A 57,544-nucleotide genomic window follows, 5' to 3' on the forward strand; every position below is an offset into this window, starting at 1 on the left:
CAATAACAAAAGCGAAGCGTAAGAATGGCGTTTTGTCCGGTGCTATCCATTGATGCATTCGCAGAAAAGATTGCGGTGTGGCGCGGATCCCGGTCTCCTCCCACAGTTCTCTCTCTGCGGCTTGCAGCAGGGTTTCATCGGCTTCCAAATGCCCAGCCGGTTGATTCCATAATTTTTTGCCATTAATCGTCTCTTCGACAACTAAAAATTTCCCTTGAGCGTGTACAACACAAGCGACAGTTACATGGGGCTTAAACATCGCGAATCTCCTTCCATTCGCCGGGCTGTAGGTCGGCAAGGCTTAAGTTTCCTACACTAAACCGTATCAGACGTAGAGTAGGGAAGCCAATATGGGCCGTCATTCTGCGTACTTGTCGATTCCGACCTTCGTAAAGTGTGATCTGTAGCCAACGGGTAGGAATATTTTTGCGCTCTCTGATGGGGGGAACTCGCGGCCACAGCCACTCAGGTTCGCTAACTAACTCGGCCCCTGCGGGTAAGGTCGGACCATCTTTTAAGACAACGCCGTGCCGTAGCTTATCGAGTGCATCGTCTTCTGGCACGCCTTCTACTTGTACAAAATAGATTTTACCTGTTTTTGCTGTCGGTTGGGTGAGTTTGGCTTGTAACTTGCCATCATTGGTTAATACCAGTAAACCTTCACTGTCGCGATCGAGCCTGCCAGCGGCATAAACATCGTTAAAAGGAATAAATTCCTTTAATGTTCTGCGGCCAGATTCATCAGTAAATTGTGGTAATACATCGAAAGGTTTGTTGAATAACAGTACCCTCCGAGGGCCTACCGGCTTTACTTGTTTGGCCTGTATCTTGGTGCTGAATCGGTTAACTTTGTGATTTTTAACAGAGAATTTATTCATGATTATTGCGATTCCGAATGATTAGCGCATTATACCTTAATCCGTTTCGGATTGGCGTGGGACGAATATTCAAGTAGTATTGACACGAATCTTACAAGGCATTAACAAAATTGCGCTGAAGGAGAAGGTTGATGGAAAGCAAAGTAGTTGTTCCGGCAGAAGGTAAGAAAATTACTGTCGATGCTCAGGGTAAACTGGTTGTTCCGCATAATCCGATCATTCCATTTATTGAAGGTGACGGTATTGGCGTTGATGTGACCCCAGCCATGATCCACGTGGTAGATGCCGCGGTTAAGAAAGCCTATAAAGGCGAGCGTAAAATCTCCTGGATGGAAATCTACACCGGTGAGAAGTCAACGCATGTTTATGGCAAAGATGTTTGGTTGCCAGAAGAAACATTGGATCTGATTCGTGAGTACCGTGTTGCAATTAAAGGCCCGTTAACTACCCCCGTCGGCGGCGGTATTCGTTCTTTGAACGTTGCTTTGCGCCAACAACTTGATCTGTATGTGTGTCTGCGTCCGGTGCGTTATTACGAAGGTACTCCAAGCCCGGTAAAACACCCTGAATTGACCAACATGGTAATTTTCCGCGAAAATGCTGAAGATATCTATGCTGGTATCGAATGGAAAGCCGGTTCACCAGAAGCTGAAAAGGTGATTAAGTTCCTGCGCGAAGAAATGGGTGTGAAGAAAATCCGTTTCCCTGAACAATGCGGTATTGGTATCAAACCTTGTTCAGAAGAAGGAACTAAACGCTTGGTTCGTGCGGCAATTGAATATGCAATTACCAACGACCGTGAATCAGTTACTTTGGTTCATAAAGGCAACATTATGAAATTCACCGAAGGCGCATTTAAAGACTGGGGTTACCAGTTAGCGCGCGAGGAATTTGGTGGTGAGCTGATCGATGGTGGCCCTTGGGTTAAAATCAAGAACCCGAATAACGGCAAAGAGATCATCATCAAAGATGTGATTGCTGATGCCTTCCTGCAACAAATTCTGCTGCGCCCTGCTGAATATGATGTTATTGCCTGTATGAACCTGAACGGTGATTACATCTCTGACGCCTTGGCTGCACAGGTTGGCGGTATCGGTATTGCTCCGGGTGCCAACATTGGTGATGATTGTGCGTTGTTCGAAGCCACTCACGGCACCGCACCAAAATATGCCGGTCAGGATAAAGTGAACCCAGGCTCTATCATTCTGTCCGCAGAAATGATGTTGCGTCATATGGGTTGGTTCGAAGCCGCAGACCTGATTATCAAAGGCACCGAAGGCGCAATTCAGGCCAAGACCGTGACTTATGATTTCGAACGTCTGATGGATGGTGCTAAACTGCGTAAATGTAGCGAGTTTGGTCAAGACATCATCGACAATATGTAAGTTGTTGAGCAGAACAAAACCTTGCGGGAGTTTAAGCGACCGTGAGGTTTTTTTTTATCTCAATAAAGCGCAAGGATGCTTGTTTAACGCGCAGCCAGTACAACTGCTCTCTTATATTTGTTATTAATTTGTTATTCCTACCTTATTCTTACGGTAGGAATAGATGAAGAAAATAATTGACTGATTATGGTAACTCTTTATCCTTTATCGCAAGTCATTTGACATATCTATGTTATTTAATTCTATTGAACGTATTTAGATATTGAACATCAGATATTAAAAATTTATTTTCTCTCTTAAAACAGAGGTTTACATTGTGACAAAGGATGTAGAAATTGTTAAGGCACGGCATCCACTAGATAAGCAGCATATCAAACTGACTTATGTGACTCATTTTTACTGTAATCAGGGGAATATGGATTCTGTTGAATCTTTGTTGAAAGAGTATGAATCTTACCCAGATGATATTAAAGATGCAGTGGAGTTTGTCATTGTAGATGATTGCTCGCCATTAGAGTATGACGTAAAAGATTATGATTTGAATTTCACGTGGTTAAGAATAACGACGGATATTCAGTGGAATCAGGCGGGCTCTCGGAATCTGGGTGTGACATATGCGAAGTCAGATAAGATTATCATTACTGATTTAGATTGCTTGCTGCCCGCAGACACCCTGCGTTATTTGGTGAATGCCCGTAACCCCGGCCGCTCCTTATATCGTATCTACCGCACTGATGAAAAAACAGGTAAAGCCTATCGTGGTCACCCCAACTTGTTCTTCATGTCCAGAGCGCGATTCTTTAGGCTGTATGGTTATGATGAAGAGTTCGCCGGCCATTATGGCTCGGAAGATTATCGGTTTGTGAAGTTCCATAAAGATCATGGTAGCACCCCACGTTATCTGCCTAAGCAGTATCGATGCATTGAGCGCAATGTGGATAGGAAAAAGAGTTACCATTCTCTGGATCGTGATTTGACCCACAACGCACCAATTGATGACCGGAAGAAGAGTGAAATTGCACGATTTGGTGCAGAATATGGCCATAGCCGAATATTTCTTAACTTTAACTGGGAAATTAAAAAAGTGCATTCACGTGTGCCGACGGTGCCTGAACGCAAGTTGTGGTGGCGACCATTATGGTGGTTCCGTTACTTGTTTAGATCACTGGCAGCATAAACGGCACTCGCCACAAAACATCGCCATAGCCAGCGGTTTCCGATGGTAGGTTATGGCGTAAATTGGGGCTGCTGTCCTTTGCGAAAAGGTGCCTGATAGCCTCAACTGATTATCAATTCGAAGTGAGTGACTTATGATTTCTCCGGCTTCTACTTCTTTGCCCGGCTCAGCGCCAGTGCATCGATATGTTGGCATGTTTTCCTGTGCTACGGCATTTCTGTTAGGTATTGGTCTACCCACTTCTAATTTCATAATGAATTTGTCGATGGTGTTAGCTGTCATCTGTTTGCTGCTGAACCGCGATACTCGCTATGTGAAAACGTTGGCAAAGAATCCGTTGATTTGGTTGCCTGCAATTATGTTTATGCTACTGGCAGTATCATTGCTCTGGCAGCATAACTTGTACGGCAAAGTGATGGTCAGCAAGTATTCCAAATTACTGTATATCTTGCCGTTAGCAATGTTCTTTATGCTGTCCCGTTCACTGGCTGGTTATTTTGCCAAAGGTTTTTTACTGGCAAATGCTGTTATTCTGGCAGCAAGTCTGTGGGTTGGTCTTCTCCATCTGCCGTTGGGGCATATTGATCCACTGAATCCCTCTGTGTTTAAACTGCAAATTACGCATAATTTCTTTATGGCACTGGCCGCCGTTATCTGGCTTGCTCTGGCTTTTAGAAGCCAAGGATGGAAGCGTTGGGGTTATGGTCTGTTGGTGTGTTTGGCTATCTATAACATTGTGTTTATGGTGCAAGGCCGCACCGGCTATGTTGCATTGGCCGCGGCATTTGGCCTGTGGGGGTTACTGTCACTGTCAATCCGCCAGCGCTTGGCGATGGCCGTTTGCGCATTTATCGTCGCGGCCATTGTACTTATGGTGCCTAACCGGGCGGTAGATCGGTTGCAGCAGGGCGTGACTGAGGTTAAAACCTGTCTGGCCGTCTCGAATGGTGATGCTAATGTTTCCTGTGATAGCTCGATGGGGCTACGTACCGCATTTATGCTCGCCTCAGTGAAGTTGATTGAGGATGCGCCTGTCCTGGGCCATGGTGCTGGGGGTTTTTGGTATTCTTTCTCGCAAAGTGCGTATAGCATCAATCCTCATAATGAATATCTGATGCAGACGGTTCAGTCGGGTTTGGTCGGTTTAGCCTTATTCCTGGGGTGGATGTGGTGTTATTTCCGCTCGGCATGGCGTTTATCTGCTCAGGTTAGAAATGTGCTGATTGCGTTACTTGGTGCCTATTTGGCTTGCCACCTGTTTAATTCCTTCTTACTTGACTCTTCGGAAGGGCATCTGTTTATTATTCTTACGGCGATTGTTGCCAGTTATTCAGTTCTGCCGCCGAAAGAGCAGAATAAAATCAGTAACCGATGACGTTGGTTGTGAAATAAATAGGATAGGTGCCCGATGTGGCACCTATTTTTTTATCTATCCATTCAGGTGTTTCCGAGGCTGAAACAATGCATAAATTTTGGGATACCTCTTTCAAACCCAATAATTAGAAAAATGCATAAAAAAGCCCTCGATGACGAGGGCTACAGACTAACGGTTGGCTTTATCATCAGCCTCATCGATCAGACCATTGGCTATCTTGTTGGCATCAAGACAACGCGCTGAGTGCAGGATACCGTTAAGTGTTTCTCGGACACTGGACAGGAACTGATCGTTATCTGACTCATTAGCACATTCAACCATTAACGCGACAAGCAAAGCCTCATGGGCGATCAAGTGATTTTCACCAGGTAAGTTTGCATCAGTTTCACCTTTGTGAGCGCGGACAGATGTTTGATTAAGTGATGACATAAAACTCCTTATTTAATCATTGAGTAACCACCTGACTACTATAGCGGGGTTTTTATTTATTGCTATCGTATGAAAAATACAGATGAAATTTATCCACCTGTATAGTGAGATTGGCCAAATTAGATAGGGCCTAATTATTTATTGACCAAAGTCGACATCACATGCTTGATAAAACGCATTGCCTGAATCTGCAACAATCCATGCCAGAATAATGACGTGATGGCCTTTTTTACCTTTAGGTAAATGAACATTATGCTCGATTTTAGCCACTAACTTATCGTTATTCGAGTAATAAGGAACATAAGGATAGATATCCTCATAAAACGGTGTTGCCTCTAATTGAGCACGTGTAATACGTTCTGCTGGGTTCCAATCATCTTTGGTAATAAACCAACGATAACCACGAGTAACATGAGCAACAGTGTAGGCCCAATATATATCAAGGTCACTGCCTGGGTTAACCATGATAGTTGGCCAGGTAAAGTTATCATTAGGGTGACCGATAGACCGTAGCTTGTGTTGCATTTCTTTATCGGTGAAATTCACCACTTCTCGATTACCGCGGTGACCACCACTGAGAATAAGGCCATCAGGAGGTGGTGGGTTGCTCCAACTATCCATTTCGTAAGGAGGGGGGAAAGAACCACCTGTCAAATCAGGGAAGTTTTTTCCTCCTTCCATTTCGTTATTTTCCCATTCAGCAATCAATCCTAAATCAGTTGCTACCAATCCTCGTGTTTGAGGGGCGGTGACTCGGCCGTGCCGCAGTTGTAATTTATTGTTACTCATGATTTCTACCTCTATAGTTAAGTGTTTATGCAACAACAGATAAAAATTAATTAGTAATACTGCTGTCTGATACTTTATAAATAACCTTATTTTACTGTTTATTTAATTATCAAACTTATTACCCGTTTATTTGTGATAAATATCATTGCTACCAAGTCTGGTGCGCTACAATATTATATTTTTGTGGGGAATTATCGCTGAATATATTTTTTGTGTTTAATGTTTTTATAAGTATGTGGTGCAATAATTCCTTTATCAAATCCTTTAATTGTTACTCGATGAGTGAAATATGTGTATCTTCACTGTTACTACCGTTAGCATCATTACAAAATTTGTTTAAGACATTGATTTAACAATATCTTTATTATAATAATTTTTTAGGTGATGGATTGATTGTCATCCCGCGATGGGACGTTGTAGTTATGTTTATTTATTAAAGCGAAATGATACTCAGCCTTCTGGCGACGTTGAACGCGGCAGTATTATGGCTACTGGGTATATTATATTGTGCTGAAAATAAAGGATTATATCTGAGATGTCAGGCCAATAGCCTTAAGTCACGGCGGGTCATCTCTTATCTGAAATTAGCGGTGACTATCTTACGACACTCTCCGATAATTTTAATGTGAACAGCTCTGGATGCTATTCTTAAACACCCTCCGCCAAAAGCTACCGAAGCAGGGTGTTAGTGTATCAATGCTGACATTGTCGCGAGGCTTCTATTTATTGCGATGACAGATGCTTAAATAGCAACTGTCCCTATAACATCAAATACAGTGGTAATTGATGTTATACAATATTTCAGCCTTATGTCATCTATGCCCGTCATACTTCATGTGCGTTGGCTACACTCAATAACCCGAATCACTTACGGGCTAGCATAAATGCTGTACAAATCGGTTCCCGACCGATTTGTATCTCGCTTGCCGCCTTCCTGCAACTCGAATTATTTAGGGTATAACAACTTATCTCATTTTACTGGGCGGTAAATTCGAACAGCCGCTGTCAAGCGCAGGGTACGATGTGCTAACTCTTCTGCCGCCCCGGCATATTGTTCGACCATGGCCGCATTCTGGTGTGTCATTTGATCTAACTGGCCGATCGATTGGTTAATTTGACCAAGAGCTTGTGTTTGTTCCTGGGTGGAGGTGCTGATTTCACTGATTAGGGTAGAAACTTGACCCGCTTGTTTGACGATATTATCCATCGTGGCCCCGGCATTTTGCACTAAGGCGCTACCATCACGAACCCGCTCCACACTGGTTTCAATCAGTTGTTTGATCTCTTTGGCGGCGGTTGACGAACGTTGAGCCAGATGGCGCACCTCGCTGGCAACTACCGCGAACCCTCTACCTTGCTCCCCAGCCCGTGCGGCTTCAACCGCCGCATTGAGTGCCAGAATGTTGGTCTGAAAGGCGATTCCCTCAATGACACTGATAATATCTACAATACGATGACTGGAAGCATTAATCGTACCCATAGTTTCAATGACTTGATGCATCAATTCGCTGCCTTGTTCTGCCGCATGACTGCTCATCGCTGCCAACGATGTGGTTTCATTGGCACTATTGGCACTGTGTTGTACCGTGGCCACTAATTGTTCTGTGGCACTGACTATATGTTGCAAGTTGGCAGTCGCCTGCTCAGTCCTGACTTTTAACTCACGATTCCCAGCGGCAATTTCACTGCTGGCGGTGTTAATACCATCAACTTGACCGCTAACATCATCCGTTAGAGAACGAAGATTTAACCCCAATTGATTGACACTACGCATCAAATAACCAATTTCATCTACTCGGTTTAGCTGTACGTAATCACCAGCCTGCCCGGACGAGACATCTTGCGCTTGTTGCAAAATTGCGGCGATAGGGCGGGCAACTTGGCGCTCTAACCACCATGAGGCCACCACGCTGCTGGCAACGGTAACCGCAGCCAAAACTAATAATGGCAAACCGGTTATCCCTATCACTCCGGCGGCCACAGTAGGGAGCAAAGCCGCCCCCAATAATGCCCCGCGCAAGCGCCAGCGCAATGGTAACGTTTGGAACAGCGACAATAGGGACAACCAACCAGTACGAACAATTAGCCCACGATACAGTGCTATGTGACGCTGCTTGGCCTTACCCGAATTAAAATCGGCGTACAGTGCTTCTGCTTGTTTAACTTCTTCGCGAGTGGGTGCAATGCGTACCGAAATATAACCGGTCAGACGGCCATCATGACGTAATGGCGTAGCATTAGCGCGCACCCAATAGTAATCACCATTTTTACGGCGATTCTTAACCAATGATGACCAGGATAAACCCGCATTCAGGGTTTGCCACATATCAGCAAATGCCGCAGGTGGCATATCAGGGTGCCGAACCACATTGTGCGGTTGACTCAGTAAGTCCTGATATTCAAAACCACTGGCGCGAACAAAGGCGGCATTGGCATAGGCGATATTGCCGTGAATATCAGTGGTGGATTGCAAGGTGGTATCGCGATCAATGGGATACTCCTGCCGACTGACAGGCTTGTTCACTCTCATAATAACCTCAGTAAATGGGGGAGTTCCCTGATAACAGGTGAATACAATAACTACAGACGGTAATCGGCCTCATAAGATAAAACTTTATACTTATATTAATTAAATTATCAATTCCCCATAATGGTGCTGATTATTCATGCTGTTGCACTTTTTTGGGGCGCTATAGTATTTATGAAATGATTAGTTTATTTAAATTTATTATTTTATTTGATTTTTTGTTTATTGTTTAAAATGACGATCAATATAATAAACTCAATACAAAACAATTACTTAATAATTTCACTGTAGGCCATATCAAATTTGATTGATGAACGTAGTGAATGGGTTTTCTTATGTATGGTTGTTTGTCTATTATTTGGATAAAACATAGTTAAAATCTGTTTTAATGTTGCATAAAATGATGTTCATAAGGTTTTTATTTACAATTAGCCATTAATTATGAATATAAGAATAATTATTTGTTACAGCGGTGGAGTATTAGTTGAGTCGCTATCAAAGATAAAACCCCTGAGTGACAGGGGTAAAAGATGATAAGACGGTATCGAAACTTAATAACAATCTGCTCGAAATCCAGTATGTTTTCATTTGCACAGCTTGCAATGTTTTGATGCTTGCAAACGGATTAAGCCATTTGAATATCGCACTTCTGTACCCTGTATAGAGTAAGCCTCCCAGTCTAGCTAAAGTGATTATGACTTTTCTTCAACCCTTCAATTTTCATCAAAAAATTATAGATAGGTGAAAGGCGCATAAAGTCTTTACTTAACAGCCCAACCAGTTGTTCGGAAAATAATAAATCCATATCTCTGCGGTGGCTAATTAATGCCCACGACTTCTTGTTGTACCATTCCGCCAATGCCTGAGGTTGATCTTTAATCAAAGGGCGCTTGTAACTCTCACCCTCAATCGAGAAATTCGGATAAATACAGTCAGCCATGGTGAGAAAATCAGCAGGCGCACGGATCAGTTGTTGTCTGAAAAGATCCATTGTTTCTCGCGAGGCGCTGTAATACCCCAACCCATAACGCCACCAGTCTGGGCCAAATTCGAAAAAGTAAGTTGGAGCATCCGTCCAATTTTTACGTGATCTTTTAAATGTAAGCCAAATATTGCTGCGATAGAGCGACTTATCATGAGAAAAACGGGTATCGCGATTCATGCGAGAAATTGTCTTGCCAATCGCTGGACGAACTTCAAACAGCTCATCAATAGTCAGCATATCTGAACTCAGATCGGCCACCAGCTTTCGTACGGGTTGTAGTAGATGTTGATCATAGATATCGCGATGTTCCTCGAACCATTCTTTGTTATTGTTCTGAGCGATGTGCTGTAAGAATGTCAGCCCATGTTGAGTAAAACCGGTAAATGCACCCATAATGTTCCTTTCTATATGCAGGGCGGACTAAGCCTTTGTTGTCAACCATCAACGTTTTCGCATGCTATTCATCTATAAACGATACACCGAGGTATTCGTTAAGTCGTGTTACCGAATAACCGCAATAGGACAATCTTGAATTCGGGTAGTATATGCAGGTGATAACATTTCACGTTTCATCTGCCATTGTTGATTAACTCCTTGCCCGATAAACGCAATTTTACTTTTACCGGATTGATTAATTTTGTCGATAGCCGCCATCAATGATTCACTGTTAATGCGCGGTTTGCTCTCATCAAATAGACCCAATTGCGCGATACCCTGACTTGAAAAATCTCCCAACATAATACCTGCTTTCAGGTAATGGTGACCGGGTCGCCAAATTGCTGCCAGCCATTTGAGGGCTGCGGCAATAATATCCCTTGAGTCCAAGGTCGGAAAGTTGAGGCGAGTGCTGGCGAGGTTACTGTAATAGACCTCGTTACTGGCAAAAGGGCTGGTTTTGATAAAAGTTGATACATGGCAACAGTATTGGTGCTCTTTGCGTAGCTTTTCTGCTGCTTTCTCGGCATAGCTACAAACGGCTTCATGCATACTTTGATATTCTGTAATGTGTTTACTAAATGAGCGCGAACAGATTATTTGTTGTTTTGTAGGTGCGAATTCAGCCACCGCCAGACAAGCTTCTCCGCGCAATTCTCGCACTGTCCGTTCCAGTACGACGCTAAAGTTTTTGCGAATAAGCGGGGGGCTGGCCTCTGATAATTGAAGGGCGGTGGTTATCCCCATCACTGCCAGCTTTTTTGCGGTACGCTGGCCCACGCCCCATACCTGCGCCGCTGGCATCAGCGCCAGCAATTTGCGTTGACGTATGGGATTGGACAAATCGACTACACCACCCGTTTTATGCCATAACTTAGCAGCATGGTTTGCCAGCTTGGCGAGAGTCTTGCTTGGTGCGATGCCTACACCGACATTTAGGCCAGTCAATTTGCGTATTTTATCACGCACGCCCTGACCAAACTCTTCCAGTGTAATGCAATGCTGCACACCAGTAATATTGAGAAATGCTTCATCGATTGAGTAAATTTCAATCCCTGGGGCCAGTTGTTCAAGAATAGTCATGACCCGTGCAGACATATCACTGTAGAGTGCGTAATTACTGCTAAACGCGACGACACGATGCTGATGGATAACTTGCTGTATCTTGAAATAGGGTGCCCCCATTGGAATACCCACGACCTTAGCCTCCCGGCTACGGGCAATCACGCAGCCATCGTTATTGGATAACACCACCACAGGGCGACCATACAGATCAGGCCTGAATACCGTTTCACAACTGGCATAAAATGAGTTCACGTCAACGAGAGCAAACATTATCGTAACTTATTGATACTAAATACAATGACACCAAAGATAACCCACTCTTCATCTCCTTCACATAATATGAGTGGGGGAGTGGCTGCATTCAGCGCCTCAAGGCGGGGAACCGGTCGTAAATAAAGCCGCTTAATATTGAACTCACCCCCGATGGTTGCAACGACAATATCGCCGTGCTGTGCCTGCAAACTGCGATCTATCACCAGCAGTGCGCCGTTGTTAATACCTGCATCACTCAGGGCGTCACCCTTGGCGGTCATGAAAAAGGTGGCGGCTGGGTGCTCAATGCAGTGTTCATTAAGATCGATTCTCTTTTCAATATAGTCCTGTGCAGCATTGCCGAATGCACCCATAAAGCCTCCAAATGCGTTATCTAAGGGGAGAGCGTGATAACAAAAAAACGACTGATTTACAAAATAACTGGTTATGCATACAGTATATGCGGCGAGGCGTGGACAGAAAAGCCCTGAAGAGATATTTTTATTCAGTATATTGATTTATAAGAAGAGAAAGTTATCTATCAGGATGGAATAGATGAAACGTAGCGCTACATGGCTGAATGGCGGGTGAGAGGATATCGATATCGTTTAATTATAATTAATAGCTAAATAATTACTTTTGGAGGTAGGTACCGCTCATTAATTCCTCTATTGTAATTCTCTTCATCACGTCTGTCGCCAGTCAAGGATCGGCTTAATTAAGTGGCGTCATCCTACTGACTGCGGCACTGGGCATTGTCATATAACAAGGGATAAAGAATGAAATTAGAAACATTATCTATTCATGCAGGCTATTCACCGGACCCCACCACCAAGGCCGTTGCGGTACCTATTTACCAAACATCCTCCTTTGCTTTTGACGATACCCAACATGGTGCTGATCTGTTTGATTTAAAAGTCGCTGGCAATATTTATTCGCGCATCATGAACCCCACCAATGATGTACTGGAGAAACGGGTTGCTGCCCTTGAAGGGGGGATCGCGGCTCTGGCAGTGGCGTCCGGTATGGCGGCGATTACCTATGCTATCCAAACCATTGCCGAAGTGGGGGATAATATTGTGTCGGTGGCTAAGTTGTATGGCGGGACTTACAATCTGCTGGCCCATACGTTGCCGCGTTATGGGATAGAAACCCGTTTTGCCGATCATGATGATATCGCAGCATTGGAAGCCTTAATCGATGACCGGACTAAAGCAGTTTTCTGTGAATCGATTGGTAACCCTGCCGGGAATATCGTTGATTTGAAAAAATTGGCTGATGCGGCTCATCGCCATGGTGTGCCATTAATTGTTGATAATACCGTCGCAACACCAATCTTGTGTCGGCCATTTGAACATGGTGCGGATATTGTGGTGCATTCATTGACCAAATATATCGGCGGTCATGGTTCCAGTATTGGTGGCATTGTGGTGGATTCAGGTAAGTTCCCTTGGGCGCAATACCCAGAGCGTTTTGCTCAATTGAATACACCCGATCCGTCATATCATGGCGTGACCTATACCGAGCAATTTGGCGCGGCAGCCTATATTGGCCGCTGCCGGGTGGTACCACTGCGAAATACGGGTGCTGCGTTGTCGCCTTTCAATGCTTTCCTGATTTTGCAGGGATTGGAGACATTGGCTTTGCGTATGGAACGTCATACTGAAAATGCGCTGAAAGTCGCACACTATTTGCAAAACCATCCGCAAGTCAGTTGGGTTAAATACGCAGGCTTACCCGATCATCCCGAGCATGAACTGGCCCAGCGCTATTTTGGTGGTAAACCAGCCTCGATATTGTCATTTGGTATTCATGGCGGGCAGGAGGCGGGCGGGCGTTTTATTGATGCGCTGAATTTGATCGTGCGCTTAGTGAATATCGGTGATGCCAAGTCACTGGCTTGCCACCCAGCGTCAACCACGCATCGCCAGCTTAATGATGAAGAACTCATCAAGGCGGGCGTACCACGGGATATGGTGCGGCTATCGATTGGTATAGAGCATATTGATGACATTCTCAATGATCTTGCTCAGGCACTGGATGCTGCCAAGTTTTAAGTTGGCATAATATATTAAGATTAGATCGCGAGCGGCCGGTAACCCTAGGGAAACCGGCCGTGAGTATCAGAATAGATTTAACGTGCCGCTAGCGTTGCTGCAATGACATCGGCATAAGGTGTTGTCGGCCGGCCAATCAGTTTGCTCAATGTATGACTGTCATCAAACAACCCTCCTTTAGCCGCGCCAGCATCAGAATCGGCTAATAGGCTGGCGAAAACATCAGGTAAACCGGCTCCGAGCAATGCTTGCTTGAAATCGGCTTCAGACAAATCGTGGTACACCACAGGTTTACCTGACTGGCGGGCGATTTCTGCCGAGAATTCAGCCAGTGTATAGATATCGTCACCGGCTAATTCGTAAACTTTACCCGCCTGGTTTCCCTGCGTTAGCACCACAGCGGCCGCTTCGGCATAGTCTTCACGTGCGGCAGAGGCGATACGACCCTCAGCTACCGCGCCGATAAATGCGCCATGTGCCAGGGCTGGTGCGATACTTGCTGCATAGTTCTCGGTATACCAGCCGTTACGCAATAACACCACTGGCAGACCTGATTCACGTAATAGTGCTTCGGTGGCTCGGTGTTCTTCACCTAACCCCAGTGGGCTTTTATCCGCATGTAACAAACTGGTATACGCCAACAGTTTAACCCCTGCACGCTTGGCCGCTGCGATCACGGCGCTATGTTGGGCAATACGCTGACCCACTTCACTCGATGAGATTAACAGTAATTTATCAACACCTTGAAAAGCGGTATCTAGCGTGGCTGGCTGGCTATAGTCAGCTTTGCGGATTTGAACGCCTAACGCTGCCAGATCGTGGGCTTTTTCAGGGTTACGTACCGCAGCAATGATTTCACTGGCGGGCACTTTTTTAAGTAATGCATTGATAACAAGGCGGCCTAATTGGCCTGTGGCACCGGTTACTGCGATCATAATGACACTCCAGATTTGATGTTATAAGAAAGGTGACAGACCATTAGCAAAGAATAAAACCGCATGATTGGCCAGAAAGTCGCCCTTAAGTTCATCATATGCAATATACTAACTTTACGTAAGTACGCACCAAAAGGTTAGTATGAAAATAGTGGAGCTGCAAAATTTGAATCACGCTGTTTCGTTTCCTGAACAGGTCCGGCGGGGCGAATTACTCAATGCAGATTGTCCTTCAAGGGAAGTGCTCAAGCGCGTAACCAGCCGTTGGGGGGTCTTAGTCTTGATTGCGTTAAGCAATGAGACTCTGCGTTTCAGTGCGTTGCGCAGAAAGATTGGTGGTGTTAGCGAAAAGATGCTGGCACAAACACTGCAACACCTTGAAGAAGATGGTTTTGTTGAGCGGATCGCTTATCCGGTAGTGCCACCGCATGTGGAATATAAATTAACGCCGTTGGGGAAAGAGATTCAGGAGCAGGTGGAAGGGCTAACCGTATGGCTTGAGGCCAATCTGCATCGCATTATGGCACAACGACAACAACGGGCAGAATTAACGGCCAATACGTTGTAACAGCAGCCATGGCATCAACTATGGCTGCTGTTGGGGTTTATCACATAAAAGCATCACAGAGTTTTTAACGCTTCCACCGACTCGATAGCCATGGAAGCGATAAACTCGGTCACGCTATAATCGGCAACTGCATTAAACGGATCTTCGGCCAATATCTTATCCAGTTCTTCACGGGCAATACTTTTGGCCAAAATAATGCCACCGGTACGCGGCACTTTACGGCCTGATGCGATAAAAACACCTTGTGTATAGTACTTTTTCAACCACTCTTTATGACTTTCAGTGAGTGCCTCGACCACGTCGATAGGTTTATGGTAAGTCAGACTGACAACAAACATGCGGAACTCCTTTAGGGTGAATGTCTAATTAAGATAACGCCTTGGCTGATGGCTGGCATCTTTAAAATGCATAATCATTAATTTTCATCTCAAGTTTTGGCCTTCATAGCTAAATTTGGCATATCTAAAGCCATAATCATTATTTCACCTGTGCGCGCGGCAGCGTCTACCCTTAAAACATCAGTTTCATCCCGCTAGATAAATAACGCAGAGGTGGTAATGGCTAAAATTACAGCATGGTTTATTGGGCGCTGGTCTGCGCATTCAGTAGCGAGCGATACCGTCCCGCATCAAGCTGATGGTGCACATCTATTAGAAACCATCAACGCTATTGGTGGGTTGTATGGTATTGAGTTTATCCATCACGATGGGGCTTGAACTGCACTGCGACTGCACGAGATGGCGGGCAGAAAATAAAATCATCTGCCCGGATAAATATATTTAGTGGTAAGCCGCTAAAGCAGTCAGCATCCCCACACGCTTAATTGTTTGCAATTGTTCAGTAATATTATTGGTTACCTTTGTGGCAGGCTATAATGGCGGCGCTTAAACCAGGATTGCACCATACCAGGCCGTGAGAACATCACTAAATTACCCAATAAGATTAATAGCAGACCAATAATGGCATTCAGGTGCCAGTGATAGCCTTCATAGAAGGTTGATATGGTCAGTGCCACTAGTGGAAATAACAAGGTGCTATAAGCCGCACCACTGGCTCCGATTCGGCCAATCAAGCTGAAGTAGGCGGCAAATGCAATCACGGAACCGAAGATAGCCAGATACAGTAATGAGCCAAGGTAGCGTGGTGTGAATTCGAGAGTAAAAGAGTGTTGTTGAATCAAACTGAAAAGTCCCATCGCTACCGCGCCATAAGTCATGGCATAAGCATTGGTTGACAGAATATCCAATCCCTTCCGCTGGTGGCGGCTACTGATCATATTGCCCAGTGAAAAACCATAGGTACCCAGCAAACTTAGGCCGATACCTTTAAGTAATTCCGGGGCCATTTGTGTGGCGGTCAGATCTTGCCAGAACAAAGCAACAATACCTATCATGCCGAGGATACTGGCTGGCAGCAGGTTAGGGCTTAGGCGTTGGCGAAAGAAAATCATGCCATTGATGGCATTAAACAGTACCGCCATTGAGAAAATAACTGACTCCAGGCCACTACTGATATAAGCCGCAGCATGATAGAAACAGTAAAAATTAAAGGCAAAAACACAAATCCCCTGTGCAACGCAAAAAAGGTGGTCACGCACCGCGAGCTGCCGCAATCGGCGGGCGAGTAATAAGACGATCATCATGGTGCCGGCCGCAAGCGCAAACCGATAAAAAATGGACACAGTAATAGCAACATCAGCTTGCTGTTGTAGGGTAATGGCAATCCAGGTCGTTCCCCAGATCAGTACAACTAACAAATAAAGCAGCGCGGTCATCGTTATTTCTCATCACAGCTAGAAAACGCTAGTATCCGGTATAGGAAGGGGCGGCGCTTTCAGCGGCTTGCTTTAAATTGCAAAATCTTGCGCATTTTTACGATAAATAGCTGGAAAATATAGTCTGCCGCCTGGCAAGCCATTAAACTGGTTTCATGCGCGTACCCAAAGGAAGTCAGTACAATGTTGGAACGGTATCAAGCCTTTGAAACCCTAAAAGAACACAAAGCCCGCTTGCATGATTGTGTGCAACTTGGCTCGGGTATTCAATTGGCTGCCTGGTCTAACCGCGATGACTGCATTACACAGGAAAGCCCCGATCATCACACCTTGAGCTTGTATGTTGCAGATGGTTATGAGTGCTATCACAAAACACGCGCTGGCTGGAAAAACGGTGGTGGCCCAGATCGTTTTTGTATTATGCCAAAGGGCAGCTTATCCAGTTGGGATGTGCGGGATGATTTGTCATTTGTACATTTATATTGCACTGATAAGCATCTGCGCCAGCTTGCCGAACAGATCTGGGAGCGTAGCCCCCAGTCAATTCAGGTTGATGAGCGAATTTTCGCAGAAGATCCGCAAATAACGCTGCTATATCGCCAATTTTTACTGAATTGTAACTGGCAAGAACAGGCAAATCATTTAGCTCTCAGCAGTGCTGCGACCTTGTTAATGACCCATTTATTAAAAAACTACACTCAGTTGCAGTGGGCAATCCCCGTGATTCGCGGTGGGTTGTCTCCGGCAGTGTTAAAAAGAGTGAAAGAGTATATTGACGGACATCTTTCACAGCCGTTGCTGTTGTCAGATCTTGCTGAACAGGCAGGGTTAAGTGAGTTCCATTTTGCACGGATGTTTAAGCAGAACACTGGGCTGGCACCACATCAATTTGTGTTGAAAGCGCGGTTATCTCGCGCAGAACAGCTATTGAAACATAGCATGATGCCGCTTATTCATATTGCCCTGGAATGTGGTTTCAGCTCTGCCAGTCACTTCAGTAACTGCTTTAAAGTGGCTTATGGCCTGACGCCTTCGACGATTCGGCAACGCTAATCACAGCAGGCTATAAGGGGCAACTTAGATCACCTTCCGCGCAATTGAGGAATGACAGTAGTTCTGCTGAGCGAGCTTCAGTTTTATGGGTCAAACAAGCAGAGATAATCATAGGATGCACTGAACCACCTTCGGTGGCTGATGATTGGAAGGTACAATCTGCGTCGCGGTATTTTATCCAGGTAAGTTGTGCACTCTTTAAGAGCGCTCTTTGAGTGGCGGGTGTCTTGGCCAAAACCTGTTTATAAATACGGTTCAATTCGGTATCTGCTTTCTTATAATCTGAATTTGCACACTGGTTGATATCCAGTTGCGTCACCGCATTTTGGCAGTCAATTGCCAATGCCTGGCTGATGGGTAATACCAGTATCGATATCAACACGATTATCTTTAACATAAACCTGTTTAACATAACCCTTATTAACATGAGTATCTCTCCTAAACAATAACCAAAAAGTAATGATAGCCCCACTCTAGTAACGTGGGGCCAAAGATTATATTACATTGGTTTCTTGGCTACCCCCTCAATATCTTTCTTCATATCGGTGATTTTTTTATCCGGTAATTTTTTACAAATATCAATTATTTTTGGTGTGTATACAGTGTCTATTTCCTGGAAGTCGATGCTGTCTCCTTCTTTATATTTGGTATCCTTGTTGAGGATCCAGAAGGCAACTGGTGTCATACTTTTCGGATTAAGATCAAGGAATTCTTTACAGGTCATATCTGTCGGGGTTGTCGGTGATGATGCAGAGAATACCGTGCTAATGGTTAAAAACGTGGTTATTACAATGACAATATTAAGCAGTGATTTATAAAGCATACTTACTTCCTTATCTGGATGTTATATTTAACTGGATGTTATTAGTGCCGGGTTGAGAGTTTTTCTCGTTATTTAGCATGGGCTATAAAGGTATATCTCGCCAGCGTAAAGGTTAATTTATCGGTGGGGGTTATTGACTGAAGAGTTATTTGTGCCGATATTTTTATCATGCATTTGATTTGTATTGAGAATTTAAATTCACCTTTCTAATTTTGGAGTAAAAAAAAGCTCAAGTAAGTATGTCTGCTTTCATTTTATCCATTGTTACAATAGTATTAGCTATGCTAATAAATATAACATTCTAACTGTTGTGGTTTTTATCTGATAGCGATGGAGGGCATAGGTGCTTGCTATCATGTTGCTACGGGCCTTTTGCTGGACGGACATCATGGTGTCCTTTCGATGGTGGCAATGGGCGGCCATTTTTATCTTTGGGTGCTTGAGGCGGGTGTTTGCATGTGACGCCAGATGATTTTTGTACTTCTTTATTAATGGGTTGTGTGGCAAAGCTAGAGATTGTATTCAATAATAACACCGATACTGTGAAAATCATTAGTAATTTATTCATGCTCACTCTCGTTATCCAATAGGAATGGGTTATTATCATAACTGATTGCTCTTTCCGTTTTCTTGGTGAGATATGTAATGATTTTATCAAGTTGAATGTCTGCCGCTATCTATTAGAGAGTATCATCATTCCAAACCTACACTGATTCATTGGCATATGTTATAATTTGTAGTGTTATTATTAGTAGTGTTGAGTAGATTGATTGTGATTTTTATTTGATATTTTCTTGTTCTGAGTTATAGGTGATTTACTTTATGTCTTTATTTTCTTTTTATCATAACTGCCTGAGTACTTTGACTGGGAAAGTATTTGGTCAACACCGCCAAGGTGAACCAGTGAAGAGAGAGAATGGGAAAAATAAATTATCTAATCTTCAACTGGATGTACTGTTGAATGCTGAAAAACAGGTCGCGATCATTACTACCGACTTAGATAATCGCATCACCATATTTAATGTGGGTGCGGAACGAATGTTTGGCTATTCTAAAGATGAAGTCTTAGGATGTCCTATTTCAGATATACTGCACATTCCAGAGTATGGTAAGGCACAAGCTGAACTGGATTATTTATTGCTTAACCGGCGTGATGCCAGCGAGTGGTGTTATCGGCGCAAAAATGGAAAACGTTTCTGGGGAGCACTTAGTGTCCATGAGATAACCGCTGATAATAACCAGACTGTTGGTTATATTAGTGTGATTGCTGATGTCTCGGAAAGAAAATCCCTGCTTATGGAGCTGGAAGAAAGTAAGCAGATGATGGATCGTTTAACTAAGAATTTGCCGGCAATGATTTATGCTTATTATTTAGATGCCGATGGCGAATCTTATTTTAAATATTGTAGCGAGGGTGTCAGAAAAATATTTGATCTGTCACCAGCTGATGTTTTGTGTGTACCCAGAGAGAGAAATCCACTATTTAGCCGCGTGCATGTTGATGATATGGCGGTGCTAAGACAGGCGGTAGTTATCTCTCAACAGAACCTGTCTGTCTGGCGCTGCAATTTTCGCGTTGTACTACCAGGCAAAGGCACACATTGGCTACATGGTGAGTCTTTCCCAACGCTTCAGGATGATGGGTCTGTTATTTGGTATGGCTCGTTTTTTGATATTACTGAACTCAAGCAGTCTGAATCGATTCTCAAAGCGTTGTCACAAACCGATGTATTGACTGGGGTGGCTAATCGTCGCCACTTTGATGATATCTATCAGCATATTTGGCAAAAAAACCGGACCGAAGGTGGCGCTTTGTCTGTATTGATGATTGATTTTGATAATTTCAAGAGTTTTAACGACCTTTATGGCCATGCTATGGGGGATGTGTGCTTGAAATCCATTGTCGAAACTTTGTCAAAATCTATTCGTGGTGGTTCAGATATTTTGGCTCGCTATGGTGGCGAGGAATTTATTGTGTTGCTAGCGCCCAGTACTCTGGAGGATGCGAAAGCTGTTGCCGAACGCATGCGTCACTCGATTGAGGAGCTAGATATTCCCCATGGGATGTCTCCAGGAGGGCGAGTGACCATCAGCATCGGTGTGGCTTCGGTATCAGCGCCAGGTGAGTCTATTTCGGCGACAGACGTGTCGGTTGCTGCGGATAAAGCATTATATCGGGCGAAAACCGCGGGTCGAAACCGCGTGGAAGCGGTGGCGCTTAACTGATACGTAAAGAGTGTGTGGGGCAGGGAATCGAGCGATTACTGCCCCACAAAGATTAGATGTTAGCGATAGATACTAATGCCTAGCTGTTGTGATCCTGAGCCTCACGCAGGCGCTCCTGCTCTTCAGCTATAACCGCGTTGATTTCCTCCAGTACGCCCTCAACATCAGCCGCTTCGGTACTTTCTGCAAATTCACCGGTCAGTTGCGTTTCTGGATGCAATTTACCGTCTTCATAGAGTGCCCACATCTCTTTGGCATATTTACGATTAAGCAGCTCTGGCGCATATTGACCATAATAGTGTGTCATATTCGCGACATCACGCTCCAGCATGGCTTTAGCATGGTTGTTTGCTGCTGCATTGACGGCTTGCGGTAAATCAATAATCACCGGGCCTTCTTTATCAATTAAGACATTAAACTCCGATAAGTCGCCATGAACTAAACCGGCGCAAAGCATCCGTACCACATATTGGATCATCACGGCATGGTCAATCAGCGCTTGTTCTTTGCTAAATGGCACATCACTCAGTCGAGGGGCAGCAAGACCGTCTGCATCGGTGACCAGCTCCATCAATAAAACACCATCAAGGCATGCATAAGGCTGAGGTACGCGAACACCGGCATTGGCTAACAGGTACAAAGCATCCACCTCGGCAGTTTGCCAGGTTTCCTCTTGTTGCTTACGGCCAAATTTAGATCCCTTGGCCATGGCTCGGGCATCACGGCTGTTACGCACCTTACGCCCTTCCTGATATTGCACTGCCTGTTTGAAACTACGGTTCTCAGCTTCTTTATAGACTTTAGCGCAACGGATATCCTGCCCACAACGGACAACGTATACATCAGCTTCTTTGCCACTTTTCAAACGACGGATGACTTCGTCAACCAAGCCGTCATCAACCAGCGGTTGGATTCGTTTTGGAATTTTCATGGCGTCCTTGTACCCTATTTAAGCCCGCGATGGAATGGCTTTGGCTGAATTTTCCTCCAGTTTACCATTCGTGCCCACCAGTAGGTGGGTTTTTACTGAGTCTCAGGCAGCACTAAACTGGGCATTATGTAATTTTGCATAGGCCCCTTTACGGGCCAGTAATTCATGGTGGTTGCCTTGTTCCACAATGCCTTCTTTATCGACCACAATGATCCGATCGGCATTTTGAATCGTGGCTAAGCGATGAGCAATCACCAATGTCGTTCTGCCTTGTGATAATTCAGTTAACGCGAGCTGGATGGCTTGCTCAGTGGCAGTATCGAGTGCAGAGGTTGCTTCATCCAGAATCAAAATGGGGGGATTTTTCAGGAAGATGCGCGCAATGGACAAGCGCTGTTTCTGCCCACCCGATAATTTCACCCCACGCTCACCGACAACGGTATCCAGCCCATCAGGCAGGCTTTCAATCAACTCATCTAGCCGGGCTTGTTGTGCTGCGGCCATGATTTCATCGTCGCTGGCATCCAGTTTACCGTAAGCAATATTCTCACGAATAGACCCACCAAATAAGAAAACGTCCTGCTGAACAATACCAATATTATTTCGCAATGATTGCTGAGTCATATCACGGATATTAATACCATCAATCGTGATTACCCCTTCATCAAGTTCATAAAAGCGTGGCAGCAACGAGCATAATGTGGTTTTACCCGCCCCCGATGGCCCGACGAATGCCACGGTTTCGCCTGCGCGGATTTGCAGGTTCAAATCGGTAAAAATCTTATTCTGCGCTGAATAACCGAAACTGACATGCTGGTAACAAATATCGCCATGCAAATGGCCGACAGCGCGGGCATTGGGTTGGTCAACAATATCTGGTTGTGTATCAATCAGTTGAGTAAATCGTTTGAAACCGGCAATTCCCTTCGGATAACTTTCCAATACCGACGTTATTTTCGCCACCGGGCGGAAAAATACTTCAACTAATAGCAGAAAACCGACGAAACCGCCGTAACTCAATTGGTCATGTACTACGTACCAGGTACCGACAACCATCACAATTAACTGCACCAGACGAGTACTTAGGTAGCTCATGGTCATACTGGTAGTCATGATGCGGTAAGCCCGCAGTTTGGTAGTACGGTAATTTTCGTTGTCTGCGGCGAACAATTTCTTTTCGTGAGACTCGTTCGCGAAGGCTTTGACGACACGAATGCCACCGATACTTTCTTCAATGCGGGCATTAAAATTACCCACTTGGCCAAACAGTTTGCGCCAAGTCTCGGTCATTTGTGAGCCATAGCGGCTGACCAGATAGGTCATAAAGGGCACGATGACGATGGTGAGCATCGCCAGCGGCAAATGGACCGAGGCCATCAGGATGAATGCGCCGATAAAGGTCATAACGGCAATAAAAAGGTCTTCAGGGCCGTGATGGGCTATTTCTCCAACCTCTTCAAGGTCTTTGGTGACGTGGGTGATAATATGCCCCGTCTTCATATTATCGTAATAGCTGAATGATAATTTTTGCAGATGACTAAAAGCCTGACGGCGCATGTCGGTTTCGATGCCTACACCCAGTGCGTGCCCCCAGTAGTTAACAATCGCCATCAGCGCAGTATTGAGCAGGTAAATCATCAACAGGCCGGTTGCCGCCCAGACGATCAGCACCCAGTCTTGGTTTGGGAGTAACTTATCAATGAACAGCTTTACCGCCATTGGGAAACTCAATTCTAGCAACCCGGCCAAAATAGCACAGCCAAAGTCCAGATAGAAAAGCCCTTTGTACGGGGTGTAATAAGAAAAGAAACGGCGGAGCATTGAGGCATCCTTACAAGTGCAGAGGAAAAAATGATACAAATCGTAGAAAGAGCAGTTCGTTGCATTATAAATGTAAATGGTTCTTAATAGCATTTATTTTGCCACTTATTATCAGCAATAAAATTCTTATCTGTGAGAATGTCCATGGCAGTCGGGGTTATATTGAGTATTGTTAGTCATATAATAACGAGGAGTAGTGACGATGAATTTGACCATGACAGATGACCCAACAACAGCAGATATTGCAGAAATCATCGAGGGGTTGAAAGCTTTTAACCGTAAATTCGTTGGTGATAATGGTCGTAAACCATTAGCAGTATTTATCACCGGGGACGGTGGTGAGAAGCTGGGGGGAATAGCGGGTTATACTTTAGGTAATTGTCTGAGTATTGAGTTTCTATGGGTCTCGGATGCATTACGCCACTCCGGTGCCGGGAGTACCTTGATGAAAGCAGTCGAGCAGGAAGCGATACAGCGGGGATGTAAGTTCGCTCAAGTCGATACATTCAGCTTCCAGGCTCGTCCGTTCTATGAAAAGCAGGGTTATCAATTGAAAATGACGTTAGAAAATGTATTGGGTGAATATCACCGTTATTATTTGACTAAAAACCTGATTGATTAGATTGGCTACACTGCAAGCATTCCACTCAAGTTAGCCATGCACAGTTTACATTCTAATGGTATCAAGACCTATGTCTAATAGGTCTGTTTGGTGGTGTCGACATAACGACACTACCACGGCGAGTATATGCATTATTTAATATTTTTTGCTACGTCCACTCACTGGCGTATATTCAGCTTTTAAAGGAGGCTCACATTTTCTCTGAATTACATCTATAGGACTTAGTCTTCTATTAGGTTATTCTGATTTATATTGGATTAGCTAATGTAAATGGAAATGAATATGGCGGCTTCATCAAATAAAAAACTCTCGCTGTGGTCATTAACCTCTCTAGTTGTGGGTTCAATGATCGGTGCCGGTATTTTCTCTTTACCTGCCACATTTGGCCGTGCCACTGGTGGTTTTGGCGCTATCATTGCATGGGTTATTGCCGGTGGTGGGATGTTGACTCTGGCTTTTGTTTTTCAGACGCTGGCACAGCGTAAGCCGGATTTGGATTCCGGTGTTTATATTTATGCTAAAACTGGATTTGGTGATTACGCTGGTTTTGCTTCGGCAATCGGCTTTTGGGCCGGTGCCTGTATTGGTAGTGTCTCTTATTTTGTTTTGATCAAATCAACATTGGGCGCTTTCTTTCCACTCTTTGGTGATGGCAATACATTATCCGCAGTCCTAATTGCGTCATTAATCTTGTGGAGTTTCCATTTCATGGTGTTACGTGGCATCAAAGAAGCCGCAGCGATTAATACTATTGCCACGTTTGCTAAAGTGATTCCAATATTTATTTTTGTTATTGTTCTGGCATTTGCATTTCATACCGATACTTTTGCATTAAACTTCTGGGGCAGCCAATCGTTGTCAGGTATCGGTGATCTCTCTCATCTGGATGATTATGGTTATACTGGTCATGCCGCATTAGAAATTGGTACTGCATCTGAGACGTTATTCTCCCAAGTGCGCAGTACTATGTTGGTTACCGTATTTGTCTTTGTGGGCATTGAGGGGGCCAGTGTATATTCGCGTTACGCGAAAGAAAGAAAACATGTGGGTATTGCTACTGTTTTAGGCTTTATTGGCGTTCTTTGTTTACTGGTATTAGTAACGATGCTTTCTTATGGCGTACTGCTTCGTCCTGATCTTGCCGCTTTACGTCAACCTTCAATGGCTGGAGTGTTAGAACATATTGTGGGGAGATGGGGGGCTATATTTATTAGCATCGGGTTGATTATCTCCGTCATGGGGGCCTATTTGTCATGGACCCTATTGGCAGCGGAAGCACTCTATTCCGCTGCCAAAAGTAACATCATGCCGCAGATATTTGCAACGGAGAATAAGCGTGGGGTGCCATCGGCAGCGGTTTGGATGTCGAATATTTTCATCCAATTATTCTTAATTGTTACGCTCTTCACTGAGTATGCTTTTCAGTTGGCACTGGAACTCACCAGCTCATTAGTTTTGATCCCCTATTTGCTGGTTGCAGCCTATGGTTTGAAATTGGCCTGGACCCAGGAAACCTATGCCATAGATTCAGCCGAACGGAAGAAAGATTTTATTTTTGCTTTGATAGCAACACTGTATGCCATATTGATGGTTTACGCGGGCGGATTGAAATACATATTACTGTCAGCGGTGATATATGGCCCAGGAACGGTGTTGTTTATTATCGCTAAGCGCGAGCAAAAGAGATCAATATTCGCTCCGATTGAAAAATGTCTTTTTGCTGTAGCCATCATCGCCGCTTTAGCCGCGGTGTATAGCCTCGCTACTGGAATAATTGCGGTATAATAGAGTAGGCGATTCAACATTTGGCAGCGGACAAGGGGGCATTGCATTATCGCCGCAAACACTTAATCGGTGTTAATGTGTTTTGTTCATGCCCCTAACTTTACAATGGATGGGCTTGATCTATAACACAGACTACGACAGGATCGTGTTGGAATAGTCGATTGTTAGGCTGATGCCCGATAGAAAGATGTCCACTATAAAACACGATTTTTCTGATACAGAGTTAAGATTGGTGTGCGCCAATCAGTAGGTATCGTTTTGAAAAAACAACAAAATATCACCCCGAATAGTGATTATTCTGCGGGAATTGGCGATGCGCAATTTGCGCTCGTAGTTTTACTTACAACATCATGTTTGCTGATTGCAATAACGCTGATTGCGATCCTATGGTTAATCTGATGATACACCATAGAAATTAGGGGGAATGTATGGATAAGAGCTTGTTTGATGACAATAAAGTCATTGCATTGATTGGTTTACTGTTGGCTGCCCTCATTGTGGTTAGCGTCATGTTTGCGATGACCTATATGGCGGACCGCCAACGTAACGAAGTACAAACAATCGATGTGCAGAATTGCTATAAAAAGAACTGAAAAAGGTCATTCGCCAGATAGCTGCCGTGGGCATTGAGGCGAATAGTGGGCATTGCGGGATGTTATGCCAGTTTTTGGTGAATAGCATGTAAGGGCAACGCGATATTCAGATCAATATTGGTATTTTGCCTGAAATCATACGGGGTGATGCCGTAACGTTTCCTGAACATGTATGTAAAATGCGACTGTGAGCCAAAGCCAAAGTCCAAAGCGATATCAAAAATCGTACTGTCACTGCTTCTTAGTTGATAAACCGCACCCGCTAAGCGCCTTTCCCGAATGTATTTACCCAGCGATATCCCTGTTACTTCTTTAAATATTTTCTGCATATGCCAAAGTGAGTAGCCTGAGTACGCGGCTAACTCTTCAAGGTAGATGACCCGCCCTAGATGGGTTTCGACCCATTTGCTGAGGGCGCAGACTAACGCGAGATGATTTTCTTGTGACATTATTTAGTCTGTTTTTTCTGGATAGGAGTAGAGCAGTATACACAAGTTGAATCGAACAACACAAAACCCCAAATTAGCCTCAATGGGACAAGATAGCGCATAAAGACTTTTCAGACAGTATTTGCAAAAGAGTTTTCTGGTGCCATAGTAAAAGGGTAGTGTCATCTGGAAGGGGTCTATCCCGAGGATAAAGGGCTGAGTTTGGAAAAATAGAAATTAAAAATGATGAGGTGATCGCATGTTAATAACGGTGATTATGACTCTGATAGCGGTTGTGGGCGTAACCGTTTTTCTAAAGATGCCAGTAATGGTCCTGCATAAAGGCAAAGGCGCAGGAGGTGATGAACTGTGAGATTAGGAAGATTGTGATCGATCTACATACAAAGCGTTTCCCCTAGAACCAGGCGATTGATAACTTCATGCCTGGTTTTTTTATCCCAGACGTCATATCGACGTTAGTTTCCTTGCCATTTCGTCTCTGTCATTGTGGCGATAGCAAACGTACCGACTATTGATTTTTCGTATCTCCCACATCGGCTGTAGGTGTTTCATTCGTCGAGGATAATTCCAGTAACGCGAGTTTACAAAAAGCCTGGATAGCAGTGCGGGTTAAAGAAATATTTCAGCAAGCGTGATATCCTTTCGCGATATTACTGAGAAGGAATTATGCATGTCTGAAATGTTTACTAATGACCAAGAGCTGGTGTCGGATCTGGTTGCCTGCCAACTGGTGATTAAGCAGATCCTGGATGTGATTGATATCATTGCACCAGTAGAGGTGCGGGATAAAATGTCCCATCAACTTAAAGCGATTGATTTCTCTATACACCCGGCGGGTACGGATCCCGTGACTAAGCGAGCGATTGAGAAAGCCATTGCATTAATTGATATGAAATTTAGCCAAAAATAGCCGTACTTAGTGAAGGTTGCCTGCACGTAGGGCTGTATTATCGGATCGTTACCTTGCGATCATGGGAAATGCACTGCGGGTTATGGGTAGCAAACCCGCAGGTCAATTATTTATTCAAAAACGTTGTTGCCTATTTTCTTCACTAATGGGCAATTACTGACGCCAATGATCCCATTCTCACCGTTTATAAATTGAGCGGTTACAACTGATCTGGCTGTCAGATATTTACACTGTAAACCAATGCCTGCGGCATTTTTTTCACTGCCAATAAGCACACCATAGCCAGAAAAGAGAAGGCCCAAGTATATGATTGCAGCCACCAGTACCAGTCTGAATAAACTCATGTAGTCACTCCATGTAATTAGTTTTACTTATTTTTTTAGGATAGTTATTTAGTAGTTTAACTTGTAATGATAAGTTAGTTAATAGTAAAAATCCTAAATCATATTGAATTATAAGGCTAAATAGTACATTCATATGTAAATATTGTTACAAGACCATAGTGAACATCAGTAATTACATTCTGGCTATAAATGGTTGATGTTTAATACAGTATAATTTAAAAAAAACATTGAGTAAGGTGCCTGATTTGAACATTAAAAAACTTGTTACAGCGGTAGGGATCATTGCCGTTTGTTGCTTGTTTTATCTATTGGCCCTTGATAGTTATTGCGATCAGGGGGGGACTTTTTCCACCGGTATCTGTGCTATTACTTCGATTATTCCATGGTAGGGATAACCCATTGTGCTTACAAGTAATAACTCTTAATAACTATTACCATAGATTATCGTTATTAAGTGCGAATTGTTTATTCAGATCCCCTTTGTTGTAGGCAGAGTGATAAGATAGCGCCTTAGCCACGCATGTTATAGGGTTGTCAATGTTAGATACAAGTATGGGAGCACTGGGTGTCATCCCAATTGCTTTATCGCTGTTTACTGTCATTTTCTTCTTGATAGTCTGGTTCTTTTTGAGCCGTGCCAGTGTGCGAGCCAATGAACAAATCCGTTTGTTACACGAAATCGCCGAACAGCAAAAGCGGCAAACTGAATTGCTCAAGGCTTTACTAGAAAACGCAACGGGTGTCAGACATGAGCAAGAGGAGAGTGATATCGTTTCCCCTCTCGACTTTAAAGGTTTTATTCCAGAGAGATAAACACCCCCTCCTGATTCTGATGCTGTCACCTGGCAGTATCAGAGTATCGTCGTACCCAGAATGATAGCTTCTCCTGCTTAGTCGGCATAATCTTTCCACAGATGTGAGTTTGCCCCTTTATTTAGCTCAATATACTGCGCTGATTGTCATAAATTTGTCTTATTTTCGCCGTAATGTAGCCAGAACTTTTCAAGATAACGGTGATTCTGATGATCAAATGGTATGAAGAAAGTGACACTGAAGTGAACCGAAGTATTGCCCTACTGACAGGGGAAGATCCCGATAAGTGGTACCCCTATGGCGGTGTTAAAGGTAAGGACTACTGCAAGAATCCTTCTGATGCCTGGCCTATTATCTATGCGAATAAAATTGGGCTCTATTCCCCTGAAATTAATGATAATGATCAGTGGAATGCTCGGATTATCAATCCGCAAGGTGAGTGGCAAGCCTACAGCCAAAGCCCACTTCGTGCGGCGATGATTTGTTATCTACTCAGCCAAGATATTTGAGTAAACGTTGATGGTTTTTGACACGCGTGGGTACCCGTACGCTGCTGGAGCCAGGGCGTAACCAACGGTAAGCGATTCTCTAACTGATTTCTTGGAGTTGATGATGAAACGTATTATTAAAGGGGATTCAAATTTATCTCACTTGGTCATTGCTCACGCGGCGATTGACCACCATCAAAAATCTTACGGTGAGCGACGTCAAGGTTGGCCTTCAACTTATCTTATCCGCTATAAAAATAATCGCGTGGCGGTTGAAGTCGTCACCCGTCGCCAATCTTATGTTGCTACATTGATGATTGGGGCCAGGAACCTGAGTAAGTTATGTGGTATATCTGCGTTACGGCCTTAAACAGGCAAAGCACCATCGTCCTCCAAATCCTTCTCGTATAAACATCGGCTGATGATCCTGCTTCGATAGTCAGCTCACCACCTTTATTCTTGCTGCAATCAGCTTTAAGTGTTAAAAAACCGCCGCAGATTCATTTACGAAAGCGCTGTTTAACACGCCAGTGTGTAATCGGTGCGGCAGAGGACAGGATGGAACAGCAGTTGCAAGGTTCAACACTAAAACGCGGTTTAAAAAATAGACATATTCAACTGATTGCTCTGGGTGGCGCGATTGGTACCGGATTATTCCTAGGGATAGCACAGACGATTCAGATGGCTGGCCCTTCAGTGATACTCGGTTATGCCATCGGTGGTTTTATCGCTTTTCTCATTATGCGACAACTTGGTGAGATGGTTGTCGAAGAGCCAGTTGCAGGCTCATTCAGTCACTTTGCGTATAAATATTGGGGGGATTTCGCTGGTTTTTTATCCGGCTGGAACTACTGGGCAATGTTTATTCTCGTCGGCATGGCCGAACTGACCGCCGTGGGCATTTATATTCAATATTGGTGGCCAGAAATTCCTACATGGGTTTCTGCTGCCGTATTCTTCGTTTTAATCAATGCTATCAATCTCATTAATGTACGTATGTACGGGGAAACTGAATTCTGGTTTGCAATTATTAAGGTTGTTGCCATTATCGGCATGATTGTATTCGGCGCTTATTTGTTGGCCTCAGGTTCCGGTGGGCCAGAGGCATCGGTTACTAATCTCTGGGCGCAAGGGGGTTTTATGCCTCATGGCCTTAGTGGGTTGGTGATGGCGATGGCCGTGATTATGTTTTCTTTTGGTGGTTTGGAAATGGTTGGTATTACGGCCGCCGAAGCTGAAGATCCGCATCATAGCATTCCGAAAGCGACCAATCAGGTTGTCTATCGCATCCTTATTTTTTATATCGGTTCATTGGCGGTGCTGCTTTCCTTGTACCCGTGGGGCAAAGTAGTTGAAGGTGGTAGCCCCTTTGTGATGATTTTCCACGCACTAGACAGTAATTGGGTGGCAACAATATTGAATGTTGTGGTTCTGACCGCTGCACTATCGGTTTACAACAGCGGTGTCTATTGTAATAGCCGCATGTTATTTGGCCTGGCATCGCAGGGGAATGCACCTAAGGTGTTGACTCGGGTTAATAAGCGCGGCGTGCCTATTCTGTCAATCGCTCTTTCCGCGTTGGCGACTTCCGCTGGTGTTGTTATCAACTATGTTATGCCTGGTAAAGCGTTTGAACTGCTTATGGCACTGGTCGTTTCAACACTGGTCATTAACTGGGTGATGATCTGCTTAGCTCACCTCAAATTCCGGGCTGCGAAGGTGCAAGAAGGCGTCGAACCACGGTTTAAGGCGTTATGGTACCCCTACGGTAATTATCTGTGCCTGGTGTTTCTGTCGTTGATTCTGGTCATCATGTATCTCACTGATGGTATTCAGATCTCCGTGCTGATGATGCCCGTTTGGGTTGCGCTATTGTGGTGCGGTTTTATGCTTACTCGCCGCAAACATACTCGTCATCCACTGAAGGTAAATGATTCAGACGCAGCCTGATTAGCCGCGGTGTTAGCATAAAATAGCCGGGCAGTTAAATGTACCAATAATCAAGCCCGGCTATTATGATCTAAGGTGCAAGTGGCTGTGTTTAAATAATCAGCAATAAACTAAGTGGGCTCTTTACCTGATTTAATAGGTAAGGGCTATTGCTTCTTTTTGGGCAATTAACCCCAAGTGAGATTAATTCTTAATAATTACCTATAACCACCTTTATTGCATGGTTTAAATAATTTAATAATATAATCAATTAGAATTGCCAGCGCATCCAGGTAAACAGAACATTTCCATTATTATAAGTGCCGGGAATATAGGTGGTTTGTAGTGAAAACTTATTATATTCAATAGAAAAAAGTGGCAGAGGCAATGGTATAGGAATGTAATAATACTCATGCCGCGCGGTAATACTGGCGGTAAAACCCACACCGAAACGCCAGCCGTCCATCTCCCCCGGTATCCACATTTTTTGATAGCCATAACCTATAATCGGCTCAATTCGGTTGTGTGAGTCCATAAAGGCCATCGCATATACTGAGTACCAGTTGTTATCCTCATCATAACGATACCTACCATAGCCGATACCCCATGGCCGCTCATTGTATGACTCTATCTTGTCGTCGTCATAGGTCCAGCGGTTGTGCCAGGTATTCAGCGGGATATACAGCTCCTGGTTCGGAGAGTCCCAGGTGAGCAAGATGTTGCTCGTCAGGCGCTGCCATACGTTGCCATCATCTCCTTGCTGTTCACGCTGCTCTATCGATATCCGTGCTGGCAGAGAATATTCGTCTGCTAATACAGCCGTGACCTGACCCCACCATAAGCTGCTGAGAATACAGGTGTTGATAATATAATTACAATTCATACCAGGGACCTCTGATGCTGATAAGGCGAAATAAGATTTCTGTGCATCAGGTAATCTTTGTGCTTATCACAATAAGTGCGGTTAATAGATTATTTATAATGGTGTTGAGCTTATAATCTCAAACCTAAACAGTGTTGTAACGAGAAGGTAATATAGAGTTTTCAACTGGCGCTGCGAGTGTTGTTAAATGTTGTCTCAGAAAAATAAAGAATATATTAAGAGGTATTTAGAATACTAAATGTGGGTGGGTAAGGCCCCATTTCATCACGGGTAATTCGCTAACAATGCGTAGTTTTCGCTATACTTATGCGTTCAAATAGAACGCTATCGCACCTTGGTAGTGCAGCAAGGCTAATTGTCAGAAGATATTGCACCTATATGGCACAATGTCTTATTTGATAGAAATAATTCCCCCCTATGCATAGACGCAATATTTTTGTTGGTATTTGTCTATAGCATGATCCCCTTTTTACTGCTGGCGTTAGGTTGTGCATTGTTGCTTCACACAAGGTAATAAATCGAATATTTTTGATTTTTTTAGTGAAAGTAAGGTTCAGAGTATAACCTGAGGTTAAGTAAGGGGTTAGCTTGCCGGTTTGACTGCGAGAGAGCCAGCCAATAACAAGAACGAGCAGCCGGAACTGGAACGCGATATATTCAATTATTATATATTTAATGCTAATAAATTTTATACTATTGTATTTATCACCTCGCTGCTGAGGATAGAAAATGGGGGGGTGTCTGCGTAAGCAGTATTATAAAAAGTGTTAGCTGAAATGTTAAAAACCAGTAAGAAAGCGCGATGGGGCAGTATAAAAAATAGAGCAGAAAATACGATGACCTTCAACAAATTTTAGCATATTTACGCATTCTTTATGAACAACCGTTTCAAATATGTGCGACAGGTTCACCCTTGAATAAAAATGGCTTGCCATCGAATACAGAGTATGTGATAACGCATATGGGTAAAACGAGGTACAGTTCTGTATATGTGTGGCATTTTCAGTAAAGAAGTTCTGAGTAAAGACGTTAGCGTTGAATACCGCTTCTCTGCCGATCCTTATCTTAGTGCCTCAAGCAGTAACGACTCTAGTTTGTCTATGTAAACGCCTACGGGCGAGTTAAACAATCCAAAGGAAATACTCAAGATGGCAAAGATCAAAGGTCAAGTTAAGTGGTTCAACGAGTCTAAAGGTTTCGGTTTCATCACTCCAGCTGACGGCAGCAAAGATGTGTTCGTACACTTCTCTGCAATCCAGGGTAATGGCTTCAAAACCCTGGCTGAAGGCCAGAACGTAGAGTTCGAAATCCAAGACGGTCAGAAAGGTCCGTCTGCAGTAAACGTTACTGCAATCTAATCAGCTCTTTTGCTGTAAAAACCCGCCTTTGTGCGGGTTTTTTCGTATTAAGTGTGTGTGAAGGCGCTAATCTATCCGTTAAGGCAAAATAACTAAGCCGGAATACTGATTGCGTCCTTTAATTCCTGGATGGCTTGGGTTAAGCGTTTGCTGCTGGCTGGTTCGGCGGAAACTGGTATATTTAAAACGGTTTTTATCGTTTTTTTCGTCATGTTGAATAGTGGTACAGATAGTACAACTGCCAACGAGGTCTACTTGATGAATTCCTGCCCCACGTAATTGATGTTCAGCAATGGCCGCTAAGTTGAGGTGGCGAAAACGGGGTGAAATGATATTTTTTGCCAGTGGTAATTGGTTAATAAAGCGTTCGGCCAACTCCTCATCCACTTCATAGCAGCAAGATCGTGCGGCTGGCCCTATGGCTGCAACCCAATTTGCCGGGTCATCATCGCGAGCAATCCGTTCAACCATTTTTAAGATAATACCATCTAATAAGCCCCGCCACCCGGCATGGACCACTGCAATGGCTTTCCCTTGCTGTTGGCTAAAAATGATCGGTAAGCAATCAGCCGTCAGAACCGTTAATAAAATACCTGCTTGAGTGGTATAGAGGCTATCGGCTTCCCCGCATTCTTGCCCCGGCGTGTTCACATCAATAATTGTCGTGCCATGAACTTGCTTTTTGTTGGCTTGTGAAACCTGAAATGGCAGCAAGCTGGGAGGAAACAGGGCCGATTTATTGCCAAAGCCATGGCTGATGGTGGTGATTCGGCTAAGTTGTGATGAAAAATCAGTCATAGAATCTACCTAATGAAGAAAAAGAACGCCACTCAGTGTAAGCCGAATTTTAAGTTATTGACCAGTCACCTTTTCTTTTAAGCCGCCGTTAGTGAATTGTTGCAAAATAACGCATCTTGTATCACTGTTTTGGCTCCTGTTAGTGCAAGGGATAGGGTTTAATGGCAGCCATGATGCAAGTTATCCTTCAGGGTTGAACTTAATGATTCCTAAACCAAAAAATGACAGTAACAACTTTATTCGTTGGCGTTTTGGTTTGTTGTGCAGTTGCATTTTAATGTCACTTTTGGGTCTGCTAGCACGGGTTGCCTGGCTGCAAGTTATTGAACCGGATCCGTTGGTAAAAGAAGAAGATATGCGCTCAGTGCGTGTAATGGCAACACCAAACACGCGCGGTATGATTACTGATCGTAACGGGCATCCGTTGGCGGTCAGTGTCCCGGTTGAGGCCATTTGGGCCGATGCTAAAATAGTCGTGGAAAAGGGCGGGGTAGGCACTACCGAGCGCTGGCAGGCATTGGCTCAGGAACTCAATATGCCAATGGACCAATTAATTAACCGTATCAATCAAAACCCCAATGCCCGTTTTATCTATCTTGCCCGCCAAGTTGAACCTAATGTAGCTGAATACATTCAACGTTTGAAACTACCGGGTATTGCGACTAAAGCGGAGTCACGGCGTTTTTATCCATCCGGCGATGTGGCGGCGAATCTGATTGGTTTCACTAATATAGATGACCAGGGTATTGAAGGTGTTGAAAAGAGTTTTAATTCGCTATTAAGTGGCACTGCCGGCAGTAGGGTGGTGCGTAAAGATCGCTTTGGCCGGGTGGTTGAGGATATCTCCTCGACGGATAGCCATCCGGGACAAAATGTTGAACTCAGTATTGATGAGCGTTTGCAGGCCGAAACATCCCATGCGCTGACCAATGCTGTTATGTTCAATAAGGCTGATTCCGGTTCTGCGGTGGTCATTGATGTGAATACCGGCGAAATCTTGGCGATGGCTAACTATCCCACTTTTAACCCTAATAACCGTGTAGGTACACCTGAGGAGAATTTCCGTAATCGGGCTATCAGCGATATTTTTGAGCCGGGTTCCACCGTCAAACCGATGGTAGTCATGACCGCATTACAACACCATCTGGTTAGGCCGGACAGTGTATTGGATACCCATCCTTATGTGTTGAGTGGGCATCAAATCAAAGATGTGGGTTTTTATCCCGCATTGTCGTTGACCGGCGTATTGCAGAAATCAAGTGATGTGGGTGTCTCTCGCCTGGCGTTGGCAATGCCAGCTTCAGCATTGATGGAAACTTACACGTTGTTTGGTTTGGGCCAACCGACTCAGTTAGGTCTAACCGGAGAAAGTAGCGGGCTAATGCCGCATCGGCAACGCTGGAGTGATCTGGACCGCGCGACATTCTCCTTCGGTTACGGCCTGATGGTGACCCCACTGCAACTGGCTCGGGTGTATGCCACCATTGGCAGCTTCGGTATCTATCGGCCATTATCGATTACCAAAGTCGATCCTCCGGTGTTCGGGCCACGGGTACTTCCCGACGTTCTGGTGCGACAAGTCGAACATATGATGGAGAGTGTGGCACTGCCAGGTGGCGGTGGCGTGAAAGCGGCTGTCAGGGGATACCGTGTTGCCGTTAAAACGGGCACAGCCAAGAAGATTGGGCCAAATGGTCAATATATTGATAAGTATGTGGCTTATACTGCCGGTGTTGCGCCTGCCAGCCAACCTCGTTTTGCGCTGGTGGTCGTGATCAATAATCCACAAGGTGGCAAATATTATGGTGGTGCGGTTTCTGCTCCAGTATTTAGCGATATTATGGGGCAAATTTTGCGGACCATGAATGTTGAACCTGACGCTATCCCAACAGGGATTGTCGGTCATAGCTGATATTCGGTTATTTATGGCGCTAAACAGTGACTTGCAACGGCTGGAGTGCTTCTTTAGACTAACGCCGTGTCTGCCCGTGATTCTTGCGGTTACTTGTCTGTCATCTGGAAATAAACCATGTCTTATCAGTGCCCTCTTTGTCATCAGGCTTTGCAGCTTAGCGTGCAGCAATGGCGTTGTAGCAATAATCATCAGTTCGATTGCGCCAAAGAGGGTTATGTCAACTTGATGCCAGTGCAGCATAAGGGATCGAAACAGCCCGGAGACAGCACGGAGATGATGCAGGCTCGACGAGCATTTCTTGATGCGGGCTATTATCAACCGTTGCAGCAGCGGGTCTGTGAGCTTCTGGATGCCGCTCTACCACTGGATGCCACTATGCTGCTGGATATCGGTTGTGGTGAGGGTTATTACACGGCCGCCGTGGCTGACCGGCTAAATCGGCAGCGGCAGATGGCTGTTTTCGGCTTAGATGTTGCAAAAGTTGCCGTAAGGTATGGGGCAAAGCGCTACCAACAGGTGAACTTCTGTGTGGCTTCCAGCCACCGCTTGCCTTTTGCCAGTGGCTCGCTTGATGCTGTGTTACGTATCTATGCACCGTGCAAAGCGGCAGAATTGTCACGTACTGTGAAACCCGGTGGTATTGTCGTTACTGTTGCTCCTGGCCCACGTCATCTCTACCAGTTAAAAGCGCTGATTTACCCAGAGGTACAACTCCATGGTGATGCACAAGAACATCTGGAGGGGTTTGAGTTACTGAGTTGCGAAAAACTGGCTTATGAAATGAAACTTCCCGGTAAGCAGAGTTTTAATTTACTGCAAATGACGCCTTTTGCCTGGAGAGCATCAATCGAGACTGGGCAAGCGTTGGCTGCACGGCATGTATTTATCTGTGAAACTGATTTTGTCATTGCGTTGCACCGCCGCAGAGAAGATCCTGCTGTTGAAATTGCAGCCGTAACCGGTGACCAGTAGGATATGTTGTTAGCGTTGGCCTGACATGTTCGGGCCGTAGGTCTTATATAAATAAGATCCGTTCAAGTTTAAGATTTAATAATTATCAATGAGGTAATAATAGTACTCCCTGGTGTGGGGCTCTAATTGACTTAAGCTAAATTTTTAGTTTTTTATGTTTTACTGAAGTAACTTATTTCAGATCTAAATTTCGCCAAGTTCGCCCACCGGATTCAGTCACCAGAATAGAGGGTATAAACCTTACTTCTTCGGCAATTTTTAATGCTAAATCAGCGACATCTTGTTTGTTCAGTGTGCCACTACCATAATTGAATTCTCCTTCAGGTAATTTATAGACTTTTTCCCGACCAATAAGGCGGGTAAAACCGGCATCAATCATTTTCTTGCTAAGAGACTCGTAATCACCATCTACTGCATTATGCAAAACAACACTAACCGTAAAGTACGGCATATCTATTTGTTCCAAGCTATAAATGATTATCTTTATATATCACAGCGCTGATAGCGATATTTTGACCAAAGTCTAATTGCGCGACATACAAAACAATAACCTTGTTAATATTATGCCATTAAGGGGGGGATAGATTAATGCCTGCTGGTGATTGACCAACTTGATGAGTGGGTGGCAGTCACCGCCACCCGTACAGCGGGGATTAGAGTGAGAGTGATAGCCGGTTACGGCCCGCGTGTTTCGCTGCGTAACAGGCGATATCGGCCTGACGCATTGATTGTGCGGCATTCTCAGTTTGGCGAGTTAGGGGGACGGCACCCAGACTTGCGGTAAAGGTATATGATTGACCGTGCCAATGAAATTGAATGGCGGCAATATCGGCAACCACAGATTCCAGAATGTCTGTGGCAGGCTTGCTTTGGCAATTAAACAGCACAATAGCAAATTCATCGCCCCCTAAACGAGCAACAATGTCATTTTCACGCACCGCTTGCTGCATGGTTTGCGCCACCATTCTCAACACCATATCCCCAGCTTCATGACCTGCGGTATCATTAACATCCTTGAAATAGTCTAAATCGACATAACAGAGGATATGCTGATCGTTATCCCCCAATTGGCTGATTGCCTGGGTTAATCGCTCTTCCAACCGGCGCCGGTTAATCAGCCCGGTCAACATGTCATGATTGGCCTGATATTGCAGTTCACGTTGTGCATGGCGGGCGCGAGTTACATCCTGAAATACAATGACAGCACCGGTGAGTACGTTATCACGATCGCGAATTGGCGAGGCAGAACAGCGAATTTCTTGCCGTTCTCCTTTGCTCGATAACAACTGGCTACCTTCTGGTAATAAGGTATTACGCCCTTCGACCAAACACTGATTGAAAGCAAGTAACTGGTTTTTATCTTGCAGCGGAGACCACAAAATAAAGACGTCTTCAATGGGCAAACCGCAGGATTCATTCTGGCTACGGCCCGTCATCTCTTCGGCCTTGGGGTTCATCAATACTACCCGGCCTTCAGTGTCGAGGGAGATAATTCCCTCCTGAATGGATGACAACACCCGATGCAGTTGCTCACGCTCTTCATAACGCGCTATTTCGCTAGCACGCAGCGCATCTTCACGTTGTTTGCGCTCACTCATATCACGGATTATTTCAGCATAACCGAGAAGTTTACCGTTATTGTCATGGACCACAGTGATGACCGTCATCGCCCAGTAGCGGGTCATGTCTTTGCGAACCAGCCAGCCTTCACGCTCCATTCGGCTTGCTGATGCGGCGGTTTTCAGCAATTTCTCCGGTAATCCGGCGGCAATATCCTCTGGTAAGAAGAAACAACCGAAATGTTGGCCAATTATCTCATTACTGGCATAACCGATATTCCGCTCGGCACCGTGGTTCCAGGTATTAACCCGGCCCCAGGGATCGAGCATTAAAATCGCGTAATCCTCAACGGTATCAACCATTAGGCGAAAACGTTCTTCACTGATGCGTAATGCTTCTTCTCGTTGGCGGCGCTCGGTGAGATCGCGGACAATTTTAGTGAATCCCAATAGCTTGCCACTGTCATCATGCATCGGGTTAATTGCCACACTGGCCCAATAGCGGATACCATTTTTACGCACATGCCAGCCTTCGCTCTGGTAATTTCCTTCTGTAGTCGCTTGGGCGAGCGATTTCTCCGGTACGCCAGCAGAAATATCCTCCTGAGTGAATAGTAGGGCAAAATGTTCGCCGATTATTTCATCGCTGGTATAGCCTTCATTACGCTCACCGCCTTTATTCCAGGTTAAAATTCGGCCATGAGTATCAATCATATAAATAGCATAATCTTCGACTTCACTGATCAGATGGCGAAATTGTTCTTCACTCTTTCGCAGGGCATTTTCGCGCTGCCATTTATCCGTTAAGTCGCGGGTGACATGGACAAAACCCTGCAAAACATGGTCTGAGTCATGCAGTGCACTAAGGGTAATATTGCCCCAAAAACGTTTACTATTCTTACGAACCCGCCAGCCTTGTGTTTCATAGTGACCAAACTGATTGGCATGTTGCAGTCCCTTGGTCGGTAATTTGTTCGCCAGATCCTCTGGGGTATAAAACAGTTCGAAAGATTGACCAATAACCTCTTCAGCAGCGTAACCGGCATTGCGTTCTGCACCACTGTTCCAAGTGAGGATATGTCCTTGAGCATCGATGATGTATATGGCGTAGTCATCAACGGCTTCAATCAATAGCCGGAAAATATGATCGTCAAATGATGCTGGGTGCAAAGCCATTCCTATATTTCCTTGAATTTATATTCAGCCACTTTTGGCTGAGCAGAACGAGAGCCAGAAAGCTTAATTTGTTATTGAGATAAAAATGATGCAACAGTCTATCGCTAACGAGGGAAATTAGGTAATAAGAATTTTCTTACCAGAAATAAATATAAGGTCAGAGGAGCAATGACTTAAAGGCTTACGCCTATCAAGCCTGTAACCACAAGGGATTAGGCCGGTAAACTTAAGTCAATATAGAGAATGAATAAAAGTTTTCCCTATTAACAATAGGGTTAAGTTAACGCGAATAATCAATAAAATTTGGCTTAAGTAAGGACGGAGTAATTAGTCTATTTGTAATATAAAATAAAGTGCCGCAATAATTCTCTGCTAATTTAAATTTCCCGCTTGGGACAATTACGTTACCGAACGTGATCATGTTTATCACACAACTGATCTAATTTTTTCACCGCACAAAAAATAGCCCCGCTAAAGTGCAGAAATGCTTGCATCAGCAACTGTTATCAGGATAATCCTGAACACTTATAATAAGCATTCTCATTATTTATAAATTTGTAAACTTCAGGGGCATCAACACGATGAATCAAACTTTCTCCCTCCGTGCACGCCAGAAGCGGCTTGCACCACGCCTTTTGTGCGTCATGATCGGCGCGGCATTGGGTACTTTGTCCGCATCTGTGTGGGCTGCAACCACCACAGACCCTGTAGCTGAAAGCAGCAAAAAGGTCAGTACAACAACTGATACTATTACCGTGGTCGGGGAGCAGGAGACATTCCGTGCTGGTGGTAATGATCTCATCCCGACCTATCTGGACGGTCAGGTCGCTAATGGTGGACGTATTGGTTTTCTGGGGCAGCAAGATGCGCGCAACGTACCTTTTAATGTGATCGGTTACACTTCTAAACTGGTCGAAGATCAGCAGGCGCACACTTTGGCTGATGTGGTCAGAAACGACGCGTCAGTGCAGAACGTGCGTGGCTATGGTAATGCCTCGCAGAACTTCCGTATTCGTGGTTTTAACCTTGATGGGGATGATATCTCGTTCGGTGGTCTGTTCGGCGTACTGCCTCGTCAGGTGGTTGATACAAGCATGGTAGAGCGGGTCGAAGTGTTTAAAGGCCCGAACGTATTTGTAAACGGTATTTCGCCGAGCGGCAGTGGTGTGGGGGGGATGATTAACCTGGAACCTAAACGTGCCGGTGATACCCCATTAACCCGTGTCAGTCTGGATTACACTTCTGCCTCTAAAGTGGGGGGCGGGCTGGATGTCGGCCGCCGCTTTGGTGACAATGACCAGTTCGGTGTGCGGGTTAATGCGCTACACCGCGAAGGTGAGACCGCTATCCATGATCAGAAAGAGCGCACGACGGCACTTTCAACCGGTTTAGATTACCGGGGTGAGCGCGCCCGTACTTCTTTAGATATCGGATATCAAAAACAAACGGTTCACGGTATGCGTACTGATGTTGCCATTGGTAGTGCGACGGTTATCCCAGAGCCACCGGCAGCTACCTTAAATTATGGTCAGCAGTGGGTGTATACCGATATGGCGACCACCTTTGGTATGCTGCGTAGTGAGTATGACTTAAGCCAGAACTGGACGGTGTACGGTACCCTCGGTGCAAGTCACAATGACGAGACCGGACAATATGGTTCACCGACGCTGACTGATAATAATGGCAATGCCACCATCAGTCGCCTGTATGTCCCTTATGTCTCTGATTCCATAGCCGGGTTGGGTGGGGTGAGGGGGCATTTCGATACCGGCCCGGTGACGCATAAAGTGAATATCGGTTACGCTTCTAACTATCGTACCGCCAAATCTGCCTGGAATATGTCAGATAAAGTAAGCACCAATATTTATAATCCAGGGGTTGTACCTTTCCCACCAACAACCATGAGCAGCGCTAATCAGGACCCAACACTAAACAGTCAGGTTCGTGCCAGCAGCATTTCGGTGTCTGATACCTTATCGGCGCTGGATGATAAAGTGCAGTTGATGCTAGGTCTACGCCGCCAAGAAGTGGTTATCCGCAACTTTGATAATGGTGTGGCAGACAGTAAAAATGTGCAAGATGCCATGAAAGTGACGCCAGTTTATGGCTTGTTGGTTAAGCCATGGGAAAACGTATCACTGTATGCAAACCACATCGAAGCATTGTCTCCGGGTAAAGTGGCTCCTTGGTATACTGCCAATGCGGGCAATGTTACCGGTATTATTCATGCTAAACAAAATGAAGTGGGTGTGAAATTTGATAACCAGCGCTATGGCGGTACGTTAGCACTGTTTGAAATCACCAGACCTGCCGGTTCTATTGATGCAACCACCAATATGTACACCTTGAGCGGCGAGCAGCGTAACCGTGGTGTCGAATTAAACGTATTCGGTGAGCCAGTGTTTGGTACCCGGCTGTTAGGGAGTGCAGTATGGCTGGACCCAATACTGACTGAGGCGCAAAACAGTAAAAATAATGGTAACTATGCTGTGGGGGTTGCCCGTTATCAATTAGTGTTTGGCGGCGAGTACGATATTAAAGCCGTAGAAGGGTTGACGGCTACGGGGACTGTCACGCGTTCGGGTTCTCAGTACGCTAACCAGGAAAACACCTTAAAACTGAAACCGTGGACGCGCTTGGATCTGGGTATGCGTTACACCATGCCGTTGAAAGAGACCAATCTGATCTGGCGCGCCAACCTTCAGAACGTGACCAACGAACGTTACTGGGAATCGGTTGAAGATACCGGTACTTATATGTACCAAGGCAACCCGCGCGAACTGAAACTGTCGGTTTCTATGGACTTTTAATGCAGCGCTGAGACTTGCCGTATAAGTGGGTATCAGAGGTAATAAAAAACCCCGCTATTCTTTGAATGCGGGGTTAATTTTTGCCCAATGACTCTATTTTATTGTGATAATAGACGGGCTTTCGCCGTTAGGCGATCCGATAGATATGCTCATACAGAATATTAAAGCCGATCGCTATTAAGACTATCCCACCGATGATTTCGGCGCGTTTACCCAATAATGGGCCAATATAACGGCCAATCAGCATACCTAGGGTAGCCATAATCATGGTTGCCAAGCCAATCGCCATGGCGGTGTGGACAATATTTACTTGTAAGAAAGCTAAACCGACACCGATCGCCATTGCATCAAGACTGGTGGCAATCGCCGTCATGACCAAAACCCAAAAACTGTGACTGCGCATTTTTTCAGTTTCTTCTACTTGCTGCTTCGCACCTTCAAAAATCATGCGGCAACCAAGAATAAACAGCAGGCTAAAAGCAACCCAGTGGTCCCATTCCAGAATATATTGACTGGCAAACAGGCCGATACACCAACCAATAAGTGGGGTAATAGCTTCTATCACACCAAAAATGAGGCCGGTACGCAGTGCTTCTCGAAAACGGGGTTTGTGTAGACTGGCACCTTTACCAATAGAAGCAGCAAAAGCATCCATGGACATAGCAAAAGCAAGGACAAGAGTTGCAGATAGATTCATAGAAATAAACTCGGCCGGGTGGCTCCATATACACGTAACCCACCCCCAACCTAACGACGGAGTTACGTGTCTATGGTCTCGCCAACCTTACCTGGTTGCCCGCACCACGTTTCAATAGATGAAACGAGTATGTTGATACGGGCGTTTCTGCTTATCAATATATCGGCTGATATATTGCACAGAAACCGGCTACTCCCCATTAATGGTGCAACCTTAACATATAAATTATTATATCGCCAACCCCAAAGATAATAGGGTATGTCAGCACTATTGATAATGATTTTCATTATCTGTGTTTCAGGAAGAAATAGCACATATAAGCACCAGTAATGATGTGGGAATAAACAGAGTAAGAGGAGGGTGGTTTGCTGGGAAATTAATCAGTTGAATATATAACCAATAGGCTTATTTCCCAGAATATTTCTTTATGATTGATTTTCAACGAAAAAGTGATAGATTTTCTCTAAGTCATCTAATTGTTTTACCTGAATTAATAATCTGCGCTGCTCTAAATCAATTACCAAGATGCCATCTTCAGATAAATTCATACTTTTTATTCGGCTATATTCAACAAAAGCATTAGCGTAGTAGAAACCGGTATTTTTAAACAATAATTTGGGCCAACGGATATAAGAGATATACACCGCGATGAGCGCTAAACCTACTAATAAATAGGTGGTTAACGGTGCACCATTCGCCATGACATTATTGTAAACGAGAATAGCTATCAGCCCGACAAAGATGGCACAGTCAATCTTGTTTTTACGTTTTAAGTGAACTTGCAGCCGGGTCTTCCCTTTCATCATATTCATGATGAACTCATCATAGATGGCATAAGCGAGTAGTAGAGCGATAAAAACAATTAAAACGACATCAGTAACCGACATGCAACCACTCCCAAATATATCCCCGTCATCTTTCAAACCACAAGTGTGCTTGCCGCCTTCCTGCACTTTGAAATCTATTGGGTATAAGACGTTATCTTAAATAAAAAACCGGGAGCAGGCCCCCGGTTTTTCTCAATCTAACAGCATCATTATGGTGCCAGGAAGCCAATCCAGTAACCGAAGATACCGATGGCAAAGAAGCCCATAATAATCCACAGAGCGTTAACTTTACGGCGTAATAGCCACATACAGCCGAATGTTAACAGTAATGGCACCAAACCTGGCATCAACTGGTCAAGAATGGTTTGCACAGTAGTCACTGTGGTCTGGCCGTTCTGATTGGTTATCTTAGACACCACGACCGGTATGTTGACATGGGTCCACTTGTTAACCAAGGCCCCCATAACAAACAGGCCGAGGATAGACGCCCCTTCCGTCAATTTTTGCAGCAGACCACCGTCCATATCGCTGACGATATTGACGCCTTTTTTATAGCCATATGCCACACCGTAATAACGGGTCAGCAAGCGTACCAGGTTAAACAGTACAAAGAACAGCAATGGGCCAAGTAAACTGCCGCTCATTGCGATACCTGCACCGAGAGCGGCCAACACCGGGCGTACCGTACCCCAGAATATTGGGTCACCGACACCCGCCAGCGGCCCCATCAGACCGACTTTGATGCCGTTAATAGCCGCATCGTCAATCTCGGCACCATTCGCTTTTTGCTCTTCCATCGCCAGCGTTACGCCCAGAATTGGCGCGGCAACGAAGGGTTGAGTGTTGAAGAATTCCAAATGGCGTTTGATTGCCTGCTTACGCTCTTCTGAGTTCTCAGGGTAGAGACGACGGATCGCCGGTACCATAGAGAAGCAGAACCCCAGCGCCTGCATACGTTCGAAGTTCCACGACCCTTGGAAGAGGTTAGAGCGGATAAACACCCCGCGAATATCGGCAGGCGTGAGTTTCTTTTCACCAGTCGTTGTTTTATCAACCATTTCTCTCACCTTTTCCTAGTCTAATTCGTTATCAAGGTCATTATTGGACGGGCCAGACTGTACAACCTGTGACTTGTTGTATTTAGGACTGAGCTGGATATAAAGAAGGGCCATAACCACACCGATAACACCTAAAGCCACCAGGTTGAAGTTGGTAAATGCGGCGGTCACGAAACCTAAGTAGAAGAATGGCATCAAGTAGCCGGCACGCATCATGTTGATAACCATGGCGTAACCTACTACAACGATCATACCACCGGCGATATTCAGGCCACTGGTAACCACATCAGGAATCGAACTGAGCAGCATCTGAACTTCAGATGTTCCAACAGACAAGGCAACGATCAGAGCAGGGATAGCGATACGCATCGCCTGCAAGAACAGGGCAGAAATGTGGATCCAGGTTATCGCTCGTAGGCTGCCACGTTCGGCGGCTCCGTCGGCGGCGTGCTGGAAGGCCACAGTAATAGTACGGACGATAATGGTTAATACCTGACCGGCTGCTGCCAGCGGAATAGCCAGTGCGATACCCGCACCGATGTCTTGGCCGCCTGCAATAACCAGAATGGTAGAGATAATCGATGCCAGAGCAGCATCAGGAGCCACTGCAGCCCCGATGTTCATCCAACCGAGAGCGATCATCTCCAAGGTACCACCGATAATAATACCGGTTTTCATATCACCCAAAACCAGACCTACCAGAGTACAGGCGACCAGGGGACGGTGAAATTGAAACTCATCCAGAATGGAGCCCATCCCGGCGATACATGCAACTATAAATATCAGCACAATCTGAAGAGTTGTGATCTCCATTGTACTTCTCCTATGACCAAAAAAGCTGAGTAAAAATAACCGTGTTCCAAACAGAACAGGGCATTACCTTTCTACGTAGTTTTTAATAAAGCTATTTATTAAGTTTGCTGATTAAATCCATCATCTTGAGCCGGCTATCCGAAGACACTTTCCGAACTTCCAGCTCAATACCACGGGCATTTAATTTATTAAAAGCTTCAATATCTTTTTCATCAACGGAGACCGCATTATTCACCTGGGTTTTACCCTGACGGAATGCCATACCACCGATATTGACTGACTTGATGTCTACACCACCTTCAACCATACGGACTACGTCAGTTGGGTTGGTAAATAACAACATGACCCGATCTTTGGCATATTGCGGGTTGTTATATACGCGGATTGCTTTTTCAACATCAACGACGTGCGCCGTTACACCGGGAGGAGCAACTTGCTTCAACAACGTACTGCGCATTTTGTCAGCAGCAACTTCGTCGCTGACAACAATAATGCGGTTTACGTTAGTTTCTTTGGTCCAACGGGTGGCGACCTGACCATGTATTAAGCGGTCATCAATACGCGCCAACCCAATCTTCATGTGATCATCTGGGCCTAAAGCGACGGCTGGGGCCGTGACCTTACGTACAGCGGCAGGTGGTTGCGGAGCGGTAGCCACATCAGGTTCGACAGTTTTTAATGCTTTAACCCCCTCACGGCCAGTTTGTACCGCGATTTTGACCAATTCAGCAAATGACGGTTTATCATCACGGGCCATAAAGGTCTCAACCATCATCGGGATATTAACCCCCGCTACAACCTCATAATTTTCTTTATCGGTAACAATACGGCTGGCAGCGTTAAACGGGCTACCACCCCAGGTATCAACCAGGAATAGGACACCACTGCTGGTATCAAGCCCGGTCAACTTAGCGTTGTATTTCTCAATCAACGTTTCGGCATTCTCACCTGGAACGAAATCGATATAAGCGACGTTGTCTTGTGCGCCTAAAATCATTTCGGCTGTTTTCAGCAGTTGTTCTGCCGCAGCCCCATGTGTGCCAATGATAATAGCTATACTCACTCGCTACCCCCTTTGTTAACTCAGAATTGAGTCCTAACACGTAACAGACAACCCAGTAATCACCCACAGCACTTCGGTATACATTGAATCTATTATGATAGTCACAATATCAGCGTACTGCTGATGATTTATTCGCAACACAAATGAATCGATTCAGGTAGACCACGTAATGTTGTTGGATGTGATTTATTTTAGTCAGTGAAAAAATAAATTATGTGACGCTGTTCATTTATTCGGACATGTTATGAATGATTTAGCCTACTTGAACGATTAATCAGCAACTATATAAGCGATATTGATGTATTCGATTAGGCTACTCGCTCCATATCAGCGTTTTTGTGTTAACTACTTGCGTAATCGGTATAAAAAATGATGCATAGCCATTTTTTAGCTTAGGATAAATTTCAGGTATAGAAAAATAGAATTGGGCTGATGATGAGTATTAACGCCATTAGATGACGGTTTATCGTGGGCCAGATAATAAATCTCACTATGCTGATAAAAAAAATCCTGATAAAGTTAACGGCTCTATTAATTGTCAGGAGTTAAGGGCCTCAGCTCTCCCTATGGACTGTCACCGAAGTTACTGTTTCTTTAGCGTTAATACCCAACCAGTGGGTTTAAATCTGGTTACTCAATCACGCACGCTTGCTGCGTATAATCTCACCCAATCTTTCTACGTATCTATACTGACAACCGTGTTACGGCGCTTTGCTGTACCTGTTGCGGTGCGTTCATCATCTAAATCGTGTTCTTATTTTCGGAGTCTGACATGGAATTTCTAATGGACCCCTCAATCTGGGCAGGGTTATTTACACTGGTGGTGCTAGAAATTGTTCTGGGTATTGATAACCTGGTATTCATTGCCATTCTGGCCGATAAGCTGCCGCCTAAACAAAGAGACAAAGCACGTATCATCGGCTTGTCACTTGCGCTGATCATGCGCCTGGGGCTGCTGTCGGTCATTTCTTGGATGGTTACGCTGACGACACCACTGTTTAGTGTCGGCAGTTTTAGTTTCTCAGGGCGAGATTTGATTTTGCTGGTGGGGGGGCTATTTTTGCTATTTAAAGCCACCACCGAGCTGCATGAACGGCTGGAGGGTAACCAGCACGATGACAGTGCCAATCGAGGCTATGCCAGTTTCTGGGCGGTAGTGGCGCAGATTGTGGTGCTGGATGCCGTCTTCTCACTGGATGCCGTTATTACTGCCGTGGGGATGGTTAACGACTTGGCGATTATGATGACTGCGGTTGTCATTGCCATGGGCGTGATGTTGTTGGCATCGAAAACACTGACCCGGTTTGTGAACGCCCACCCTACGGTGGTGGTGCTGTGCCTGAGCTTCTTGTTGATGATTGGCCTGAGCCTGATTGCTGAAGGCTTTGGTTTCCACATTCCGAAAGGCTATCTGTACGCAGCCATTGGCTTCTCTATTCTGATTGAGCTGTTTAACCAGATTGCGCGCCGTAACTTCATTAAGCATGAGTCACGTTTGCCAAGGCGTCAGCGCACGGCTGAAGCGATCATCCGTTTGATGGGGGGGCGTCAACAGCAGGAGCCACAAAATGGTAACCCGCAGCAGGTGGCTCCAACCGAAGCATTTGCTGAAGAAGAGCGCTATATGATAAGTGGTGTGCTGACATTGGCATCCCGCTCAATGCGTAGCGTGATGACACCTCGTACTGAGATATCCTGGGTCGATTGTAATCGCTCACAAGAGGAGATCCGCGAGCAACTATTAGATACGCCACACAGTTTGTTCCCGGTTTGTCGTGATTCGTTGGATCAGATAATCGGTGTGGTGCGAGCCAAAGATCTGTTAGTTGCCATCGAGCGAGGTGATTCCATTTGTGAGTTTGCGGCGACGACACCACCGATTGTGGTGCCAGATACTATGGACGTGATTAATCTGCTGGGAGTATTACGCAAAGCAAAAGGTCGCTTAGTGGTGGTGAACGACGAGTTTGGTGTCGTTCAGGGGCTGGTAACACCTCTTGACGTGCTGGAAGCGATTGCTGGTGAGTTCCCGGATGAAGATGAAACCCCTGACATTATCACTGACGGTGATGGTTGGTTGGTGAAAGGGGGGGCGGATTTACACTCGCTGGAACAGGCTCTGGACTGTCAGGAACTGGTAAGCCCGACCGCTGATTACGCTTCACTCGCCGGTATGCTGCTGTCTCACTCAGGCCATATGCCAACCGCAGGAGATGTGGTTGAACTGCATAACCTGCGTTTTGAGATTATGGAAGTTTCAGATTACCGTATCGAATTAGTGCGAATCACCAAACTGAATAACGAACTGGAAGAGTAAAACCGGTAATTATCAGATTGCTGAAGTGCCTGGGCCAACACGCCGTTCAGATCGTAACGGCGTAGGTTTTAAATCTTTGCCCACAGTGCGGTAATTACAGCATTTACCATCAAAGAAAAGGGGAGCTTCGGCTCCCCTTATTGATCACGCTATTACTTATAAACGAAATTAATTACATTGCACTTTGATAGCCAGACCACCACGGGATGTTTCGCGGTATTTAGCATTCATATCTTTACCGGTCTCAAACATGGTTTCGATCACTTTATCGAGTGAGACGCGTGGCTCGCTGGTGCGGCGCATCGCCATGCGTGCAGAGTTAATCGCTTTTACTGATGCAATGGCATTACGTTCAATACAAGGCACTTGGACCTGACCGGCAACCGGATCACAGGTCAGCCCCAGATTGTGTTCCATGCCAATTTCAGCAGCGATACAGACTTGTACTGGGCTGGCACCCAGTAATTCAGCCAGACCTGCGGCTGCCATTGAGCAAGCAACGCCCACTTCACCTTGACAACCTACTTCAGCACCCGAAATGGAGGCATTCATCTTGTACAAAATGCCCACAGCACCTGATGACAGGAAATAGCGGATAAAGATTTCCGGGGTAACTGGCTCAATAAAGTGGTCGTAATAGGCCAAAACTGCGGGGACGATACCGCAAGCGCCGTTGGTTGGCGCGGTAACAACACGCCCGCCTGCCGCATTTTCTTCATTAACCGCCAGTGCAAACATATTGACCCAATCAATCACGTTCATTGGATCACTGGACAGCTTATCGGAAGAGACTAGCAGACGGCGCAATGCGGAGGCGCGGCGCGGCACACGCAGAGGACCAGGTAATACGCCCTCGGTGTTCAGACCGCGATCAATACAGGCTCGCATGGTCTGCCAGATAGCCGTGAAATAGGCTTCAATCTCTTCTTTGCTGTGCATCGCCAATTCATTCTGCATCACCATACCGGAGATAGACATACCGGTTTGCTCGCAGTTTGCCAGGATTTCTTCAGCAGAATTAAATGGATAGGGCACGCTGACAGCATTTACCGCAGCTTTACCGAAATGCTCTTCATCAACGATGAAACCACCACCGATTGAATAATAGGTTTTGCTCAGTACTTTCTCATCACCGGCGAAGGCGTGGATTTGCATGCCATTTTCGTGCAGTGGCAGATTATCGCTGCGGAACACCATTCCGCCTTCCCGTGGGAAATCGACTTCATGCAACCCATTGGCGAGCATCAATTTCTGGCGTAATTCCACATCACGGATAAAGGCTGGGATGCTGTCGATATCCACGGTGTCAGGCATATTGCCTGCTAACCCCATAATAATGGCGATATCGGTGTGATGACCTTTCCCTGTCAATGATAGTGAGCCGTAAACATCAACGGCAACACGCGTGACAGTTGGCATCAGGCCCTGAGTCACCAGCAAATCAGCAAACTCCTTGCCGGCTTTCATTGGCCCAACAGTATGAGAGCTGGATGGACCGATACCAATCTTAAACATGTCAAAAACGCTAATCACGCTATAACTCCTTAACAACGCATTTTGTTATTCTCAGTGCACATGAATGTCACTGAGAATATCTATATTAAGTATAAGAGTTCTGTGGATAGCAGCAGATAACTTCGCATGATAAATACTTATACATGAAGTCTTGCCATCACAGACCCTTGTTAATTTGGGTCCTACTGGTGTTAGCCACATCAATTTAATGCAGCAACAGTTACATATCACGGTCAATTTAAGGTTATAAAACGCTCTCCGCTTTATAAAAACCGTATTAAATTAACTACATACGGCATCGTCCGGTATTACCACCCATGCACTAAGTCGCTAGCAGCTTAGGATGACATCAGTGGCGCTCACTATCAGGTTTTAACCTTACATTTTTAGTGGTTTATAGTGATGAATGTCATTTCACAGATATTTCATAACGCTGACAGGCCAGTTTACAGTTTTTTTAAAATGGTTGTGCAGGGAAAATAGAGTAAAAATCGATGTGATGGGGTGATAGGGATCGCTTTATGCTGTAATTCAGCTTTTTTAGCCGCAACGCTGTGAAGCGTGTCACTCATTATCCATGTTGGATTTATGGCTTTAGGTTAAATACTCACCTGTTGCGCCAACCGCCGGATAATCGCCGCCGTTAATCCCCAGACAAACTGGCGCTCATACCAAGAAAGATAGACCCGGTGATTGACACCGCCACGATGGATATCCAGTGAATAGTAGCGTGAAAGGCTAAGCGCCTCATGTAAGGGCATTTCAAACAGCCCAGCCACCTCTTCTTCATTGGCATGAAAGGCAATATTTGCAGGGATCAATCCGACAATAGGGGTAACCTGATAACCACTGGAACTGTCTAATGGCGCCAGTTGCCCGAGGACATGTACAGCCGAAGCAGGGATTGCGACCTCTTCTTGCGCTTCACGCAGTGCTGTATCAATCAGTGAACTGTCTTCCCGGTCTGCTTTGCCTCCGGGGAAGGCGACCTGACCGGCATGTTTACGCAGATGACTAGAGCGCCGGGTCAGTAGCAACGTTGGCTCAGGCCGACAAATTATCGGGATTAAAACGGCGGCATGGTGGCTATTGGCCGTAAAGCTGCCTGCTTGGGGCAGTTGCAGTTGAAACCGGCTGATAAATTCAGACAAAGTGTGCCCGATAAATAATTCACTCACAGAATGACTCGCTTATAAGTTATGTATTTTCAACCACTGTATATTTTCAACCAACTATATATGCTCAACAAACCCAGTATTTTCCAGTTGCGGTAAGATGCGGGCGATTTTATCAAATGTTTCCTGATATTCTGCCTGTTCCTGGCTATCAGCCACAATTCCTCCACCGGCAGAACAATAGATTTTTCCGTTCTCGGTCAACAGCGTGCGAATAGTGATATTGGTGTCCATCGTGCCACAGCAACTAATATAGCCAATGTTGCCGCAATAGGCATTCCGTCGGTGTGGCTCCAGTTGCTCAATGATCTCCATGGCACGAATCTTCGGTGCTCCGGTTATTGAGCCACCGGGGAAGCAGGCTCGGAGCAGCGTAGTCGCTGGGCATTCAGCAGGTAGGGTCGCGGTAATGGTACTCACCAAATGATGTACCGCTGGGAAAGGCTCAACGACAAACAACTCAGGCACCCGCATGCTACCCGGTTGCGCCACACGGCCAATATCGTTGCGTAGCAGATCCACTATCATCAAGTTCTCTGCCCGATCTTTCGGTGAGTTAGCCAACCGTTCAGCCTGCAAGCGGTCCTGCTCAGGATGGTCCAAACGTGGTAGTGTGCCCTTGATGGGGCGGGTCTGAATCTGATGGTTTTCCAACCATAAAAAACGCTCCGGCGAGACACTCAATATGGCGTTTTGTGGCAAGCGGATAAAGGCCGAAAACGGTGCGCGATTGCTGCGGCTCAACGACAGAAAGGCTTGCCATTCATCACCTTGATATTTAGCGCTGAATCTTTGTGCCAGATTAATTTGATAACAGTCACCACTGTGCAGGTATTCTTGAATCTGGCGGAATTTTTCGCCATATTCCTCCCGCGACATATTGGCCTGCCAAGGGCTGGTCAGCGTAAATGGCCGCGCAACTTCAGGCATTTTTTGTTGCTGTAACCACAATAGGCGTTGCTCTGCATCCCCGTGGCACACCAGCGTTAGCTTTTGCAGATGATGGTCCGCAATCAGCGCCCAGTCATACAAGCCGACCGCCATATCCGGTAATGCGATATCTTGCTCGGCCAGTGCAGGCAATGTCTCAACCCGGCGGCCCAGATCATAACCAAATACCCCCAATGCGCCCCCCAGAAATGGCAGGTCAGGGTGTGATGGCATTGGTAAGGCGAATTTATCGAGCTGCTGCTGTAATAAAGAGAAGGGATCTGCCGGGGAGCAGACTCGGCCTTGCGCGCTGATTATCTCCGTTTGCTCGCCTCGGGTGGTGAGTGTTACCTGTGGGTCAGCGACCAATATGTCAAAACGATTATGGGCATGTTCTGCGAATCCCGAATGCAGCAGCATTGCCCAGCTTTGATTGGCAAGTGGGGCAAATTGTCGGAGCAGGGCGTCTGGCTGATAAGGCAAGGCTTTGATGGTCAGGGATTTCACACTCATGAGTCACTATTCTTTTCTTTCGGATAGACATATTTGGGTGGCGTGATGATGCGTTCGCAACGGGCCGTCGGGAAGATTAACATAAATTGGCTGGCGGGTCGTATGGGGCAGTCAATTCACCGCAGACCTGAATAAACAGGTATACTTAATCAATTATATGTTGGAGATAAATCAATGCTAGCGGGTATGCCTTCACTTTCCCATGAGGAACAGCAAGAAGCTGTCGAACGTATTCACAAATTCATGTCGGAAGGTATGAGCAGTGGTGAAGCGATTGCATTGGTGGCCGCAGAGATTCGTGAGCGGCACCAAGATGATCCACAAGCCATGGCTATCTTTGAAGATACTGATTTTGATGATCATGATGAGTCTGATTATCGTCGTGATAACGAGCAAGATGCGGATGAGATTGAAGACCCGTATGAGGGGTAACCCATTCATCACGCTTAATTAAAAATATTAAACCCGCCGTTAATTGGCGGGTTTTTTTATGGGATAACCAGATGAACGGACTGGCGGTTACCCACTGACCACGACAGCCCCTGCGGCTCGTTTCGCCACGTTGACGGCGGTGGTGATATCATCAGCGACTGCCAATGCTACCCCCAGGCGCCGTTTACCAGCAATGTCAGGTTTACCAAATAAGCGAATCTGCGTATCGCCAGCCAAAGCTACTTCTAAGCCATGGTAAGCAATATTCTGGCTAGTCAATTCAGGTAAAATAACCGCTGAAGCGGCCGCGCCATATTGGCGAATAGTGCCAATCGGGAGGCCAAGAAATGCCCGGACATGTAATGCGAACTCAGACATATTCTGCGAAATTAACGTTACCATACCGGTATCGTGCGGGCGCGGTGATACTTCACTGAAAATAACCTCATCACCGCAAACAAATAATTCCACACCAAATAAACCATAACCGCCGAGAGCGTTCACCACCTGAGAAGCGATCTCTTTTGCGCGCGCCAATGCGGTCTCACTCATCGCCTGTGGCTGCCAGGACTCGCGGTAATCACCATCTTCTTGACGGTGACCAATAGGCGCACAGAAATGAATGCCATCAACAGCATTGATTGTCAGCAGGGTAATTTCAAAATCAAAACGGACCAAGCCTTCGACAATTACTCGACCACCGCCGGCGCGGCCACCTTGTTGGGCATAATCCCAGGCAGTTTTAAGTTGACCTGCATTGCGGATCAGACTTTGGCCTTTACCGGAAGAACTCATTACTGGCTTAACGATACAGGGATAACCCACTTCACTGACGGCCTGGCGGAATGCGCTATCAGTGTCGGCGAAACGGTAACTAGAGGTTGGCAATTGCAGGGTTTCTGCCGCTAAACGGCGAATACCTTCACGGTTCATCGTCAGCCGTGTTGCCTCTGCGCAAGGCACGACCCGTTGGCCCATTTTCTCTAGCTCAACCAACATGTCGGTGGCAATAGCTTCTATTTCCGGCACGATATAGTGCGGTTTTTCCTGTTCGACCAACTGTTTCAGCGCCAAGCCGTCCAACATATTGATGACATGGCTGCGATGGGCAACATGCATGGCGGGGGCATCTGCATAGCGGTCAACGGCAATCACTTCCAGCCCCAGTCTTTGGCATTCGATAGCCACTTCTTTACCCAACTCGCCAGAGCCAAGCAACATGACACGGGTAGCGCTTGGGCGCAGAGCGGTTCCAATAGTCAGCATAGTTAGGTACCTACATCAGTGGGAGAGTTGCACATTAATTTGTTGTACGATCAATTTTACGGGCATTAGTATACGGCAAAATAGCAACGAAAACGATTGCGTATCTAACGGATGGCTGTGAGGCGATATCGATATATGCGCAGCGCATTGCGTTTTTGGACTGTTTTTACGGTTTAATTCCGGCAATGGACTCATTTCTGGTATTATCGCGCCAAAATCTTGCGCTTGCCTTCAGGCCATCGCTGCCATTCCATCCAGTTATAAGAGTTACTGCCGTGAGCACAACTTCCTTTTCTTCCCTGGCGCTGCCTACTGAGCAGTTGTCCAATCTTAATGAACTTGGCTATACCGAGATGACACCGGTACAGGCTGCGGCTTTACCGGCAATCCTCAACGGGCAGGATGTCCGTGCGAAAGCCAAAACCGGCAGTGGAAAAACTGCGGCATTCGGTATTGGTTTACTAGATAAAATTGCGGTCGGGGAGTTTGTTACCCAAGCATTGGTACTGTGCCCGACCCGTGAATTGGCTGATCAGGTCAGCAAAGAGTTGCGCCGCTTGGCCCGTTTCACGCAAAACATTAAAATACTGACCTTATGCGGTGGCCAACCGATGGGGCATCAATTGGATTCACTGGTGCATGCGCCACACATTGTTGTGGGCACGCCGGGGCGTATTCAAGAGCATTTGCGCAAGAAAACACTGGTACTGGACGATCTTAAGATTCTGGTATTGGATGAGGCTGATCGCATGCTGGATATGGGCTTTACCGATGCCATCGACGATGTCATTGCCTATACTCCGCCACAGCGCCAAACTCTGCTGTTCTCGGCCACCTATCCGGTCGGCATTGAACGAATCAGTGCCCGAGTCCAGCGCCAACCAATCAATGTTGAAGTTGATGATGGCGATGAAGTACCCGCTATTGAGCAGGTGTTCTTTGAAACCACTCGCGAAAAACGTTTGCCGTTGTTGATATCAGTCCTCAGTCACTATCAGCCGAGTTCTTGTGTGGTTTTCTGTAACACCAAGAAAGATTGCCAGAGCGTCTATGAAGCATTGGAATCTCGTGGAATCAGTGTGTTGGCTTTACACGGTGACTTAGAACAACGTGACCGTGATCAAGTGCTGGTGCGTTTTGCCAACCGCAGTTGTCGTGTGCTGGTAGCAACCGATGTCGCGGCCCGAGGCTTGGATATTAAAGATCTGGCGCTGGTAGTTAACTTTGAGCTGGCCTTTGACCCAGAGGTTCATGTGCACCGTATTGGTCGTACTGGTCGGGCAGGGATGAGTGGTCTGGCGGTTAGCTTGTGTACACCACAAGAGATGTCCCGTGCTCATGCCATTGAAGATTATCTGCAAATAAAACTGAAATGGACCCCGGCAGAACCGGTGAGCCGCAGTGCTAATGCGATGCTGGAGCCAGAAATGGTCACGTTATGCATTGATGGTGGGCGCAAAGCAAAAATTCGCCCAGGTGATATTCTGGGTGCTTTAACCGGTGAAGCCGGTCTGACCGCCGCTGATGTCGGTAAGATTGATATGTTCCCGGTTCATGCCTATGTTGCCATCCGTAAAGCCAGTGCCAAACGTGCCTTACAGCAATTACAACAAGGCAAGATTAAAGGCAAAAACTGCAAATCCCGTTTATTGAAATAATGACACGAGGGGGCGATGACGGTTGCATCCTCCCGATAACTCGCATTATACTGTATGCATATACAGTTGCTTGTGGGCGTGAAAGAAATGAAAAGGACATACAACAATGGCCGTTGAAATAAAATTCGTCGTAGTGAGACAGGGTGAGGAAAAAATGACATTCACAACCAAAAAAGAAGCCGATGCCTACGATAAAATGCTGGATTTGGCTGACAATTTGTCTGAGTGGCTGTCATTGGCTCCCTTAACCCTTGAAGAAGATCAACGTGAGGCGCTGAGTTTCTTCCTGGCAGAAAATAAAGATGCTTTAGGGCAAATTCTTCGTGGTGCTAACCCTGCGACTCCTGTCGATGGGCAAGCAAAACTGAAAGCGGAAAAGAATGTGCCAGAG

The 57,544-nt window shown here is 45.6% G+C and carries 57 protein-coding genes, 1 pseudogene and 1 riboswitch (2 of these 59 cut by a window edge); of the genes and pseudogenes, 27 read left to right on the forward strand and 31 right to left on the reverse strand.

Features of this window, described 5'->3' with window-relative positions; genetic code table 11:
* A protein-coding gene (locus EL015_RS09150; protein WP_032905845.1) for an NUDIX hydrolase crosses the window boundary here: on the reverse strand, positions 1-259 show its 5' portion. Its footprint begins 188 nt before the window's first position; the window shows 259 of its 447 coding nt (coding positions 1-259); its start codon is at positions 257-259; the stop codon falls past the left edge of the window.
* Positions 252-878: a 23S rRNA pseudouridine(2457) synthase RluE gene (gene rluE / locus EL015_RS09155; RefSeq protein ID WP_005183102.1), complete on the reverse strand. Its 627-nt coding sequence runs from the start codon at positions 876-878 to the stop codon at positions 252-254. Before rluE ends, EL015_RS09150 begins: the two co-directional genes overlap by 8 nt.
* A 131-nt stretch (positions 879-1,009) precedes the next feature.
* Between rluE and icd the strand changes: the two genes are divergently transcribed.
* The 3 genes from icd (at position 1,010) to EL015_RS09170 (ending at position 4,815) form a co-directional block, all read left to right on the forward strand.
* Complete coding sequence (icd, locus tag EL015_RS09160; RefSeq protein ID WP_005183101.1) at positions 1,010-2,263, forward strand: NADP-dependent isocitrate dehydrogenase; 1,254 nt, start codon at positions 1,010-1,012, stop codon at positions 2,261-2,263.
* Between the two features lie 316 nt (positions 2,264-2,579).
* Positions 2,580-3,440 carry a glycosyltransferase family A protein gene (locus tag EL015_RS09165; RefSeq protein ID WP_005183100.1) on the forward strand — a complete coding sequence of 287 codons (861 nt, stop codon included), beginning with the start codon at positions 2,580-2,582 and terminating at the stop codon, positions 3,438-3,440.
* A gap of 133 nt (positions 3,441-3,573) precedes the next feature.
* Complete coding sequence (locus EL015_RS09170) at positions 3,574-4,815, forward strand: O-antigen ligase family protein (RefSeq protein WP_005183099.1); 1,242 nt, start codon at positions 3,574-3,576, stop codon at positions 4,813-4,815.
* Positions 4,816-4,983: 168 nt separating this feature from the next.
* Here EL015_RS09170 and EL015_RS09175 read toward each other — a convergent pair whose 3' ends face one another.
* A complete protein-coding gene (locus EL015_RS09175; RefSeq protein ID WP_005183098.1) occupies positions 4,984-5,244 on the reverse strand; it encodes a hypothetical protein in 261 nt (86 codons plus the stop codon).
* 138 nt (positions 5,245-5,382) lie between these two features.
* Positions 5,383-6,033: a lytic polysaccharide monooxygenase auxiliary activity family 9 protein gene (locus tag EL015_RS09180; RefSeq protein WP_005183097.1), complete on the reverse strand. Its 651-nt coding sequence runs from the start codon at positions 6,031-6,033 to the stop codon at positions 5,383-5,385.
* Positions 6,034-6,476: 443 nt separating this feature from the next.
* Here EL015_RS09180 and EL015_RS21910 point away from each other — a divergent pair.
* Positions 6,477-6,736 (forward strand): annotated as a pseudogene (locus EL015_RS21910) (IS4 family transposase); the annotation flags it as partial.
* A gap of 267 nt (positions 6,737-7,003) precedes the next feature.
* Here EL015_RS21910 and EL015_RS09190 read toward each other — a convergent pair.
* The 4 genes from EL015_RS09190 to umuD form a co-directional block, all read right to left on the reverse strand.
* Positions 7,004-8,563, reverse strand: a complete 1,560-nt coding sequence (locus tag EL015_RS09190) for a methyl-accepting chemotaxis protein (protein WP_032905842.1) — start codon at positions 8,561-8,563, stop codon at positions 7,004-7,006.
* Positions 8,564-9,239: 676 nt separating this feature from the next.
* Positions 9,240-9,941, reverse strand: a complete 702-nt coding sequence (locus EL015_RS09195) for a DUF2461 domain-containing protein (RefSeq protein WP_086018939.1) — start codon at positions 9,939-9,941, stop codon at positions 9,240-9,242.
* Positions 9,942-10,046: 105 nt separating this feature from the next.
* Positions 10,047-11,315, reverse strand: coding sequence for a translesion error-prone DNA polymerase V subunit UmuC (gene umuC, locus EL015_RS09200; RefSeq protein WP_005183086.1), 1,269 nt, complete (start codon positions 11,313-11,315; stop codon positions 10,047-10,049).
* Positions 11,315-11,671: a translesion error-prone DNA polymerase V autoproteolytic subunit gene (umuD, locus tag EL015_RS09205; RefSeq protein ID WP_032905840.1), complete on the reverse strand. Its 357-nt coding sequence runs from the start codon at positions 11,669-11,671 to the stop codon at positions 11,315-11,317. The genes umuC and umuD overlap by 1 nt, the downstream gene beginning before the upstream one ends.
* Before the next feature lie 405 nt (positions 11,672-12,076).
* Between umuD and EL015_RS09210 the strand changes: the two genes are divergently transcribed.
* Complete coding sequence (locus tag EL015_RS09210) at positions 12,077-13,354, forward strand: bifunctional O-acetylhomoserine aminocarboxypropyltransferase/cysteine synthase (RefSeq protein WP_005183083.1); 1,278 nt, start codon at positions 12,077-12,079, stop codon at positions 13,352-13,354.
* Positions 13,355-13,431: 77 nt separating this feature from the next.
* Here EL015_RS09210 and EL015_RS09215 read toward each other — a convergent pair whose 3' ends face one another.
* Entirely contained in the window at positions 13,432-14,289 is an 858-nt protein-coding gene (locus tag EL015_RS09215; protein ID WP_005183081.1) for an SDR family oxidoreductase, read from the reverse strand.
* Positions 14,290-14,431: 142 nt separating this feature from the next.
* Here EL015_RS09215 and EL015_RS09220 point away from each other — a divergent pair, with 142 nt between their 5' ends.
* Positions 14,432-14,857, forward strand: coding sequence for a winged helix-turn-helix transcriptional regulator (locus EL015_RS09220; protein WP_032905838.1), 426 nt, complete (start codon positions 14,432-14,434; stop codon positions 14,855-14,857).
* A 53-nt stretch (positions 14,858-14,910) separates the two neighbouring features.
* Here the strand turns inward: EL015_RS09220 and EL015_RS09225 are convergent, their stop codons facing one another.
* Positions 14,911-15,195, reverse strand: coding sequence for a YciI family protein (locus tag EL015_RS09225; RefSeq protein ID WP_005183077.1), 285 nt, complete (start codon positions 15,193-15,195; stop codon positions 14,911-14,913).
* A gap of 219 nt (positions 15,196-15,414) precedes the next feature.
* Between EL015_RS09225 and EL015_RS21690 the strand changes: the two genes are divergently transcribed.
* Positions 15,415-15,573 carry a hypothetical protein gene (locus EL015_RS21690; protein ID WP_005183076.1) on the forward strand — a complete coding sequence of 53 codons (159 nt, stop codon included), beginning with the start codon at positions 15,415-15,417 and terminating at the stop codon, positions 15,571-15,573.
* Between the two features lie 137 nt (positions 15,574-15,710).
* Here EL015_RS21690 and EL015_RS09230 read toward each other — a convergent pair whose 3' ends face one another.
* The gene (locus EL015_RS09230) at positions 15,711-16,631 is read right to left on the reverse strand and encodes a DMT family transporter (protein ID WP_005183075.1); all 921 of its coding nucleotides are present in this window, start codon (positions 16,629-16,631) and stop codon (positions 15,711-15,713) included.
* A gap of 183 nt (positions 16,632-16,814) precedes the next feature.
* Between EL015_RS09230 and EL015_RS09235 the strand changes: the two genes are divergently transcribed.
* Positions 16,815-17,684 carry a helix-turn-helix domain-containing protein gene (locus tag EL015_RS09235; protein WP_005183074.1) on the forward strand — a complete coding sequence of 290 codons (870 nt, stop codon included), beginning with the start codon at positions 16,815-16,817 and terminating at the stop codon, positions 17,682-17,684.
* Positions 17,685-17,694: 10 nt separating this feature from the next.
* Here EL015_RS09235 and EL015_RS09240 read toward each other — a convergent pair whose 3' ends face one another.
* From EL015_RS09240 to EL015_RS09250, 3 genes are all read right to left on the reverse strand, one after another.
* Positions 17,695-18,081: a lysozyme inhibitor LprI family protein gene (locus EL015_RS09240; RefSeq protein WP_042569963.1), complete on the reverse strand. Its 387-nt coding sequence runs from the start codon at positions 18,079-18,081 to the stop codon at positions 17,695-17,697.
* 102 nt (positions 18,082-18,183) lie between these two features.
* Complete coding sequence (hdeB, locus tag EL015_RS09245; protein WP_005183070.1) at positions 18,184-18,507, reverse strand: acid-activated periplasmic chaperone HdeB; 324 nt, start codon at positions 18,505-18,507, stop codon at positions 18,184-18,186.
* Positions 18,508-18,868: 361 nt separating this feature from the next.
* Positions 18,869-19,075: a hypothetical protein gene (locus EL015_RS09250; protein ID WP_050413734.1), complete on the reverse strand. Its 207-nt coding sequence runs from the start codon at positions 19,073-19,075 to the stop codon at positions 18,869-18,871.
* Between the two features lie 254 nt (positions 19,076-19,329).
* Here EL015_RS09250 and EL015_RS09255 point away from each other — a divergent pair, with 254 nt between their 5' ends.
* Entirely contained in the window at positions 19,330-20,733 is a 1,404-nt protein-coding gene (locus tag EL015_RS09255; protein WP_032905832.1) for a sensor domain-containing diguanylate cyclase, read from the forward strand.
* Positions 20,734-20,812: 79 nt separating this feature from the next.
* Here EL015_RS09255 and EL015_RS09260 read toward each other — a convergent pair whose 3' ends face one another.
* Both EL015_RS09260 and EL015_RS09265 read right to left on the reverse strand, forming a co-directional pair.
* On the reverse strand, positions 20,813-21,664 hold the full coding sequence (locus tag EL015_RS09260; RefSeq protein WP_005183066.1) for a PA4780 family RIO1-like protein kinase: 852 nt from the start codon (positions 21,662-21,664) through the stop codon (positions 20,813-20,815).
* A gap of 102 nt (positions 21,665-21,766) precedes the next feature.
* Complete coding sequence (locus tag EL015_RS09265) at positions 21,767-23,485, reverse strand: ABC transporter ATP-binding protein (protein WP_005183065.1); 1,719 nt, start codon at positions 23,483-23,485, stop codon at positions 21,767-21,769.
* A 202-nt stretch (positions 23,486-23,687) separates the two neighbouring features.
* On the opposite strand from EL015_RS09265, the gene EL015_RS09270 reads away from it, so the two are divergent.
* The 3 genes from EL015_RS09270 (at position 23,688) to EL015_RS09280 (ending at position 26,485) form a co-directional block, all read left to right on the forward strand.
* Positions 23,688-24,107, forward strand: coding sequence for a GNAT family N-acetyltransferase (locus EL015_RS09270; RefSeq protein WP_005183064.1), 420 nt, complete (start codon positions 23,688-23,690; stop codon positions 24,105-24,107).
* A 282-nt stretch (positions 24,108-24,389) separates the two neighbouring features.
* Entirely contained in the window at positions 24,390-25,892 is a 1,503-nt protein-coding gene (locus tag EL015_RS09275) for a basic amino acid/polyamine antiporter (RefSeq protein ID WP_032905830.1), read from the forward strand.
* A gap of 428 nt (positions 25,893-26,320) precedes the next feature.
* Entirely contained in the window at positions 26,321-26,485 is a 165-nt protein-coding gene (locus EL015_RS09280; RefSeq protein WP_005183055.1) for a hypothetical protein, read from the forward strand.
* Positions 26,486-26,547: 62 nt separating this feature from the next.
* Here the strand turns inward: EL015_RS09280 and EL015_RS09285 are convergent, their stop codons facing one another.
* Complete coding sequence (locus tag EL015_RS09285; RefSeq protein WP_032905829.1) at positions 26,548-26,934, reverse strand: helix-turn-helix domain-containing protein; 387 nt, start codon at positions 26,932-26,934, stop codon at positions 26,548-26,550.
* Positions 26,935-27,604: 670 nt separating this feature from the next.
* Here EL015_RS09285 and EL015_RS09290 point away from each other — a divergent pair.
* Positions 27,605-27,844, forward strand: coding sequence for a DUF2766 family protein (locus tag EL015_RS09290; protein WP_005183051.1), 240 nt, complete (start codon positions 27,605-27,607; stop codon positions 27,842-27,844).
* Between the two features lie 110 nt (positions 27,845-27,954).
* Here EL015_RS09290 and EL015_RS09295 read toward each other — a convergent pair whose 3' ends face one another.
* Positions 27,955-28,188, reverse strand: coding sequence for a YobH family protein (locus tag EL015_RS09295; RefSeq protein WP_042569958.1), 234 nt, complete (start codon positions 28,186-28,188; stop codon positions 27,955-27,957).
* Positions 28,189-28,433: 245 nt separating this feature from the next.
* Between EL015_RS09295 and mgrB the strand changes: the two genes are divergently transcribed.
* From mgrB to EL015_RS09320, 5 genes are all read left to right on the forward strand, one after another.
* The gene (gene mgrB, locus EL015_RS09300; protein ID WP_071843574.1) at positions 28,434-28,577 is read left to right on the forward strand and encodes a PhoP/PhoQ regulatory lipoprotein MgrB; all 144 of its coding nucleotides are present in this window, start codon (positions 28,434-28,436) and stop codon (positions 28,575-28,577) included.
* A gap of 148 nt (positions 28,578-28,725) precedes the next feature.
* On the forward strand, positions 28,726-29,001 hold the full coding sequence (locus tag EL015_RS09305; protein WP_042569957.1) for a YebO family protein: 276 nt from the start codon (positions 28,726-28,728) through the stop codon (positions 28,999-29,001).
* A 209-nt stretch (positions 29,002-29,210) separates the two neighbouring features.
* Positions 29,211-29,510 carry a phage protein NinX family protein gene (locus EL015_RS09310; protein WP_042569956.1) on the forward strand — a complete coding sequence of 100 codons (300 nt, stop codon included), beginning with the start codon at positions 29,211-29,213 and terminating at the stop codon, positions 29,508-29,510.
* 100 nt (positions 29,511-29,610) lie between these two features.
* Complete coding sequence (locus tag EL015_RS09315; protein WP_071843572.1) at positions 29,611-29,859, forward strand: DUF4060 family protein; 249 nt, start codon at positions 29,611-29,613, stop codon at positions 29,857-29,859.
* A gap of 188 nt (positions 29,860-30,047) precedes the next feature.
* On the forward strand, positions 30,048-31,439 hold the full coding sequence (locus EL015_RS09320) for an amino acid permease (protein WP_042569954.1): 1,392 nt from the start codon (positions 30,048-30,050) through the stop codon (positions 31,437-31,439).
* A gap of 250 nt (positions 31,440-31,689) precedes the next feature.
* On the opposite strand, the gene pagP is transcribed toward EL015_RS09320, so the two are convergent.
* A complete protein-coding gene (gene pagP, locus EL015_RS09325; RefSeq protein ID WP_126286783.1) occupies positions 31,690-32,301 on the reverse strand; it encodes a lipid IV(A) palmitoyltransferase PagP in 612 nt (203 codons plus the stop codon).
* Positions 32,302-33,290: 989 nt separating this feature from the next.
* Between pagP and EL015_RS09330 the strand changes: the two genes are divergently transcribed.
* Positions 33,291-33,407: a DUF2627 domain-containing protein gene (locus tag EL015_RS09330; protein WP_002211058.1), complete on the forward strand. Its 117-nt coding sequence runs from the start codon at positions 33,291-33,293 to the stop codon at positions 33,405-33,407.
* A gap of 42 nt (positions 33,408-33,449) precedes the next feature.
* Entirely contained in the window at positions 33,450-33,659 is a 210-nt protein-coding gene (cspE, locus tag EL015_RS09335; protein ID WP_002221949.1) for a transcription antiterminator/RNA stability regulator CspE, read from the forward strand.
* 78 nt (positions 33,660-33,737) lie between these two features.
* Here the strand turns inward: cspE and pgeF are convergent, their stop codons facing one another.
* Positions 33,738-34,457, reverse strand: coding sequence for a peptidoglycan editing factor PgeF (gene pgeF, locus EL015_RS09340; RefSeq protein WP_053011744.1), 720 nt, complete (start codon positions 34,455-34,457; stop codon positions 33,738-33,740).
* Between the two features lie 202 nt (positions 34,458-34,659).
* Here pgeF and ftsI point away from each other — a divergent pair, with 202 nt between their 5' ends.
* On the forward strand, positions 34,660-36,369 hold the full coding sequence (gene ftsI / locus EL015_RS09345) for a peptidoglycan glycosyltransferase FtsI (protein ID WP_042569951.1): 1,710 nt from the start codon (positions 34,660-34,662) through the stop codon (positions 36,367-36,369).
* A gap of 117 nt (positions 36,370-36,486) precedes the next feature.
* On the forward strand, positions 36,487-37,344 hold the full coding sequence (gene rlmA, locus EL015_RS09350; RefSeq protein ID WP_053011745.1) for a 23S rRNA (guanine(745)-N(1))-methyltransferase: 858 nt from the start codon (positions 36,487-36,489) through the stop codon (positions 37,342-37,344).
* A gap of 172 nt (positions 37,345-37,516) precedes the next feature.
* Here the strand turns inward: rlmA and EL015_RS09355 are convergent, their stop codons facing one another.
* Both EL015_RS09355 and EL015_RS09360 read right to left on the reverse strand, forming a co-directional pair.
* Positions 37,517-37,795: a hypothetical protein gene (locus EL015_RS09355; RefSeq protein WP_042569949.1), complete on the reverse strand. Its 279-nt coding sequence runs from the start codon at positions 37,793-37,795 to the stop codon at positions 37,517-37,519.
* 202 nt (positions 37,796-37,997) lie between these two features.
* Entirely contained in the window at positions 37,998-40,079 is a 2,082-nt protein-coding gene (locus EL015_RS09360) for a PAS domain S-box protein (protein WP_042569948.1), read from the reverse strand.
* Between the two features lie 581 nt (positions 40,080-40,660).
* Here EL015_RS09360 and EL015_RS09370 point away from each other — a divergent pair.
* Positions 40,661-42,889: a TonB-dependent receptor gene (locus EL015_RS09370; protein ID WP_050288928.1), complete on the forward strand. Its 2,229-nt coding sequence runs from the start codon at positions 40,661-40,663 to the stop codon at positions 42,887-42,889.
* 127 nt (positions 42,890-43,016) lie between these two features.
* Here the strand turns inward: EL015_RS09370 and mntP are convergent, their stop codons facing one another.
* From mntP to manX, 5 genes are all read right to left on the reverse strand, one after another.
* Positions 43,017-43,586, reverse strand: a complete 570-nt coding sequence (gene mntP, locus EL015_RS09375) for a manganese efflux pump MntP (RefSeq protein WP_032905828.1) — start codon at positions 43,584-43,586, stop codon at positions 43,017-43,019.
* Between the two features lie 10 nt (positions 43,587-43,596).
* A riboswitch (yybP-ykoY riboswitch) is annotated at positions 43,597-43,796 on the reverse strand.
* Positions 43,797-44,011: 215 nt separating this feature from the next.
* Positions 44,012-44,473, reverse strand: a complete 462-nt coding sequence (locus EL015_RS09380) for a DUF986 family protein (RefSeq protein WP_032905827.1) — start codon at positions 44,471-44,473, stop codon at positions 44,012-44,014.
* Between the two features lie 149 nt (positions 44,474-44,622).
* Positions 44,623-45,471, reverse strand: coding sequence for a PTS mannose transporter subunit IID (locus EL015_RS09385; RefSeq protein WP_005183042.1), 849 nt, complete (start codon positions 45,469-45,471; stop codon positions 44,623-44,625).
* 15 nt (positions 45,472-45,486) lie between these two features.
* Positions 45,487-46,284 (reverse strand): PTS mannose/fructose/sorbose transporter subunit IIC, encoded by a 798-nt coding sequence (locus EL015_RS09390; RefSeq protein WP_004701713.1) that lies wholly within the window; start codon positions 46,282-46,284, stop codon positions 45,487-45,489.
* Positions 46,285-46,375: 91 nt separating this feature from the next.
* On the reverse strand, positions 46,376-47,347 hold the full coding sequence (manX, locus tag EL015_RS09395) for a PTS mannose transporter subunit IIAB (RefSeq protein ID WP_005183040.1): 972 nt from the start codon (positions 47,345-47,347) through the stop codon (positions 46,376-46,378).
* Between the two features lie 772 nt (positions 47,348-48,119).
* Between manX and EL015_RS09400 the strand changes: the two genes are divergently transcribed.
* Positions 48,120-49,664: a TerC family protein gene (locus EL015_RS09400; RefSeq protein WP_032905826.1), complete on the forward strand. Its 1,545-nt coding sequence runs from the start codon at positions 48,120-48,122 to the stop codon at positions 49,662-49,664.
* Positions 49,665-49,832: 168 nt separating this feature from the next.
* On the opposite strand, the gene EL015_RS09405 is transcribed toward EL015_RS09400, so the two are convergent.
* The 3 genes from EL015_RS09405 to pabB all read right to left on the reverse strand — a co-directional run bounded on the left by EL015_RS09405 (position 49,833) and on the right by pabB (position 53,797).
* Entirely contained in the window at positions 49,833-51,197 is a 1,365-nt protein-coding gene (locus EL015_RS09405; RefSeq protein WP_032905824.1) for an L-serine ammonia-lyase, read from the reverse strand.
* A gap of 581 nt (positions 51,198-51,778) precedes the next feature.
* Positions 51,779-52,357, reverse strand: a complete 579-nt coding sequence (locus EL015_RS09410; protein ID WP_005183034.1) for a CoA pyrophosphatase — start codon at positions 52,355-52,357, stop codon at positions 51,779-51,781.
* A gap of 54 nt (positions 52,358-52,411) precedes the next feature.
* Entirely contained in the window at positions 52,412-53,797 is a 1,386-nt protein-coding gene (gene pabB, locus EL015_RS09415; RefSeq protein ID WP_005183033.1) for an aminodeoxychorismate synthase component 1, read from the reverse strand.
* Between the two features lie 174 nt (positions 53,798-53,971).
* Here pabB and EL015_RS09420 point away from each other — a divergent pair, with 174 nt between their 5' ends.
* On the forward strand, positions 53,972-54,229 hold the full coding sequence (locus EL015_RS09420; RefSeq protein ID WP_005183031.1) for a YoaH family protein: 258 nt from the start codon (positions 53,972-53,974) through the stop codon (positions 54,227-54,229).
* Between the two features lie 87 nt (positions 54,230-54,316).
* Here EL015_RS09420 and purT read toward each other — a convergent pair whose 3' ends face one another.
* Complete coding sequence (gene purT, locus EL015_RS09425) at positions 54,317-55,495, reverse strand: formate-dependent phosphoribosylglycinamide formyltransferase (RefSeq protein WP_005183026.1); 1,179 nt, start codon at positions 55,493-55,495, stop codon at positions 54,317-54,319.
* Between the two features lie 275 nt (positions 55,496-55,770).
* Between purT and dbpA the strand changes: the two genes are divergently transcribed.
* Positions 55,771-57,153: an ATP-dependent RNA helicase DbpA gene (gene dbpA / locus EL015_RS09430; protein ID WP_005183025.1), complete on the forward strand. Its 1,383-nt coding sequence runs from the start codon at positions 55,771-55,773 to the stop codon at positions 57,151-57,153.
* Between the two features lie 106 nt (positions 57,154-57,259).
* A protein-coding gene (locus EL015_RS09435) for a YebG family protein (RefSeq protein ID WP_032905823.1) crosses the window boundary here: on the forward strand, positions 57,260-57,544 show its 5' portion. The gene runs 36 nt beyond the window's last position; the window shows 285 of its 321 coding nt (coding positions 1-285); its start codon is at positions 57,260-57,262; its stop codon lies beyond the right edge, outside the window.

Source organism: Yersinia intermedia (assembly GCF_900635455.1).
GTDB lineage: Bacteria > Pseudomonadota > Gammaproteobacteria > Enterobacterales > Enterobacteriaceae > Yersinia > Yersinia intermedia.

What these genes read in the sequence shown, in the direction of transcription:
- rluE (WP_005183102.1), bottom strand. Translation starts at nt 878, where the DNA reads ATGAATAAATTCTCTGTTAAAAATCACAAAGTTAACCGATTCAGCACC.
- icd (WP_005183101.1), top strand. Translation starts at nt 1,010, where the DNA reads ATGGAAAGCAAAGTAGTTGTTCCGGCAGAAGGTAAGAAAATTACTGTC.
- EL015_RS09170 (WP_005183099.1), top strand. Translation starts at nt 3,574, where the DNA reads ATGATTTCTCCGGCTTCTACTTCTTTGCCCGGCTCAGCGCCAGTGCAT.
- EL015_RS09175 (WP_005183098.1), bottom strand. Translation starts at nt 5,244, where the DNA reads ATGTCATCACTTAATCAAACATCTGTCCGCGCTCACAAAGGTGAAACT.
- EL015_RS09180 (WP_005183097.1), bottom strand. Translation starts at nt 6,033, where the DNA reads ATGAGTAACAATAAATTACAACTGCGGCACGGCCGAGTCACCGCCCCT.
- EL015_RS09190 (WP_032905842.1), bottom strand. Translation starts at nt 8,563, where the DNA reads ATGAGAGTGAACAAGCCTGTCAGTCGGCAGGAGTATCCCATTGATCGC.
- umuC (WP_005183086.1), bottom strand. Translation starts at nt 11,315, where the DNA reads ATGTTTGCTCTCGTTGACGTGAACTCATTTTATGCCAGTTGTGAAACG.
- umuD (WP_032905840.1), bottom strand. Translation starts at nt 11,671, where the DNA reads ATGGGTGCATTCGGCAATGCTGCACAGGACTATATTGAAAAGAGAATC.
- EL015_RS09210 (WP_005183083.1), top strand. Translation starts at nt 12,077, where the DNA reads ATGAAATTAGAAACATTATCTATTCATGCAGGCTATTCACCGGACCCC.
- EL015_RS09215 (WP_005183081.1), bottom strand. Translation starts at nt 14,289, where the DNA reads ATGATCGCAGTAACCGGTGCCACAGGCCAATTAGGCCGCCTTGTTATC.
- EL015_RS09220 (WP_032905838.1), top strand. Translation starts at nt 14,432, where the DNA reads ATGAAAATAGTGGAGCTGCAAAATTTGAATCACGCTGTTTCGTTTCCT.
- EL015_RS09225 (WP_005183077.1), bottom strand. Translation starts at nt 15,195, where the DNA reads ATGTTTGTTGTCAGTCTGACTTACCATAAACCTATCGACGTGGTCGAG.
- EL015_RS21690 (WP_005183076.1), top strand. Translation starts at nt 15,415, where the DNA reads ATGGCTAAAATTACAGCATGGTTTATTGGGCGCTGGTCTGCGCATTCA.
- EL015_RS09230 (WP_005183075.1), bottom strand. Translation starts at nt 16,631, where the DNA reads ATGACCGCGCTGCTTTATTTGTTAGTTGTACTGATCTGGGGAACGACC.
- EL015_RS09235 (WP_005183074.1), top strand. Translation starts at nt 16,815, where the DNA reads ATGTTGGAACGGTATCAAGCCTTTGAAACCCTAAAAGAACACAAAGCC.
- EL015_RS09240 (WP_042569963.1), bottom strand. Translation starts at nt 18,081, where the DNA reads ATGTTAAAGATAATCGTGTTGATATCGATACTGGTATTACCCATCAGC.
- hdeB (WP_005183070.1), bottom strand. Translation starts at nt 18,507, where the DNA reads ATGCTTTATAAATCACTGCTTAATATTGTCATTGTAATAACCACGTTT.
- EL015_RS09250 (WP_050413734.1), bottom strand. Translation starts at nt 19,075, where the DNA reads ATGAATAAATTACTAATGATTTTCACAGTATCGGTGTTATTATTGAAT.
- EL015_RS09255 (WP_032905832.1), top strand. Translation starts at nt 19,330, where the DNA reads ATGTCTTTATTTTCTTTTTATCATAACTGCCTGAGTACTTTGACTGGG.
- EL015_RS09260 (WP_005183066.1), bottom strand. Translation starts at nt 21,664, where the DNA reads ATGAAAATTCCAAAACGAATCCAACCGCTGGTTGATGACGGCTTGGTT.
- EL015_RS09265 (WP_005183065.1), bottom strand. Translation starts at nt 23,485, where the DNA reads ATGCTCCGCCGTTTCTTTTCTTATTACACCCCGTACAAAGGGCTTTTC.
- EL015_RS09270 (WP_005183064.1), top strand. Translation starts at nt 23,688, where the DNA reads ATGAATTTGACCATGACAGATGACCCAACAACAGCAGATATTGCAGAA.
- EL015_RS09275 (WP_032905830.1), top strand. Translation starts at nt 24,390, where the DNA reads ATGGCGGCTTCATCAAATAAAAAACTCTCGCTGTGGTCATTAACCTCT.
- EL015_RS09280 (WP_005183055.1), top strand. Translation starts at nt 26,321, where the DNA reads ATGGATAAGAGCTTGTTTGATGACAATAAAGTCATTGCATTGATTGGT.
- EL015_RS09285 (WP_032905829.1), bottom strand. Translation starts at nt 26,934, where the DNA reads ATGTCACAAGAAAATCATCTCGCGTTAGTCTGCGCCCTCAGCAAATGG.
- EL015_RS09290 (WP_005183051.1), top strand. Translation starts at nt 27,605, where the DNA reads ATGTCTGAAATGTTTACTAATGACCAAGAGCTGGTGTCGGATCTGGTT.
- EL015_RS09295 (WP_042569958.1), bottom strand. Translation starts at nt 28,188, where the DNA reads ATGAGTTTATTCAGACTGGTACTGGTGGCTGCAATCATATACTTGGGC.
- EL015_RS09305 (WP_042569957.1), top strand. Translation starts at nt 28,726, where the DNA reads ATGTTAGATACAAGTATGGGAGCACTGGGTGTCATCCCAATTGCTTTA.
- EL015_RS09310 (WP_042569956.1), top strand. Translation starts at nt 29,211, where the DNA reads ATGATCAAATGGTATGAAGAAAGTGACACTGAAGTGAACCGAAGTATT.
- EL015_RS09315 (WP_071843572.1), top strand. Translation starts at nt 29,611, where the DNA reads ATGATGAAACGTATTATTAAAGGGGATTCAAATTTATCTCACTTGGTC.
- EL015_RS09320 (WP_042569954.1), top strand. Translation starts at nt 30,048, where the DNA reads ATGGAACAGCAGTTGCAAGGTTCAACACTAAAACGCGGTTTAAAAAAT.
- pagP (WP_126286783.1), bottom strand. Translation starts at nt 32,301, where the DNA reads ATGAATTGTAATTATATTATCAACACCTGTATTCTCAGCAGCTTATGG.
- EL015_RS09330 (WP_002211058.1), top strand. Translation starts at nt 33,291, where the DNA reads ATGTGTGGCATTTTCAGTAAAGAAGTTCTGAGTAAAGACGTTAGCGTT.
- cspE (WP_002221949.1), top strand. Translation starts at nt 33,450, where the DNA reads ATGGCAAAGATCAAAGGTCAAGTTAAGTGGTTCAACGAGTCTAAAGGT.
- pgeF (WP_053011744.1), bottom strand. Translation starts at nt 34,457, where the DNA reads ATGACTGATTTTTCATCACAACTTAGCCGAATCACCACCATCAGCCAT.
- ftsI (WP_042569951.1), top strand. Translation starts at nt 34,660, where the DNA reads ATGATTCCTAAACCAAAAAATGACAGTAACAACTTTATTCGTTGGCGT.
- rlmA (WP_053011745.1), top strand. Translation starts at nt 36,487, where the DNA reads ATGTCTTATCAGTGCCCTCTTTGTCATCAGGCTTTGCAGCTTAGCGTG.
- EL015_RS09355 (WP_042569949.1), bottom strand. Translation starts at nt 37,795, where the DNA reads ATGCCGTACTTTACGGTTAGTGTTGTTTTGCATAATGCAGTAGATGGT.
- EL015_RS09360 (WP_042569948.1), bottom strand. Translation starts at nt 40,079, where the DNA reads ATGGCTTTGCACCCAGCATCATTTGACGATCATATTTTCCGGCTATTG.
- EL015_RS09370 (WP_050288928.1), top strand. Translation starts at nt 40,661, where the DNA reads ATGAATCAAACTTTCTCCCTCCGTGCACGCCAGAAGCGGCTTGCACCA.
- mntP (WP_032905828.1), bottom strand. Translation starts at nt 43,586, where the DNA reads ATGAATCTATCTGCAACTCTTGTCCTTGCTTTTGCTATGTCCATGGAT.
- EL015_RS09380 (WP_032905827.1), bottom strand. Translation starts at nt 44,473, where the DNA reads ATGTCGGTTACTGATGTCGTTTTAATTGTTTTTATCGCTCTACTACTC.
- EL015_RS09385 (WP_005183042.1), bottom strand. Translation starts at nt 45,471, where the DNA reads ATGGTTGATAAAACAACGACTGGTGAAAAGAAACTCACGCCTGCCGAT.
- EL015_RS09390 (WP_004701713.1), bottom strand. Translation starts at nt 46,284, where the DNA reads ATGGAGATCACAACTCTTCAGATTGTGCTGATATTTATAGTTGCATGT.
- EL015_RS09400 (WP_032905826.1), top strand. Translation starts at nt 48,120, where the DNA reads ATGGAATTTCTAATGGACCCCTCAATCTGGGCAGGGTTATTTACACTG.
- pabB (WP_005183033.1), bottom strand. Translation starts at nt 53,797, where the DNA reads ATGAGTGTGAAATCCCTGACCATCAAAGCCTTGCCTTATCAGCCAGAC.
- EL015_RS09420 (WP_005183031.1), top strand. Translation starts at nt 53,972, where the DNA reads ATGCTAGCGGGTATGCCTTCACTTTCCCATGAGGAACAGCAAGAAGCT.
- purT (WP_005183026.1), bottom strand. Translation starts at nt 55,495, where the DNA reads ATGCTGACTATTGGAACCGCTCTGCGCCCAAGCGCTACCCGTGTCATG.